This window comes from Oceanospirillum sediminis, from assembly GCF_014164585.1.
Lineage (GTDB): Bacteria > Pseudomonadota > Gammaproteobacteria > Pseudomonadales > Halomonadaceae > Oceanospirillum > Oceanospirillum sediminis.
Window position 1 is genome coordinate 57,672 of the sequence record NZ_JACJFM010000013.1, and the last position, 56,275, is coordinate 113,946.

The following is a 56,275-nucleotide window of genomic DNA, read 5'->3' on the forward strand; positions in this document are numbered from 1 at the left end:
GCAAAAGTATGCAAACTGCGCAGTGGCGGTGTCCGGATTGCCCCTCTGGAAGGAGATTGCTCCGAGGTCGTTTTCAAATCAAAGGACGGGGGTAAAGTCATAAGTTAAATCATCAGAATGAAAAGCGGCTATTTACAGAATAACAGAGGGCTGACACAGCAAAAAAGCATCATAACGCCAGCAATCATCCGCACCAATGGTTTTTACCGGCCTGTTCGCCGTCATATCAGACCATCATGCCAGCCAGCTAATCCGAAGCGGAACCGGTAAAAGCACAGAAAATATCAGTGGATTATTTATAAGATGTGTTCCGGCTCTGGGTCATCACGCTTGCATCCGTTAGAATACCTGCTGTTTTTTACCCAGAATAATATCCGGATAGCCTGTCGGGGCTATTCTACAAGGCGCTGAGTATTCAGACAGGACCACACTATGCACATTTTTTTCATTGAGGGAGATTCTCCACTGGCACAGGGAGTACAGGAACACGCCCGGACAATCCGGGGTATCCAGTGCACGCTGTATGATGGAGACCCGGAAGATCTGGCTGAGCTTCAGCGACAGTTAAAAGACCTCTCCGTTGACTTTGTGCTGAATACCTATGAATTTTCAGATTTTCGCAGGGCAGAACAGCAGCCGGACAAGGCCTGGCAGATTAATGCCATCTATCCGGATCACCTGGCTCATATCTGTCTTGAAATCGGTGCCGCCCTCTTCCATATATCCAGCGATGAGGTGATCGGCGAAACCCGAGGCATTGCCTTTAGCACAACCGATACAGTGCATCCTCTGAATCCTTATGGTGAAAGCAAGTGGCAGGGTGAAGAAGCCATTCGCCAGTGTCTGAAACGTCGCCTGATTCTTCGTCTGGGGGATCTGTTTGACAGCACAGAACATCACTGGCTGGATCAGCTGATTCAACAGTCTGCTACCCCCAGTGGCGTACAGGATGCCAGCGACATTATCTTATCTCCAACAGCCATCAGCGATGCATCCCGTGTCATTATCGCTATGCTTCAACAGATGGACTGTGGTGCTGAATGCTGGGGAACCTACCAGTACGCCGGTGTAGAAGCGATTAGCCGTTCCGATTTTGCCGAACTGGCTCTGGAACTGGCGGAAGATTCTGGCCTGGTACAGGGTATGCCGGAAGTACGCGGTGTTTCGGCTGCAGCACTGGGACTTAATGGCAAGCTGGCACTGCATAAAGAGATGAATTGCCAGAAAATTATGGATAACTTTGGTATTAAACAACGGAGCTGGCGCCCGGCTCTGGTGGAATATCTGGAATATATTGCCGATCAAAAGAACGCGGCCCGAGCAGAAGCGCAAGCTGCCGGGTCAGATCATTCCGAGGAAAGTAAGTCATGATTACAGCGGTACGTGCGCTGATTTTTTATTTGGGATATATCCTGGCGATGGTCGTCGTATCATGTGTATTGACACCTATCGCGCTGCTACTACCAGCCGGTCCTCGCAGCTGGCTGATTCTGCGTTATAACTGGTTCACCCTGTTCTGGCTGAAAGTAACCTGTGGTATCCGCTACGATATCCAGGGCATTGAACACATTCCGACCGATCGCAATGTAGTTATTCTCAGTAACCATCAGTCAGAATGGGAGACCATTTATCTGCAACTGGTCACCCGTCCAATGAGTACGGTTCTGAAGCAGGAGCTGCTTAAAATTCCATTTTTTGGCTGGGGCCTGAAAGCGCTGAACCCAATTCCTCTGGATCGCAGCAAACCTGCAGCAGCGATGAAGCAGGTACTGAAAGAAGGCCAGAAACGTCTGACAGATGGCTATTCGGTCCTGATATTCCCGGAAGGAACCCGAACAGAACCCGGTACCCGTGGCAACCATAAAAAAGGTGGTGCCATGTTAGCCACTAAAAAAGGCACCGCGATTCTGCCGGTGGCGCACAACGCCGGTGAACACTGGACCTCCAGTGCTCTGGTCAAAAAACCGGGGACGATTCGGGTGCGTTTTGGCAATCTGATCGAAACAGAAGGCCGCAATGTGAACGATGTGCATGCAGAAGTCACAGAGTGGCTGGAAACACAGGTTGATCAGCTATCTTCTCTGCCGCCAGTCAGAACAGCAACAGAGACAACTGAATCTTCGTCTGACGACACGGCTGAAAATAAACACGCTCAGCCCTGATCATTCATCTGCATCTCAGAATGTCTTAATGGCCTGGCTGGTTTATTCCGGTCAGGCCTTTTTTATACCTGCAGCCACTAAAAGACAAATAATGTCGCAAAAAGAAGTTTAAAAAACAAATATACCCTGCAGCAGCCCTTAATAAACAAGGTGTAATACCCGGTAATACGATCCGGGAAAACTTCTCGCTATATTTTGTCTATGTCATCTGGAGCAGCTTAAATGAGCGCAGCACTGAACACTGGATTTATGGTTATGTCATCAGAATACAGTAACAACACAGTATGTCTTCTTAGCTATGCCGGTCAGAATTACAGAGTTGAACAAACGCTGTATGAAACCAGTGAGTTCTGTGTTTACGAAATGTATGAAGAGATCGAGCTGAACGGCCAGAACGAAAAGTATCTGGCTGTTACTCGTCATGATCAGCTGTTCAGTATTGATGTGCTCGCCGGTCCGAAAGAGCTGCTCACCCGGCATCATGGTCCGGCCATTGTGGCCTGGATCTGAAAAATCATTTTTTATGATTTAAGGGTGTTTTTTTATCCATCTGTCATGGATGACGGAGCTTTTTCACTCCCCTTTGCAGTTAGTATTTTTGCTTAAGTAAGTTTCCGTTTTATACTCTCTGGATCAAGCGATGTCATTACAACAACACAGTTTATGGGATTCTGAACATGTTCGGTGGTAATAAAAAAACGGTTAGTCCTGCCAGTTTCGACACTCTGATCTCTGAAGGTTCTGAGATCGCAGGTGACATGCACCTGAGTGGAGGTCTGCAGATTGATGGCAAAATTTTTGGCAATCTGATCGCTGACGACAATTCATCTGCAGTGGTACGTATCAGTGATAGCGGCATGGTTATCGGAGAAATTTCCGCCCCTCATGTGATTATCAGTGGCAGTGTTACTGGCGATATCCATGCCTGTGAAAGTCTGGAGCTGGCTAAGACCGCTCAGATTGAAGGTGATGTCAGCTATAACCTGCTGGAAATGGAAATGGGTGCTCAGATCAGCGGCCAGCTGAAGCATATCTATCGTGGTAATCAGGGCAACCGTCCATCCATGCCAAAAAATACCACCCTGGAAAAACCGGTTCAGTCAAAAGAAACAGATCCTAAAGTGAAAGAGCTGCCGATCAATAAACAAAACGCATCCTGAGCTCCTGTTACAAAAGAACTCCTATTACAAAAAATGCCCTGTGTATCAGAATACACAGGGCATTTTTATATCAGCCTGTCAGATCCGGATAACCAGATCCGGCTATTGCTATCCATACAGAATAAATCAGTACTTATAGCTTTCTGGCTTGAATGGGCCTTCAACGTCAACACCAATATAGTCTGCCTGCTCCTGAGACAGTTTGGTGATAACACCGCTGAAACCTTCAACCATGTAACGAGCCACTTCTTCGTCCAGCTGCTTAGGCAGAACTTCAACAGTGATGTTTGCCGCTTTTTCTTCAGCTGTCAGGTTTGCGAAGCCCGCTTTGTACAGGTGGATCTGAGCCAGTACCTGGTTAGCAAAAGAGCCATCCATGATACGGGATGGGTGACCGGTGGCGTTACCCAGGTTCACCAGACGACCTTCAGACAACAGGATCAGGTAATCGCTGCTATCCAGGTTGACATCAGTACCTGGCTTAGCGTCGCGGAATACCTTGTGTACCTGCGGCTTAACTTCTTCCCACGCCCAGTTTTCACGCATGTACGCGGTATCGATCTCGTTATCGAAATGACCGATGTTACATACCACAGCACCTTTTTTCAGCGCTTTCAGCATGTTGGCGTTACAGACGTTGTAGTTACCGGTCGTGGTTACGATCAGGTCGGTTTTTGCCAACAGTGCGCTGTTGATAGAGGCATCAGTACCGTCGAATTCACCGTTGTTAAACGGAGAAACCACTTCGAAACCGTCCATACATGCCTGCATCGCACAGATAGGGTCCACTTCTGTAACAGAAACGATCATGCCTTCCTGACGCAAAGATGCCGCAGAACCTTTACCTACGTCACCGTAACCAATAACCAGGGCTTTCTTACCGGACAGCAGGTGATCAGTACCACGCTTGATGGCGTCGTTCAGAGAGTGACGACAGCCGTACTTGTTGTCGTTCTTTGACTTGGTTACCGCGTCGTTTACATTGATCGCAGGTACTTTCAGAGTACCCTTGTGCATCATCTCAATCAGACGGTGAACACCTGTGGTGGTCTCTTCAGATACACCGTGGATGCTGGCCAGCATAGCAGGGTATTTTTCGTGGATCAGAGCGGTCAGATCACCACCGTCGTCCAGCAGGATGTTTGCATCCCAAGGGCTGCCATCTTTGTTGATGGTTTGTTCCAGACACCAAACGTACTCGTCTTCGGTCTCACCTTTCCAGGCAAATACAGGAATCTCACCCGCAGCGATAGCAGCTGCAGCGTGATCCTGTGTGGAGAAGATGTTACAGGAAGACCAACGAACTTCTGCACCCAGGGCAACCAGTGTTTCGATCAGCACGGCAGTCTGGATGGTCATGTGAATACAACCGATGATCTTAGCGCCAGCCAGCGGTTGCTCGGCACGGTACTTCTCACGAATCGCCATCAGCGCTGGCATTTCAGACTCAGCGATGCGGATTTCGTTACGGCCATAGTCAGCAAGAGAGATATCAGCGACTTTGTAGTCAGTGAAGCTCATCAGGTTTCTCCATTCAGGTGAATGGGCGCCCTTGCAAATTAATTGGCACCTGGCTGAGCGTAGCGGAATAAACTCCGTTGCAGCGCCCCTCAGCCTGGTGTGTTGTCAGTCTGGCTGACAACCAGATGCGACAAAGCAGGAGTCAGGCTCCTGCTTTGTGATGTACGTTAACCGTACATTATAGATGCTCTGTGACAAAACAGATCATCCGGGGCTGTATCTAATTGAAAATCAGATTACAGGCCAGCGTCAGCACGCAGTGCGTCGGCTTTATCGGTTTTTTCCCATGGGAATGCCGTGAAGGTGTCATCGCCCACGGTCATCTCAAAAGGATTACGGCCAAAGTGACCGTATGCTGCAGTCAGACGGTACATAGGGTGCAGCAGATCCAGCATACGAGTGATCGCAAACGGACGCAGGTCAAAGTTGTCACGTACCAGCTCGATGATCTTCTCATCAGAGATCTTGCCCGTGCCAAAGGTGTTGATCGACACAGAGGTCGGCTCAGCGACACCAATAGCGTAAGACACCTGGATCTCACAACGATCAGCCAGACCTGCCGCAACGATATTCTTCGCCACGTAACGACCTGCGTAGGCTGCAGAACGGTCTACTTTGGATGGATCTTTACCAGAGAAAGCACCACCACCGTGACGGGCCATACCACCGTAGGTATCTACGATGATTTTACGACCGGTCAGACCACAGTCACCCACAGGACCGCCGATTACGAAGTTACCGGTTGGGTTGATATGGAACTGGGTGTCTTTTGTCAGCAGCTCAGCCGGAATCTCATGCTTGATGATCAGCTCCATTACCGCTTCACGCAGATCTTCCTGAGTCACTTCAGGGTTGTGCTGAGTAGACAAAACGATAGCATCAATAGCTGATACCTGGCCGTTTTCGTAACGGCAGGTTACCTGAGATTTTGCATCAGGACGTAACCATGGCAGCAGGCCAGATTTACGGGCTTCAGCCTGGCGCTCAACCAGACGGTGAGCAAAGGTTACAGGTGCAGGCATCAGAACGTCGGTTTCGTTAGACGCGTAACCGAACATCAGCCCCTGGTCACCGGCGCCCTGATCTTCTGGCTTCTGGCGATCTACACCCTGGGCGATATCAACGGATTGTTTACCAATCAGATTGATGATGCCGCAAGTGCTACCGTCAAAACCTACTTCAGAAGATGTGTAGCCGATGTCATTAATCACATTACGGACCAGATCTTCCAGATCGATCCAGGCAGAAGTGGAAATTTCACCAGAAACAATGGCAACACCAGTTTTTACCATCGTTTCACAGGCAACACGGGCGTACTTATCTTCCGCCAGAATTGCATCCAGTACGGCATCAGAAATCTGGTCAGCGATTTTATCCGGATGGCCTTCAGATACAGATTCAGACGTAAATAAAGAGTATTCGCTCATGATTCTCTTATTACCCTCAAAGGAGTTGAAAATAAGGAATTAGCCAGATGCTTTAACGTTGAAAATCAACAAGTACCTGACCTCCTGTAACAGCCACGAAAATAACACAACAGGGCTGTTGGTTAGTTGTTAATTGAGACGAACAATTAATAATGAATCTCATTAACAAATTCAGAGTATTAACCAGACTGTCCGCTTTTACCATTAAAATCTGATCAGATAGATAAAGATTAGACTTCAGTGAAGAAAGGAATATTCCTGACCGGCCAGACAAGCCAAAGGTTAGTCATTGATTGTAGCGATTCATCTCATCGAATGCACAATGAAATTTACTAAAATTCAGCTGAAAATGGCTCATTTTCTCTATCATGGAAAAAATAACCCTGAGATTGAGGCGAAATAAATGATAAATAGAAGCCAGGGTTTGAAGATAACCGCCGTATAAGCGACAATACGCGCCTATTTCCGGTGATTTGCCTTATTTTACTGTTTTCATAACCGCCTCTGGCTATGAAAAACAGGGTTTCGGGGCAAATCATGATAATCATTTTGCAGTGAGTTTCACATAACGTGGGCCTCACAGACCCAGGAGCCAGGTAAGCATGCCTTCCCGTTCTGATTTAGCTAATGCCATCCGTGCGCTGAGCATGGACGCTGTCCAGAAAGCCAAGTCCGGTCACCCGGGCGCCCCAATGGGGATGGCCGATATTGCTGAAGTGTTATGGAACGATTTCCTCAAGCACAACCCACAGAACCCGAACTGGTACAACCGCGACCGCTTTGTCCTGTCCAATGGACACGGTTCTATGCTGCTGTACTCTCTGCTGCATCTGAGCGGCTACGATCTGTCTATCGACGATCTGAAAAACTTCCGTCAGCTGCACGCTAAAACTGCAGGTCACCCTGAGCACGGTTATGCGCCTGGTATCGAAACGACCACCGGTCCTCTGGGTCAGGGTATCGCTAATGCTGTCGGTATGGCGGTAGCGGAAAAAGCACTGGCAGGCCAGTTCAACCGTGACGGCCATGAAGTGGTTGATCACTTCACGTACTGCTTCCTGGGTGACGGCTGCATGATGGAAGGTATCTCTCACGAGGTATGTTCTCTGGCCGGTACGCTGGGTCTGGGTAAACTGATTGCTTTCTACGATGACAACGGCATCTCTATCGATGGTGAAGTAGAAGGCTGGTTTACCGATAACACTGAACAGCGTTTTGATGCTTATGGCTGGCACGTGATCAAAGTAGACGGTCACAATCCAGAAGAGATCAAAGCTGCGGTAGAAGCGTCTAAAGCAGAGGCAGACAAACCAAGCCTGATCATCTGTAAGACCATCATTGGTTTTGGTTCACCAAACAAAGAAGGTAAAGAGGATTGCCACGGTGCTCCTCTGGGTGATGACGAAATCGCACTGACTCGCGAGCGTCTGAACTGGCCTCACGCAGCATTTGAAATTCCTGCAGACATCGCGGAAGGCTGGAATGCACAAGAGAAAGGTGCAGCAGCAGAAAGCGCATGGGCTGAACAATTTGCAGCTTACCAGGCGGCACACCCTGAGCTGGCGGCAGAGCTGGAGCGTCGTATGAACGGCGATCTGCCTGCAGACTTCGCTGAGAAAGCCGATGCGTACATCAAAGCCTGTCAGGAAAAGGGCGAGACCGTTGCAACCCGTAAAGCTTCTCTGAACAGCCTGAACGCTTTTGGTCCTGAGCTGCCTGAACTGCTGGGCGGTTCTGCGGATCTGGCGCCATCTAACCTGACCTTCTGGAACGGTGCAAAAGCGATCACTGCTGATGATGCGTCCGGTAACTACATGCACTACGGTGTACGTGAGTTCGGTATGGCTGCGATCATGAACGGTGTGGCTCTGCACGGCGGTTTTGTACCTTACGGTGCAACCTTCCTGATCTTTATGGAATACGCCCGTAACGCGGTACGTATGGCGGCGCTGATGAAGCAGCGTGCTATTTATGTATTCACCCACGATTCTATCGGTCTGGGTGAAGACGGTCCGACTCACCAGCCGGTTGAGCAGGTGCCTAGCCTGCGTGGTACGCCAAACATGAGCGTATGGCGTCCATGTGATGCGGTAGAAACGGCCGTATCCTGGAAAGCAGCACTGGAACGTAACGACGGCCCGACTTCTCTGATCCTGTCTCGTCAGAATCTGGCGCATCAGCCGCGTAGCGAAGAGCAGCTGGCGAACATCGCTCGCGGTGCTTACGTACTGAAAGACTGCGAAGGTACTGCCGATGCAATCCTGATCGCCACTGGTTCAGAAGTGACTCTGGCGCTGGATGCCGCTGAGAAGCTGAGTGCCAATGGTAAGAAGATCCGTGTGGTATCTATGCCTTCTACTGATCGTTTTGATGCACAGGACGCGGCTTACCGTGAGTCTGTACTACCAGCTGACGTAATCACTCGCGTAGCGATTGAAGCCGCTCATAAAGACTTCTGGTACAAGTATGTGGGTCTGGAAGGTGCCATCATCGGTATGGAAACCTTCGGTGAATCTGCACCGGCAGGTCAACTGTTTGAAGAGTTCGGCTTCACTGTGGACAACATCGTTGGCACAGTATCTGAACTGCTGGAAGAACTGGACGACTGATTAATCGTTCAGCTTCTTCAGAAACATTTAAAAAGGGCAGGCCATTGGGTCTGCCCTTTTTTATGGGTTCTGATTAATAACGGGCAGATCCTCCCCTCAGGTTTGCGCCAGAGCGCGGGATAGGTGAAAATACAGCCCCTTTTTTACTTATTTGATGCTTTTAATAGAAAATTCCTGCAAAAGCATCAATAACTGAGCACTGGCGCGGTGGGTGATTTGTGTCCGAATTCAGATTAGCGATTAACGGTTATGGTCGTATTGGACAATGTGTCCTGAGAGCCTGTACAGAACGAGCCGATTGCTCTGATATCAGGGTCGTTGCTCTGAATGAGCTATCTGATCTGGATACCATTACCTATCTCACCCGCTACGACTCTACACATGGCCGTTTCCCGAAAGAGGTCAGTCGTACTGAGCATGAACTGGTCATTGGCGGCCATCCGATCCGGGTACTGAATCAGCCTGATCCATCTAAGCTGCCCTGGGGTGAGCTGGGAGTTGACCTGGTGATGGAGTGTTCAGGTTCGTTCAAAGACAGAACCACAGCTCAGCTTCATCTGGATTCCGGCGCCCAGAAACTGCTGTTCTCTCAGCCCGCAGAATCCGATGTGGACGCCACGATTGTATACGGCCTGAATCATGATGAACTGGCAGCGGATCAGACCATTGTTTCCAGCGCATCCTGTACGACGAACTGCGTCATTCCGGTGCTCAAGCTGATTGATGACCACCTGGGTATTGCTCACGGCGTCACCACAACAATTCATTCCGCGATGAATGATCAGCCGGTAATTGATGCTTACCATCATACTGATCTGCGCCTGACTCGTGCCTCTATGAGTTCTATTGTGCCGGTAGATACCGGGCTGCCAAAAGGTATTGATCGCTTGCTGCCTCATCTGTCCGGCAAATTTGAATCTCTGCACCTGCGAGTGCCGACCATGAATGTATCAGCGATGGACATGACTCTGTGTGTCATGCAGGACACCAGTACCGAACAGATCAATCAGATTCTGTCTGATGCTGCAAAGGGCCCGTTATTTGGGCTATTGGGGTATACCGAAGAACCTCATGCCTCGGTAGACTTCAACCATGATCCACGCTCAGGCATTGTCGATGGAACTCAGACCCGAGTATCCGGTCAGCGCATGGTGAAACTGCTGTGCTGGTTTGATAACGAGTGGGGTTACGCCAACCGTATGCTGGACGTCGCTCTGGCCTGGCTGAAAACAACAAAACAAACCACTGATCACTGAAATATTCCGATCTGATCCGCCTGCAGGCGGATTCATTCAGTATCAGCAATAACCGTGCTCTGGCATTAGACCCGAAAAAGATAACCGACTTCTGTAACGACTTAAACGACAGGTATATTTCAATGTCCGTATTAAAAATAACCGACCTGGAACTGACTGGCAAACGCGTACTGATCCGTGAAGATCTGAACGTGCCGGTTAAAGATGGCAAGGTAACCTCTGATGCCCGTATCCGTGCATCTCTGCCTACGATTGAACTGGCGCTGAATGCCGGTGCTAAAGTGCTGGTGATGTCTCACCTGGGCCGTCCGACTGAAGGTGAATACGCCGAGGAGTTCTCGCTGGCACCGGTTGCTAACCACCTGTCTGAGCTGCTAGGTCGTGACGTGCGTCTGGAAAAAGATTACCTGAACGGCGTTGAAGTCGCGGAAGGTGAGCTGGTTATTCTGGAAAACGTTCGCTTTAACAAGGGCGAGAAAAAAGACGAAGACGATCTGTCCCGTGCTTATGGCCAGCTGTGTGACATCTTCGTGATGGATGCGTTTGGTACCGCACACCGTGCCCAGTCATCTACTCATGGTGTAGCCCGTTTTGCACCTCTGGCCTGTGCTGGCCCTCTGCTGGCGACAGAGCTGGACGCGCTGGAACAGGCGCTGGCTAACCCGGCTAAACCGATGGCAGCGATTGTTGGTGGTTCTAAAGTATCCACTAAACTGGAAGTGCTGTATGCCCTGTCTGATAAATGCGACAACCTGATCGTAGGCGGTGGTATCGCAAACACTTTCATCGCGGCAGCAGGCTATAACGTCGGTAAATCACTGTATGAAGCCGATCTGATTCCTATTGCGAAAAGCCTGATGCAAAAAGCCACCATTCCGGTACCGGTTGACGTTGTGGTAGCCAAAGAGTTCAGCGAAAGCGCAGAAGCTGTTGTGAAGAAAGTTGACGAAGTGGCTGATGACGAGATGATTCTGGACATCGGTCCACAAACAGCAGCTCAACTGGCGGATCAGCTGAAAGAATCTAAAACTATCCTGTGGAATGGTCCGGTGGGCGTATTTGAAATCGATCAGTTTGGCGAAGGCACTAAGGCCCTGTCACTGGCTATTGCAGAAAGCGAAGGTTTCTCTATCGCCGGTGGTGGTGACACTCTGGCAGCCATTGGCAAGTACGATATCGAAGATAAGGTCTCCTATATCTCTACCGGTGGCGGTGCTTTCCTGGAATATGTAGAAGGCAAGAAACTGCCTGCAGTAGCAGCACTGGAACAGGCTGCTAAACTTGTAGCAGACAATGTGGATACCTGCTGCGGAAGTGGCTGCTGCGACTGATTGCAGTCCGGTATCACAGATACAGACAAATAATTAAGCACAGCCGGTGAAAAACAGTTGAGAACCGGCGTGGCTGACGCTAGTCTTGCCACTTTGATGTGCTTGATACATGAGCTCAGCCGGGTATATCCCGGCTGATGCGAGCTTAATACCTCTGAAATCGACACCAGAACGATTAAACTAAGGATAATTGACCATGGCTTTAATCAGTATGCGTCAGATGCTGGACCATGCCGCTGAGTTTGGTTACGGCGTACCGGCTTTCAACGTAAACAACCTTGAGCAGATGCGTGCGATCATGATCGCAGCGGATCAGACTGACTCCCCTGTGATCGTACAGGCATCTGCTGGCGCACGTAAGTACGCTGGCGCTCCTTTCCTGCGCCACCTGATTCTGGCTGCGATTGAGGAGTTCCCGCACATTCCTGTGTGTATGCACCAGGACCACGGCACCAGCCCTGCGGTATGTCAGCGTTCTATCCAGCTGGGCTTCAGCTCAGTAATGATGGATGGTTCTCTGATGGACGATGGTAAAACACCCGCGTCTTACGAATACAATGTCGACGTTACCCGTCGTACAGTAGACATGGCGCACGCGTGCGGCGTTTCTGTAGAGGGTGAGCTGGGTTGTCTGGGTTCTCTGGAAACCGGTCAGGCCGGTGAAGAAGACGGCGTAGGCGCAGAAGGCACTCTGGATATGGACCAGATGCTGACAGACCCTGAAGAAGCGGCAGACTTTGTTAAGAAGACTGGTGTTGACGCTCTGGCAATCGCTATCGGTACATCTCACGGTGCTTACAAGTTCACCAAGAAGCCAACGGGCGATGTACTGCGTATCGACCGCATCAAAGAGATCCACGCTCGCATCCCGGATACTCACCTGGTGATGCACGGCTCTTCTTCTGTACCTCAGGAGTGGCTGGCAGTGATCAATGAATTTGGCGGTGAGATCCCGGAAACTTACGGTGTACCGGTTGAAGAGATCGTTGAAGGCATCAAGCATGGTGTACGTAAAGTTAACATTGATACGGACCTGCGTCTGGCTTCTACTGGTGCGATCCGTCGCTTCCTGGCGGGCAACACCGCTGAATTTGATCCACGTAAATATCTGAAAGCGTCTATGGAAGCGATGACTCAGATCTGTGTGGACCGTTATGAAGCCTTTGGTACTGCCGGTAACGCCAGCAAGATCAAAGCCGTTTCTCTGGATGACATGTTTGCCCGTTACGAAGCAGGCGAGCTGGACCCGAAAGTAAAATAATCTGTTTTACTTCTGGTTAATCCGGACGTTACCAAAAAAGCCCGTGTAGCAATACACGGGCTTTTTTATATCCAGTGATCTGTAATGCTACCGTCCCTGGACGTTACAAAGTCCCGAAATTGTCATAAATTCTTCATAAAATTGACGGATGTCTAAATAGCGAAACAAACGCTCCCACACAGCAATGTCGTATGGTCTGGCGCTCTGAACAGACAACACCGGCATACTCTTGTTTCGTTTTCAACAACAAACATCTGACGGATGCTTTATGAAACAGGTTCTGGATATTTTCTGGCGCTTTTTACTGCTGGGCTGTGTCAGCTTTGGCGGCCCTGCAGCCCATATCGGATATTTCCGTGCACAATTTGTTGAAAAACTGCGCTGGCTGGATGATACAGACTATGCCCGCCTCGTTGCTCTGAGCCAGTTTTTGCCAGGCCCTGGCTCCAGCCAGGTTGGATTTGCCATCGGCGTTAATCGGGCCGGGTTAAAAGGCGGTCTGTCAGCTTTTGCTGGTTTTACTATTCCCTCTTTCCTGCTGTTAACCGTACTGGCTACCCTCACACTAGAACACAGCTCTGACAGCCTGTCCGGTATTATTCATGGCCTGAAGCTGCTGGCCGTCGTAGTAGTGGCCGATGCCTGTCTCGGTATGTATCGCAACTTCTGTCAGCACCGTATTACCATTGCTATCGCGGTACTGACGGCATCGGTACTGATGATCATACCTGGCATAGCGACTCAGATTGCTATTCTGATACTGGCTGCGGGTCTGGGTATCTGGCAGCAAAGCACTTTACTACCTGCTCAGCCAGAGGCACAGGACACTGATAAACAGGATGACGCTCAACCATCCCCGATGACAGATAAAACACCTGGCAGCTTATGGCGCTCTAAGCCACTGTGGATCTTTGCCTTTCTGCTGCTGGTGCTGCCGGTAATTGCATCCGGTAATGCGATACTGGATCTGTTCAGCCGTTTCTATCAGGCAGGTAGTCTGGTATTTGGCGGCGGTCATGTAGTACTGCCGCTGCTACAAGAGCTGGTAGGTGACAACATGAGTCAGGATCGCTTCCTGACAGGATATGCCGCTGCTCAGGCTGTACCCGGCCCTATGTTTACACTCGCGTCTTTTCTGGGAGCTGATCTTTGGGCAGATGCCCCATTTTCCGGCGCGCTGATCGCCACACTGGGCGTGTTCACACCGGGTCTGTTACTGATGTATGCCCTGCAACCCCACTGGGAGCAACTGGCATTGCGTCCGGGTATGGCTGCGGCTGTTACCTCGATTAATGCAGCAGTCGTGGGCCTGTTATTATCCGCCCTGTATGCTCCGGTATTCAGTTCCGCAGTATTTTCTGGCCTGGATATGGCGCTGGTAATAGCGGGTTTCTGGGCGCTTAAACAACTAAAACTCCCTCTTTTGGCCATTGTCGTACTTTATGTATTAGCAGGCACATTATTATACTGATGATAGAAACTAAATTACTTTATCCCATGCCCAGAGAGCGGCAATATAATATTTCACACTAATACTGATTACTATCAGTCCTGACAAGCATCAGGGCTGATAGCAAAATCAAGCGACATATAATGACATTATCTTATCTGCACCATTAAATGTATATTTCCTATTACTATAAAATGATTAATTATAATATAAAACCCTTTACAACCAAACAATAGAAACAGTACACCAGGTCCTGTCAATATAACTCCTGCAAGATATGGAAATCAGATTATTCAATATCAGAATAATTATGATGCAAATAAAAATGGAGCATTTAATATGAACTGGTATCTTACTGCCTTTAAAAAATATGCTGTCTTCTCAGGACGTTCACGCCGTAAGGAATTCTGGATTTTCAGTGCTATGAACACATTGATCTATGCACTTCTCGCTTTTTTAGAGTTCCAGCTTAACTCTCCGGGTTATTTTATGCTGGCATTTACGCTTATTATTTTTATACCCAGCATAGCCGTCACAATAAGACGCCTGCATGATACCAGCCGATCCGGGTGGTGGTTCTTAATATACGCCATACCTGTTGTTGGCCCTCTCATCATCCTGTTCTTTATGGCTAAAAACAGTACTGAAGAAGAGAATGATTTCGGACAAAACCCTAAACTGAATTAATAAAATATAAAGCGCTATATATCAAAGGTATATATGGCGCTAGCGGAAAAGGATATTCCTGGTATGAAACGACTTACACTGCTGTTGGCTTACTGCCTCCTAGCCAGTTTGTACACATCTCAGTCCTATGCTGAAGTCAGCCGCCCTTATAAATTAATTGACGGTAAACTCGCGTATCAGAAATACGGTAATCAGGAACCGGTATTTCTGGAAAATGCTCGCGAACAGGATTTTGACATTGTTTATAAAGGCGACAAATTCAGTGTTGCTTTTTCTGCTGACCACTTTTATTGCAATGGATCTCGTCTGGAGCAGCGCTTTAACCCGTCTGAAGCTGTTGCATTAGGCCCTTTTCTGGTATCGGGTGACTTAAGTTATGCCTACTGTCAGAAAACTGAACACCCCATTAATGCGGATACCCTGGAAGCGCTCAACAACCCTTTCTTTCGGGATAAAGATCATGTTTTTACCTCAACAGGTCAGGTGCTGAAAGGTGCTGATCCACAAAAAATACGCACCCAGAGAGCCCAGGCGTTTGATGATCATCAGTACTACTTTGTCGCTCATACCACGATTATCCGACCTTATTCATCGCAAGTTGTCTTCTACGATAACTGCTATGGCTGGGCTAGTATTGATGGCGAACTTCACTTTGAAGGCCAGCAAAAACCATCAACCGATGACGATAGCTTCAGATGTCTGGACCCCGATACCGCAATCGATAAAGACACGATCTATTTTTTCGGTGAGGCGAAGTATCAGTTCAGTGAGCCGGTAAAAACTTCGGACGTCAGACAGATCCAGAACAGCTTTTTTACCGATGGCAAAAATATCTGGTACACCAGACTGGCACCGATGCAATTAACCGGATTAGATGTTGAACGTGTTGCCATATCGGGTAATGAAATATCCGACGGTAAAGCCACATGGCAATGTGCCAACATTCAGACCAACGACCAGCCTATTTGTCAGCAAACATCAGAAACCAGTAAGTCATTACGGTCTTTGCTGAAAAAATTAAGAAAATAGATCCATCAATACCAGAACAAAAACTTTCCTGTAGAAGTTATCGTATTCTCCAGCCTGGCGCTGGAGAATATCGAAACCTTCAACCTTCAACCTTCAACCTTCAACCTTCAACCTTCAGAGAGATTATTTACACCGGGACATTAACTACACCTCCCAGTTAACCCCAGCCTCACTGTATAACCACGGATATCAAACCGATTATTTCAATACCCAGGGACTCCACATCTGCCCTGGTCACCCGGAGCATCTGACGATAACATTCGCCAGAACAGTCTGGCACACTTTGAAGGCTGTCCCGTTGTTGTCACGGAGAAAATGGACTCCAACGGAGATACCCTATACGGAAGACAGATCATCTCTGTATCTGCATGCTTTTTATGGTAGTTCATCCCATAGCTCCTGTAGCCAGGCCTGTAATTCATCTCGTGAGTCAAAGTCTTCTTCGGTTAACTGTTCATATTCTTCAGGTGAAATCAGTTCGTATTCAATAGTTTCTTTTAGCTGGGCTTTCACCAGCTCAGCATCATATGGAACAGGTCGTCCAGAAGATAGAATATCTTTTATTAATTTCAGGTTATAGCACTCTATATAACAGTATTTTTCCAACACTGTTCTTAGTGGCTCCTTAATACTCATTTAAATATCTTTTATTTAGCTGGAACGGGGTAATTACAGAAATACAAAGAACTTTATCAATATGATTTACCTGATTGGCAGTCCAATAGAGGTGCAGGTTCAATCAGGTAAATCCACATGAAACGTCAAAGAGCCTGTTTTCACGCATCCTTTTATCGATATTTTTCGGACTCAGCTCATAAAGACAGAGAGACCACAGAGCAGATCTGATAAAATTATCCTTCGATTGCTTATTTTCACGCATGCAGGGATTTGTTGTGGCTTACCGCTCTATTCCAATTCGTCTCAGGCTGTTATCCCGGAAAATACTGCGACTGATCACAGGGCGTTCAGATGATATTTTTATGCAGGTTCATCACGGATTCTGCCTGCTGACAGCACTTTTCGTCACATCTGCCGGTCTTTTTAATGTTCTTCTGGATATTACTTCCTTACTTGCCGGAGTCGCTATGGCTTCGTTCGGCTGTGGACTGGTGGCGATATGGTACTTTTCTCGTTTTAGGGGTCATTACCGGGAGATGGCCACGCTATTTTCACTAACCCTGCTGTTTGTTGTAATCCCCATGAACTGGTTCAGTAATGCAGGCTCTCTCGGCCCGACAGCACTTTATTGCCTGACTGCAGCTCTTTATACCCTGAGTGTACTCAGAGAAGTCGCTATGCTGCGCAAGCCCGTGGTTTTTCTGGCATTTGCAGAACCTCTGATTCTATACCTGCTGGAACAGCGTTTTCCCCACTGGGTCAGTGGCTACACCAGTCCTGAGGTTCGCTTCTGGGATATGCAGTTTTCCTATATAGCAGCAATGGTTATTCTGTTTATTACCGCCTGGGGACATCTTCATCGCTATAAAGCCGAAGCAGAGCGTTCCAGACAGTATGCACAATATCTGAAACACATGGCAGACAGAGACGGCCTGACCAGCCTGTATAACCACAGAGCCATTCTGGAGCGAGCTGGCCGTATCAGAAAAGAGAAACCAGTCTGCAGCCTGATACTGTGTGATGTAGACTTTTTTAAGAGACTGAATGATACCTACGGCCATCTGATTGGTGATACGGTGCTGATTGAAGTCGCCACGCATTTGCAGAATACCGCTTTTGAAGCCGGTGCTCTGGCTGGTCGTTACGGTGGTGAAGAGTTTTTACTGGTATGTTCCGCCCCTCACGAAACAGCGATGACACTGGCAGAACAGGCTCGCAGTAATATTGCAACACGGGTCACTTGTCCGGAACAGGTGACAATCAGTATCGGTGTCGCACAATGCCAGGATAATGAAAGCCTGGCAGATACGCTGCATCGTGCTGATCAGGCACTTTATCGGGCAAAAGAACAGGGGCGGAACCGGGTTGAACCCGCCAGCGCAACAGATGCCGCTTCGAACCTGGTATCATCCGTTCCGTGACAGATCTGCACTGACATGACCTTAGCCTATGACTGACTTTATCCACAACCATATCAATACCATCGTGATCGTACTGACCCTGCTGGTACTGCCATTCTATATTCAGAAAATGCGCCAGTGGTATCAGGCCAGCAAGAAAAAAAATCGCCGCCGCCGTAAACGGTTGCGTTAAGGCCAACCCCAGCCTGCCCGCTAAAGTATTCAAACTGAAGAACCTGGTACTGGAGCAGGCTTCGATAATTACCAAACAGCACCAGATAAAACCGATCAGTACGCGGCGTTATGACAGTGGCTGTCATAAGCTGGAGATCCTGATTAATGGTCAGTCGGCGGCTGAAACCGGATTCTGGCGAGATACTGAATGTGAATCGCATAATGAAATTTGAGCCCGTCATAACAGCGAGATACACTTACGTTTTTATTCTGCGGATGGTTCCATGTCCTTCGATAAACTAAGAAGTCTGGTGTACTCAACAGAGACCGGACGTATCTGCCCTGACTGTGAAAACCCGGTTGATCAGTGTACCTGTAAACAAGAAGATGACAGTATCCCTGAAGGTGATGGTATTGTCCGTATCAGTCGGGAAACCAAAGGCCGTAAAGGCAAAGGCGTTACGCTGATTAAGGGTGTACCCGTGCCTGCAGGGGAATTGAAAAAGCTGGCAAAAGAGCTGAAAACCCGTTGTGGTACAGGCGGGGCAGTAAAAGATCATGTCATCGAAATTCAGGGCGATCAGCGTGATCTTCTGGTTCAGCTGCTGACGGATAAGGGATTTAAAGTGAAAAAAGCCGGTGGCTGATTCTGTGCCCCCACCCTGCTTTTATCCTCAGATAAGACTCTGCGCTTTGCCTGGATACTGCTTCTTTCCTGCCACGGCTTGCAGGTGTTTCCGTGGCTGACTGGTATCTCTATGTACTGGAAACTGATGGGGCCCGCCTGTACACCGGTATTACAACGGACGTTGAACGCCGCTTATCTGAACACGCCTCCGGAAAAGGGGCCCGTTTTATGCGGGGGCGTAAGCTTTGCCGGTTGCGTCACCAGCAGAAAATTGGGGATCGCAGTCTGGCTTCAAAAGTGGAATATGCCTTTAAGCAACTTAAGCGGGCGGAAAAGTTACGCAGGCTTGATCAGGGACAACTCCGCTTTGATCCACAAAGCGGTAAGCTGCTTGCAGCCTCGACCAGTCAGGCTGACCAGCATTCTGAATGCCGACCTTGTCATGATGCCTGATCCAGACTGAATTTCTACAGAGAGATTGTATGACCGAACAACACACAGCCTGTCCCCACGCCTCAGCTCAGGCTCCCCGCCCTTATGGAACAGATGACGCCTCATTCCAGGCCGCAGGTGGCCAGGAGGGTATCAAAAAGCTGGTTACTGCGTTTTATCTGGCAATGGATACCCTGCCAGAAGCCCAGCGTATCCGTGAGATGCATGATGCTGATCTGACCGAATCGGCGGATAAACTCTATCGTTTTTTGTGTGGCTGGCTGGGAGGCCCGACACTGTTCCGTGAAAAATATGGACCGATTACCATTCCGCGGGCCCATGCTCACCTGGACATAGGTATCGAGGAACGGGATGCCTGGTTGCTATGCATGCAGGAAGCTCTGAAGGAGCAGGATTACAGCGATGATTTCAAAGAGTACCTGATGGTTCAGCTATTCAGACCGGCAGAGTTCTGTCGAACCCGTGATTAACGGGTTCTCCCTCACGTTCCACACAAAACCTTAAGACGGATATTCCACTTTATGATCCGGGCTGCCTGCCACGGATCTTCAGACAGGAGCCCCATCTCTGATACGGAACCAGACCGCAATACTGTAACGGGTGGCCTGAGCGGTAATTACTTCATGGGGAAACTCTTCACTCAGAAAAGCGGCTACCGTACCGGCTTCCGGCTCCACCTGTGCAACAGGCGTGTCAGACAGCTGCAGCGCATCGGATATATTCTGCCCCTGTTCTCCCACTTCCGGGTACAGCAGGAACTGACCGCCATCGTCGCTGTTCCAGTCCGGGTTCAGATAGAACACCAGCGTCATAATACGGTTACGCTGTCCGCGGAAGCTGTCCAGATGCTTTTTATAAAACTGGCCAGGTTCGTAGATAGCGTACATGGCCTCAAAGTGATTCATCCCCAGGTACAAACGGCGATTTACAACGGTCATCAGCTGTTCCAGTATCGCCATAAAGCGGGCCTGAACAGGCGCTTCTCCCTCCAGCCAGCAGATACGATCGGTTCGGATATCGTCCCGTAATACAAACGCCTGATCCCGGCCAATACCGGCTTTGCGAAACTGCTGCTCATTATCCAGACGCAGTATATCGGCTCTGAGCTGCTGAACCAGAGTGTCCGATAACAGCTTCTCCACCACCACCCAGCCATTCTGGTACAAAGACTGACAGATCAGATCAATCTGTTGCTCACTTAAACCATCATAATCAGTTTCGCTGTCAGCGGACTGCACACAGGACAGAGGAGTATCGGCGGGGGTCATGGTATTACCTTTGAGCCATCAGAAAAAAACATAAAGCACAGGCTTATACCCTATCCCTGTCAGCGGAGCAATGACATCAGTTCTGACAAAGTGTCACTGCAACTGGCATCCAGCTTCAGAGTCGCCAATTCATCTGCCCGTGTTACTCCCTGATTCAGCAAAACAATGGGCTTACCCAGTTCATAAGCTTTACGACAAAAACGATAACCGGAAAATACCATCAGGGATGATCCTATGACAAACAATCCATCGGCATTATCCAGTGCCTGAAAAGCAGCATCCACCCGGTCACGAGGGACGGTATCACCAAAAAACACCACATCCGGTTTAAGAAGACCACCGCACTGCTGACAACCTGTCAGCCGGAAATGATGGAAATCATCCCGTTCCAGATCCGCATCACCATCCGGCGCAACACTGGCTGTCAGCCTCGCAAACTCCGGATTCAGCGTCGCAAGCTGATCACAGACCCAGTCCCGGCTGTAACTCTGACCGCAATCCATACAGACCACCTGATCAGAACGCCCATGCAGATCAATAACCCTGTCACTGCCCGCTTTATTATGCAGACCATCCACATTCTGAGTCACCAGCTGCTGGCAGACATTCTTGCGTTCCAGGTCCGCAATGGCATGATGGGCCTCATTAGGTCTGGCATTACGCATCACCGGCCAGCCGATCAGAGAACGGGCCCAGAAACGCTGACGGGTATACTCATCTTTCATAAAGTCCTGATGCTGAACCGGAGGGTTTCGTTTCCACTGCCCCTTCTGATCTCTGTAATCAGGAATACCAGAATCGGTACTGATTCCGGCCCCGGTCAGTAACATCAGTCCGGCATGTTGCTGAATAAAATCATGCAGTGCATTAGCAGCCTGAGCTGCACTGGCTTGTTCGATACACGTCTGGGTCACAGTAAACTCCTGAATCACGGATACGGTCTCAGAACCAGAGCAAACTTTTCAGAGATACAGAGGTCTCATCAATCTGACTTATCCGCTTCTGATCCGATTAATTGTTATTCACTTCTGACAACACACATGCGGGTGTCTGTCAGTTATTATGACAAGCTTTATGATCAACCTGCTGACTAACGTACAGTCTCTTATACGGGATAACACCCTTATTCGGTAGTCTCTGTGCATTAAACGCTAAGCGGAGGAGGACACTTTGGACTCGCCTGTATCTATGAGCTGCGGTACCAAAATTTCTGGCACCAGCCTGATTGCAGATTCCCCGGATACGAAATACCCTGAAACCAGGGCATTCAGAAAATAGCCATCCGGCCGATAGACGACAGACCTTAATATCAGGGATAGAATAGAGAAGTCTTTGTGCTGTCCCTCAGTGGTCAGCCATGATGCATCCAGAGCAGGCCTTGCTGCAGGATGCTACCGAGAGCTGTGAATAATATGAATAATCATCACAACACCCAGATGCAGGAGAAAGCATTATTTATCGCCCGAAAAGGACTCTGGCGCTTTATACTGCTCAGTACTCTGCAAACATTACTGGGAACCCTGGCCATCTGCTATCTGGCATACTGGCTGATCAATCCAGCGCTGTTTAATAACACACTGGCCCTGATGCTTCCGGCACTTGTCCCGCCTCTGGTATCTCCTGTCGTGTCCTATTTCAGCTACCGGGTCTTTTCATCCCTGGCAGATGATCACCTGCAACTGCACCAGGAAGTGTTACGTCGTCAGCTGCTTGAACGTGAACTGCGCATGCAGGCCAATACCGATATGCTGACTGGATTATCTAATCGCCGGGCCTTTTTTGAAGAAGCAGAACGGCGTCTGGCCCGAGGTCATCAGACCCTGGTACTGATTGATCTGGATTTCTTTAAAGCCATCAATGATCAGCATGGTCATGATATCGGTGACCATGTCCTGGTGCGCATGGCACAATTGCTATCAGACAACTTTGAACCAGAAGCTCTGTTAGCCCGCCTGGGTGGAGAAGAGTTTGCCTTTCTGTCATCTCTTGAATCAGAACTGCTGATCGACCAGCTACAACAGATCAATCGGACTTTGCAGAAAAATCCGATGAAAATCAAAAAGCTGAGAGTTGATCTTAGTCTCAGTGCCGGTGTGGTGATTGTGGAACAAAATGGAGATCTGCAGGAAGGTCTGATACAGGCAGATACCTGCTTATATCATGCTAAGCGCAATGGCCGCTGCCAGATTCAGACCGCTGGCACCTCATCCTGAAAACCAGCATCGCTGCCTGAATTAATCTGCCCTGAATAAAAATGGCCGCTTTATCAAGCGGCCATTTTATTGTTCAGCTCGAAAGCATTCGCATCAGACAGGCTTAGCCTTCAGCGTTCTCCAGAACCTGAGCAATCGCAGCACCCAGTTTTGCCATACCGGTACGAATATCTTCATCCGGAATAATCAGTGATGGAGCAAAACGGATCACATTGGGGCCTGCTACCAGCATCATCAGTCCCTGTTCACGGGCCGCGGCCAGGAACTCACCGGCTTTACCATGCCACTGTTCAATCAGTTCAGTACCAATCAACAGGCCACTGCCACGTACTTCTTTAAAGATACCAAAACGCTCATTCAGCTTATTCAGTTCTTCAACAAAGATCGCATTCTTAGCATTCACACCTTCCAGTACTTCTGGCTGGTTGATGATATCCAGTACTTTCTCTGCTACGGCACAGGCCAGAGGGTTGCCGCCGTAGGTGCTGCCGTGGGTACCAAAGCCCAGGCTTGGTGCCACTTTGTCGCTGCACAGCATAGCGCCAATCGGGAAACCTCCACCCAGAGATTTCGCCGTAGTCAGTACATCCGGAATCACACCAGATGCCATATAGGCATACAGATAGCCGGTACGGCCTACACCGGTCTGCACTTCATCAAATACCAGCAGCGCATTATGCTGATCGCACAGCTCACGTACACCTTTCAGGAAGGCTTCTGTGCCCGGCAGAACACCGCCTTCACCCTGAGTCGGCTCCAGCACAACAGCACAGGTTTTATCGCTGATCAGCGCTTTCAGAGAATCCAGGTTATTGAATTCAGCGTGGGTAATCGCTTCCGGTGCCGGTTCAAAACCTTCACGGTATTTAGGCTGACCACCGACAGATACCGTAAACAGAGTACGGCCATGGAAACCCTGTTTGAAAGAGATGATTTCGTTCTTCTCTGGTCCGAAATTATCGTAAGAATACTTACGAGCCAGTTTAAAGGCGGCTTCGTTAGCTTCTGCACCTGAGTTACAGAAGAAAACTTTATCGGCAAAAGTAGCATCTGTCAGCTTCTTCGCCAGACGCAGAGCAGGCTCGTTCGTGAAAACATTACTCAGGTGCCACAGCTGGTCTGCCTGTTCTTTCAGTACCGATACCAGCTCAGGATGACAATGGCCCAGCGCATTTACCGCAATACCACCGGCAAAGTCGATATACTCATTATTGTCCTGATCCCATACTCGGGAACCTTCACCACGCACAGGTACCATCTGTTGCGGGTTATAGTTAGGCACCATTACCTCATCAAACAGAGCGCGGGTTACTTTTTCTGTGGTCATACCGGTATCTACCTCTCTTGCCGGACCGTAAAACAGGGCCGGATCTTTTATTGTCATCTACTGACCAGCCTCATGCTGGTAAATCTGTACGCACGCAATTCACTGTGAAACACTACGCGCCTTTTGTCATATACTTTTGTATATATGCCTTTTCCGGTCTTATATTCCGCACTGACTTAATCTGCGAAAAACAGCCTGGTGGCAGGCTATGCTTTGAATATAAAGGGCCGTTTATTTCAGCGGACGTGCAGATTGTCGTTTCAGAATCGCTTCGGATCAATCGTTATATACAGTATCGACAAAACTGCCGCCAGAGAACATAGCCAGATTTTCTGTAGCGCGACATAAACTTGCTCTAAGCTGACATTTGCCTTGTCGTCAGCAGTTATCGTTCCCGTAAACAGGTATTCTCACATTCGCATCATTCTGTCTGATGGATTTATTCAGGAGATTGTACTTTTGTTCAGTTCCAGCCCAGTTTCAGGTCAGCAATCCGGCGCCGACAGAAAAACGCAGCCCTCTACATTACGCTATGGCTTTCTGCTGCTGCCCAATTTTTCTCTGATTGCTTTCTCTTCTGCCATCGAACCGCTGCGTATGGCCAACTGGGTAACCGGTGAAGAACATTATGAGACGGTGCTGATCAGTCATGATGGAGACGCGGTTGCCAGCAGCTTTGGTGTGCAAACTCTGGTGGATTACAGTCTGGATGATATTCCTGCACTGGATGCAATTTTTGTCTGTGGGGCCAGCCCGATCGCCCGCACTGGTAACGAAGCGATTATTGCCTGGTTGCGCAAGCAGCGTACCACGGGCATCGCTCTGGGTGGCATAGGCACAGGCTCATATCTGCTGGCCTGCGCGGGTCTGCTTAATGATCACAAAGCCACCATTCACTGGTGGGATCTGGATAGCCTGAGAGAAGACTTCCCTCATACTCAGGTCACCAACAATCTGTATGAAATTGATGGCAAACGCTATACCTGCAGTGGTGGTACAGCAGCGATGGATATGATGCTGTTCCTGATCAGCCAACGCTACGGCATGGATCTGGCCGCATCCATATCAGAACAGTTTGTCTGTGAACGTATGCGCACCAGTGATGATCAACAGCGCATTCCTCTGAAAGCCCGTATTGGCGTCAGTCAGCCAAAACTGATTGAAGCGGTTCAGCTGATCGAAGCAAATATTGAAGAACCGCTAAGTGCTGATGATCTGGCCCATCATGTCGGAGTCTCCCGCCGCCATCTGGAGCGTCTGTTCAAAAAACATCTGCAGACGGTACCATCAAAATACTATCTGGAACTGCGACTGGAAAAAGCCCGGCAGATGTTACGTCGCAGTGATAAACCCGTGCTCCAGGTGGGTCTGGCCTGTGGCTTCTCCAGTGCTTCCTATTTCAGTACCGCCTACCGTAATCACTATGGCCTGACCCCCAGGGAAGAACGCAAGCGCATGCAGGAAGGGGAATATCAGGAACAGCCGATGATGGCCCGATCCCGGTTACAAACGACACAAGGTAAATGAAAAGACTTTAAAATCTGTATGTTAGAACCAGCATTCAGTGTTCCCTGCATGATTGTCACTCAAAACCGGGTCGCTGGTAGTGAAATCAATGGCCGATTTTCAAAATAACCTGCATGAGTAATTTGTTAATTTCATGCTGCGAGCTGCTATCTCTGGTATTTACCCATTCAGGATAACGGCCAGGCCGGCTAACCCGACCAGCATAGCACTCATAATACCTGATGACGGTCTGAAGTGTACCAACGGCAAATACGGCACTTCGATCCTGTCCACATCATAATAAAGATCAGCTATCTTCCGGCAGTCCGCAACCGGTGATACTGGCAACACAGAGAATAATAATATGCCTGAAAACAGTGCAATCAGTCTGAAAAACATCCATAAATCCTTTGGCGATCTGGAGGTTCTGAAGGGTATTGATCTTCAGGCTCACGAACATGACGTCATTTCAATTATCGGCTCCAGCGGTTCCGGCAAAAGTACCTTTCTTCGTTGTATCAATCTGCTGGAAACCCCCACTGAAGGCGAAATCTGGATTACTGGCGAGAAACTGGCCCTGAGCCGGGGCAAAAGTGGTGATCTGGAATCAGCCGACCATAAGCAGCTGGCACATCTGCGCTCACGAGTTGGTTTTGTATTTCAGAACTTCAATCTCTGGCCCCATAAGACTCTGATTGAAAACGTCATCGAAGGCCCGACCCAGGTACTGGGCCAGAGTAAAGATCAGGCCGTCGCCTATGCCGAAGAACTACTGGCTAAAGTTGGCCTGTCAGAACGTAAAGACTTTTATCCCTCCCAGCTCTCCGGCGGCCAGCAACAGCGTGTTGCTATTGCCCGTACACTGGCAATGGACCCTCAGGTACTGCTGTTTGATGAACCCACTTCAGCACTGGACCCGGAACTGGTAGGCGAAGTACTGGGCGTAATGCGTGATCTGGCCTGCGAAGGCCGTACCATGCTGATCGTTACCCACGAAATGGCGTTTGCCCGTGAAGTTTCCAATAAGATTATGTTCCTGCATCAGGGACAGGTAGAAGAATTCGGCTCTCCGGAGCAGGTGTTTGAAAACCCGACATCAGAACGCTGTCGCGAATTCCTGTCCACCATCTACTGATCACCGCCATATTCATTCGGATTGCAGATAACCGGGCCTGATACCCGGTGGCTTCCTGTGGTCTGAATCCGGCATAACTAAGAACCGGTATACATAAGAGGAATCTGTGATGTTTGATCTCAGAGGATTTGGTGACCAGCTGTTGCAAGGTGCAGCCATCACAATTGAACTGGCGATGGCCAGCCTGGTCGTTGGCCTGATACTGGGTACACTGGCCGCCACCGCACGCTTGTCTGATAACAAGGTGGCCCAGAAAATTGCTACTTTGTACTCCAATGTGATTCGGGGTATCCCGGAACTGCTAACCGTGCTGATTATCTACTTCGGCACAGCCAACCTGCTGATGGCCATTGCCCGTCAGTTTGGTTACGACGAATATATCGAAATCGGTCCGTTTACTGCGGGTGTCATTGCCCTCGGCCTGACCTTTGGAGCCTATGCCAGTGAAGTACTGCGCGGCGCCATTATTGCTATTCCGAAAGGACAACGGGAAGCCGGTCTCAGTATCGGTATGTCTCCGGTTAAAATTTTCTTCCGTATTATCCTGCCACAAGTCTGGAAACTGGCCTTGCCCGGACTGGGAAATCTCTTCCTCGTCCTGCTGAAAGATACCGCTCTGGTCTCTGTTGTCGGCCTGCACGATATCATGATGAAAACCCGTGAAGCGGTCAGCTACTCAAAAGAACCCTTCCTGTTCTATAGCGCAGCGGCCTTTCTGTATCTGAGCCTGACCATCGTCTCTATGATCTTTATCCACTACATGGAAAAACGTACTAATCGCTGGGGAGGGCGTGCCTGATGGATTTTGAAGTAATCGTTCAGTATTTTCCGCGCCTGTTACAAGGGGCTATTACCACTATAGAGCTGGTTGTCGTCTCCGGTATTATCGGCTCACTGCTGGCTTTACCGATTGGCCTGGCCCGGCACTCACACCGCCTGTGGTTAAAAGCGATTCCCTACGCCTATATCTTTTTCTTTCGCGGTACACCTCTGCTGGTACAGATCTTTCTGGTTTACTACGGTATCGCCCAGTTTGAATCCATCCGTGAAAGCAGTCTCTGGCCTTACCTGAGAGAACCTTACTGGTGTGCCATTATCGCCTTCTCACTGAATACAGCCGCTTATACTGCAGAGATTCTGCGTGGTGCTCTGGGTGCCGTACCTCGTGGCGAAGTAGAAGCAGCGAAAAGTATCGGTATGCGTAAAGTACAGCTATATAAACGCATCATGCTGCCCAGAGCACTGGGTATGATCATGCCCGCTTACGGTAATGAAGTGATTCTGATGCTGAAGGGCAGTGCGCTGGCCTCAACCATTACTCTGCTGGACCTGACCGGCATGGCCCGTACTATTATTGCCAGAACTTACACTCCGATTGAGATCTTCCTGGCTGCCGGTGTGATTTACCTGCTGATGAGTATGGTGATTATTCAGTTATTCCGCATCCTGGAACAACGTTCAAATCGACATATGGAAGTGGCGCGTTAAGCACCAGCGACGAACCAGATATGAAAGCCCATATAGAGGAAGCTATATGGGCTTTTTTAGGCTCATAACAAACTGTTTGCTGAAAAAAACAGCTATGGCAGCACTACGTACACCAACGCTAAGCATAAGACCCAGACCACTTCTCGAAACCCAGCTCGATCAAATTTTTTTCAGATACAGGTTTCTTTATCTCAGCAAAAACAGCATGGACAAGATCTCTATCCTTTAGCCTTCGGCTATATTTCCAGCCACTATTATTACCTGAATGAATAATAATTCGGGAGTAGTCTTCATCCCCAAGCAGATGAGGGCAGTATTCATCCATATGCACCCAAACACTTCGGTTCAGAAAATATTCATCCCAGCCGTTATCTGCTTCCCAAAATGCATCTTCCAGCACAACGTCTGTTGAAGACGTCTTTGAAAAAACCGCTTTGCTCATTCATTTACCCCAGATGTATCACTTACATATCTTTCGAATTGATGTCACCAGCGATGCCTGGACATACTTTCGTTCAGCAAAAGGCTCTCATTGTTGATTGCGTGAAAAAAGGCACAGTTATCATCATTACAATGGGGACAGAAAACTCTTTTCAGGACTGGGAGCATCATTATTTCTCTCTGGCAGAGCTGATGCATGGTGTTGAGAAAAGTGCAGCCTCAGAGAAAAACCTTCGTAATCTTAAAGATTTTATCTCTCGCCTTGAGCGAACCTGAAGCTGCTAATTATTAACTGATTCTTGTAGACTGAGTAAAAAAATAGCTGCGCTAAAATTATAGAGCAGCTATTTTCACTCACGATATCAACAGATCTAATGACCTTTATATCATTCAGAATGGAATATCATCGTCGAAGTCATCAAAGCTCTGGCCTGGATTGCTGGCAGGAGAACCAAACTGACTACCCGGCTGAGGTGACGCCTGTTGCTGCGGAGCCGGAGCAGGTTGTTGAGCAGCCTGCTGAGGTGCTGGTTGCTGTACCGGAGCTGGCTGTTGCGCCTGAGCGGGCTGCTGTACAGGCTGTGGCGTTGCCGCTGGTTGCTGAGCAGGTTGCTGATACTGAGGCTGGTAGTTCTGCTGTGGAGCGGCTTGCTGCATAGGCTGAGCGGCCGGATTGTTGTTAAATCCGCCATTATTGTAACCGCCCTGCTGAGGCATACCGGCCGACGCACCGCCGCCCATACCGTCACGGCTGTCCAGCATCTGCATTACACCGTTGAAACCATCAATCACGATTTCAGTCGTGTAGCGATCCTGACCGCTCTGATCCTGCCATTTACGAGTCTGCAGTTTACCTTCAACATACAGCTTGGAGCCTTTCTTCACATACTGGCTTACCACATCAGCCAGTTTGCCAAAGAAGACCACACGGTGCCATTCTGTTTTTTCCTGACGCTGACCGCTGCTTTTATCCATCCAGCTTTCACTGGTTGCGATAGAAACGTTGGCTACCGCACCACCATTCGGCAAGTAACGTACTTCAGGGTCCTGACCCACATTACCAACCAGAATGACTTTATTAATACCACGGGACATAATTTTCTCCGGATAATTTGAGTCAGGCTAAGGCTGTTGCCAGTGCCTGTTCGTCTAAAGAATTTTTATCAACTTTCATATAAGCGGCTTTTTCATCCAGAACGATCACCACTTCTTCCACCCCTGGTACTGCCAGCAGGCGGGCGCTGAAGTCATCAGCTTTATTCAGTTCTGTCTCCGGGACATCGACTACTTTGCCGGTCAGGTGTTTTGGTGGTTGCATACCCATCGCTGCAACAGCCCATATAATCGCCAGAACACCACACATGATCAGTACCGCATCGATGCCCATTGCACCGTACATCCAGCCACCCAGCGCACCACCAATAAAAGCACCAAAAAACTGGCTACTGGAGTAAACCCCCATAGCCGTGCCTTTTTGTCCTGCCGGGGCAATTTTACTGATCAGAGAGGGTAAGCTGGCTTCCAACAGGTTGAAGGCCATAAAGTACATAAACATCAGTGCCAGCAAAGCGGTCAGGCTGTCAGAGGTCATCAGCCCCATTAACAGCTGAGATAGTGCAACCAGGCTGATCGCCAGTAGGAAGATGGGTTTCATCTTGCGCTTTTTCTCAGCCACAATGATGAAAGGCACCATCGCCAGGAAAGACAGCACCATGATGGGCAGGTAAACCATCCAGTGGTCTCTGGCCAGCATATCCAGCTCCAGCAGGCGTAAAGGGATTACCACAAAGGTAGCCGTCATAATCAGGTGCAGAATCAGAATTCCCAGATCAAGACGCAGCAATTCAGGGTGTTTCAGAATATCGCTCAGCTGTGCTGTCTGTACGGTAGCCTCACGCTGAGGCGCATAGAGTTGTGGTGTTGGCACCCATTTCCAGATCACCAGTAGTCCCAGTGTTGCCAGCACCGCTGTAAACCAGAACAGACCGGCCAGACCAAATGGCTGAGAAATCACAGGCCCCAGTACCAGAGCCACGGAGAAGGAGAGTCCTATGCTCATACCAACTACAGCCATCGCTTTCGTGCGCATCTGTTCACGGGTCAGATCCGATAACAGCGCCATAATACTACTGGCAATCGCTCCACTGCCTTGCAGACAGCGGCCAATAATCACGCCATAAATAGATTCAGACATTGCGGCAACAATACTACCGATGATAAAAAGTATCAGTCCTCCGACAATCACGGCCTTACGGCCTACTTTATCGGACAGAAAACCGAAGGGAATCTGCAGCAAAGCCTGAGTCAGACCATAGCCTCCAATGGCCATACCGATCAGAGCAGGGCTGGCACCGGCCAGGTCAGCACTGTAGATCGATAACACCGGGAGCACCATAAACAGACCCAGCATACGTAATGCATATAAACCCGCCAGACCGGATACTGCACGGCGCTCACCTGTAGTCATCGACTCAATATTCATGGACGCGTTTTACCTCTTTCATGACACGCAAGACCTGTTATCTCTGAACGCATAATGTCAGCACGCACGCTCAGGATAGCCGGACATTTTACTCTTTATCCCCCCGCTAATACCACCTCATTACCGGATTCTGTTAATTTTTTCCTGTTCAGATATACAGGGGTCTATCGAAGCCTGAACCAGCACTCTATAATGCTTGATCTTACTGTGCTCCTTCGGCGCTCAGCTGTCGCCGTTAGGTTCTCGTCTTATACTGTCTGAGTGGTTCGATTCAATGGATAAAATCCTGGTCCGTGGTGCCCGCACCCATAACCTGAAAAACATCAATATTGATATCCCCCGCGACAAACTGGTGGTCATTACCGGCCTGTCGGGATCAGGAAAGTCATCCCTCGCATTTGATACCCTCTACGCAGAAGGACAACGACGTTATGTAGAATCACTATCCACTTATGCCCGACAGTTTTTATCCATGATGGAAAAGCCCGATGTAGATCATATTGAAGGCTTATCTCCTGCAATTTCTATTGAGCAGAAGTCCACGTCTCATAACCCTCGCTCGACTGTCGGTACCATTACTGAGATTTATGATTACCTTCGCCTGTTATATGCCCGTGCCGGTACTCCTTTTTGTCCGACTCATGATCTCCCGCTTGAAGCCCAGGAGATCAGCCAGATGGTGGATCAGGTACTGGCACTGCCTGAGGGCAGCAAAATTATGCTTCTGGCCCCGGTAGTACGCGCCAGAAAAGGTGAACATATCAACCTGCTTGGTGAGCTGAAAGGGCAGGGGTTTGTCCGGGTGCGTATTGATGGTCAGGTCTGGGATCTGGATGAAGTACCCGCACTGGATAAAAACAAAAAACATACCATTGAAGTAGTTGTGGACCGGATCAAGGTCCGCGATGATCAACAGTTGCGCCTGGCAGAGTCCTTTGAAACCGCTCTGCATCTGGCCGATGGCCTGGCGATTGTTCACTTTATGGATGGTGATCAGGACGATATCACCTTTTCTTCTAAGTTTGCCTGTCCTGAGTGCGGTTATGCTATTCAGGAACTGGAACCACGGCTGTTCTCCTTCAATAATCCGGCTGGGGCCTGTCAACGCTGTGATGGCCTGGGCACTCATCAGTTTTTTAATCAGAGCAAACTGATCACGGACCCGACACTCAGTCTGGCTCAGGGGGCGATCAGAGGCTGGGACAGAGGCAGTGTATATTACTTCTCTATGCTCAGCTCAGTGGCCAGCCATTATGGCTTTAAACTGGAAACGCCCTGGCAGGAGCTGCCAGATGATGCCAAAGATAAAGTGCTTAATGGCAGTGGTAAAACTAAACTTGAGTTTATCTACATTAATGACAGAGGCGACAAGGTTACCCGCTCACATCCATTTGAGGGGGTCATTCCTAATATGGAACGTCGCTATCGGGATACCGAGTCTCAGATGGTTCGGGAAGAACTGTCCAAATATCTGAGTATTCAGCCCTGTCCCAGCTGTCATGGCGCTCGTCTTCGCGAAGAAGCCCGTCATGTACTGGTGGCTGACAAAAATCTACCTGCTATTACTCATATGCCGATTGGTGATGCATATCGTTATTACACAGATCTGCAACTGGAAGGTCGCAAAGGAGAAATTGCCGCTAAAATTCTGGCCGAGATACGTCAGAGACTGGAGTTTCTGGTCAATGTCGGGCTGGATTATCTGAATCTGGAGCGCAGTGCAGATACCCTGTCCGGCGGTGAAGCTCAGCGTATCCGCCTGGCCAGCCAGATTGGTGCAGGCCTTGTCGGTGTGATGTACATTCTGGATGAGCCATCCATTGGTCTTCACCAGCGTGACAATGAACGTCTGATTAATACTCTGACTCATCTGAGAGATCTCGGTAATACTGTAATCGTGGTGGAACATGATGAAGATGCTATTCGCTGCGCAGATCACGTACTGGATATAGGTCCGGGTGCCGGAGTTCATGGCGGCCAGGTCATTGCTCAGGGAACGCCTGATGAGATTATGTCCAACGAAGCATCCGTCACGGGCCAGTATCTGTCGGGTAAGAAAGAAATTGCAGTACCTAAATTCAGAATACCCGCCAATCCAGAAAAAATGCTCGGCCTGAAAGGGGCCAGTGGCAATAATCTGAAAAGTGTTGATCTGAATATCGCCGCCGGGTTATTCACCTGTATCACCGGGGTATCAGGCTCCGGTAAATCCACCCTGATCAATGGTACTTTGTATCCTATTCTGGCCCGAGAACTGAACCGCAATACCAGCCTGTCACCGGCTGCTCATGAAAGTATTGAAGGTCTGGATCTGTTTGATAAGGTGATCGATATTGATCAAAGCCCTATTGGCCGGACACCACGTTCAAACCCTGCTACCTATACCGGGATTTTCACCCCGATCAGGGAGCTGTTTGCAGGGACTCAGGAAGCCCGTTCCCGAGGTTATAAACCGGGTCGTTTCAGCTTTAATGTCAAAGGCGGCCGCTGTGAAGCCTGTCAGGGTGATGGTCTTATCAAAGTAGAGATGCACTTCTTACCCGATATCTACGTGCCCTGTGATGTCTGTAAGGGCAAACGTTATAACCGGGAAACGCTGGAAGTACGCTATAAGGGCAAAAACATCCATGAAGTACTGGAGATGACCATTGAAGATGCACTGGAGTTTTTCAGTGCAGTGCCAGCGCTGGCCAGAAAGCTTCAGACGCTGATGGATGTCGGCCTGTCCTATATCCGTCTGGGGCAAAGTGCGACCACTTTGTCAGGTGGTGAAGCTCAGCGGGTAAAACTGGCAAAAGAGCTGTCGAAGCGGGATACCGGTAAAACCATTTATATTCTGGATGAACCAACCACAGGTCTGCACTTTGAAGATATTCAGCTGTTAATGCAGGTACTGCATCGTCTGAGAGACCACGGAAATACCATTGTGGTAATTGAGCATAACCTGGATGTGATAAAAACAGCAGACTGGCTGATAGATCTTGGACCTGAAGGAGGTTCCGGGGGAGGGCTGATCATCGCGGAAGGCACACCAGAGCAGGTTTCCAAACTGGATGTGTCACATACCGGGCGCTTCCTGAAGCCGATGCTGAAGAAATAAAGCACTCAGAGCACGTTTACAATTAAAAATACCGTATCGTCAGATACGGTATTTTTTTGCCTGCCAGACAATAAGAGATTAATGTCAAAATTCAGGCATAAAAAAACCGGCCACTCAGGCCGGTTTTGTGAGTAATTTCTTACTCGTCGTCTGCTTCTGCAACTGGGCGATCTACCAGTTCAACATACGCCATTGGCGCGTTGTCACCAGGACGGAAGCCGCATTTCAGAATGCGAACATAACCGCCAGGGCGATTCTGGTAACGAGGACCCAGATCAGTGAACAGCTTACCTACAGCTGCATCAGAACGAGTACGTGCAAATGCCAGACGGCGATTCGCTACAGAGTCGTTCTTAGCTAAAGTGATCAGAGGCTCAATGTGGCCACGCAGTTCTTTAGCTTTTGGCAGTGTAGTTTTAATCAGTTCGTGCTCCACCAGAGATACAACCATGTTTTTGAACATGGCTTTACGGTGCGAACTGTTACGATTAAATTTACGACCACTCTTACGATGACGCATTTTTCAGTTCCTTACCAAACCGTGATGACCGGATTAAGCCGAAGCTTTATCGTCACCCTTAATACTTGCTGGCGGCCAGTTTTCTAACCGCATACCCAGAGACAGACCGCGAGAGGCCAGTACATCCTTGATTTCTGTCAGAGACTTCTTACCAAGGTTCGGCGTCTTCAGCAGCTCTACTTCGGTGCGCTGAATCAGGTCACCAATATAGTAGATGTTCTCGGCTTTCAGACAGTTTGCAGAGCGAACGGTAAGTTCCAGGTCATCCACCGGACGCAGAAGAATCGGATCAATCTGATCTTCTTCTTCCTCGGGTTCTTGCTCTTTGTCAGTCTCAAGATCAACAAAGGCAGCCAACTGTTCCTGAAGGATAGTCGCAGAACGACGAATCGCTTCTTCAGGATCTAAAGTGCCATCCGTTTCAAGATCGATAATCAGCTTGTCCAGGTCTGTACGCTGCTCTACACGAGCACTTTCTACCACGTAAGACACACGGCGCACCGGGCTGAAGGTCGAATCCAGCTGCAGACGACCGATAGAACGGCTTTCGTCTTCAGCGGACTGACGCGCATCAGCTGGCTCATAACCACGACCACGCTGAACTTTGATCTGCATTTTGAATTCTGCACCATCGTTCAGGTGAGCAATTACGTGCTCTGGATTAACGATTTCAACATCATGATCCAGCTGGATATCTCCAGCGGTCACTGCACCAGGACCTTTCTTATTCAGCGTCAGCACAGCTTCATCACGGCCGTGCAGGATAACTGCTACGTCTTTCAGGTTAAGCAGGATTTCGATAACATCTTCCTGAACACCTTCAACCGCACTGTACTCGTGCAAAACACCGTCAATTTCAGCTTCTACTACGGCACAACCCGGCATAGAAGACAGAAGAATACGACGTAATGCGTTACCCAGAGTGTGACCGTAGCCACGCTCGAAGGGCTCCAGGATCACTTTCGCACGAGTCGTGCTTACTTCTTCGACCTTGATTTCGCGTGGACGGAGAAATTCTGTCACTGAACGCTGCATAGAACTACCTTTACTTAGCTGCCAGATGAATACTCAGAGATTACTTGGAGTACAGCTCAACAATCAGGTTTTCGTTGATGTCAGCTGACAGATCAGTGCGCTCAGGCTTAGCCTTGAACGTACCTTCCATCTTCTTGCTGTCAACATCGATCCACTGTACATCAGCACGCTGAGAAAACAGCTGCAGAGCGTTTTGAATACGCAGCTGGTTCTTAGATTTCTCGCGAACCGCAACAACGTCACCAGCTTTAACCTGGTAAGAAGCGATGTTTACTGTACGGCCATTCACCTGGATAGCCTTATGGCTAACAAGCTGACGCGCTTCAGCACGAGTAGAGCCAAAGCCCATACGATATACTACGTTGTCCAGACGGGACTCCAGAAGTTGCAGCAGGTTTTCACCTGTAGCACCTTTCAGACGAGCCGCTTCTTTGTAGTAGTTACGGAACTGCTTTTCCAGTACGCCATAGATACGACGAACTTTCTGCTTTTCACGCAGCTGCAGACCGTAATCAGACAGACGTCCACGACGCTGACCATGCTGGCCAGGAGCAGTTTCGGACTTGCACTTGTTTTCGAAAGCGGTTACACCGCTTTTCAGGAATAAGTCTACGCCTTCACGACGTGAAAGCTTACACTTAGGACCAATATAACGAGCCATCTAACTCCGCTCCTTACACACGACGTTTCTTGGGTGGACGACAACCGTTGTGCGGAATAGGTGTCACGTCTGTAATGTTGCCTACTTTAAAGCCAACAGCGTTAAGTGCACGAACAGCAGACTCACGGCCTGGTCCTGGACCCTTAACAAGTACATCTACGTTTTTAACACCATATTCGGCTGCTGCAGTTGCAGCACGTTCGCTAGCTACTTGAGCTGCAAACGGGGTACTCTTACGAGAACCACGAAAACCCGAACCACCGGCAGTTGCCCATGAAAGGGTGTTGCCCTGGCGGTCAGTAATCGTAACGATCGTATTGTTAAAAGATGCATGGATGTGTGCTACAGCATCCACCACAGTCTTTTTAACTTTTTTACGGTTACGTGCTGGGTTAGCCATAATGTATGTTTCCTGTAAAAAGCTTCACAAAATTACTTGCGAATCGGTTTACGCGGACCTTTACGAGTACGCGCATTAGTCTTGGTGCGCTGACCACGAACGGGCAGACTACGACGGTGACGCAGACCGCGATAGCAACCAAGGTCCATCAGACGCTTGATGTTCATGCTGATTTCACGACGCAGATCACCTTCAACAGTGTACTTGCCTACCTCGTTACGCACCTGATCCAGAACTTCTTCAGACAGGTCAGCAATCTTGGTAGAAGGTTCAATACCTACTGCAGCCAGAATACTCTTAGCTGTAGTGGAACCAATACCATAGATATAGGTCAGCGAGATCACCGCATGCTTATTGTCGGGAATATTGACACCTGCAATACGGGCCATTAGCTATCTCCGATATATGAGCGATTGCTCTTCCAAAAAATTATTGTTCACAAAGGGCGCAAAAGAATACTCCCTGATATCAAAAATATCAAGGAGTATTATGCCTTCGTGACCCACAGTCAGACAGTCAGATTAACCCTGACGCTGTTTGTGCTTAGGATCAGACGCGCAGATAACGCGAACTGAACCACGGCGACGAATGATCTTACAGTTACGGCAGATCTTTTTAACAGATGCACGTACTTTCATTCGATCAAACTCCAGTGTTCAGGTCTGGTCTAGCGAAGCAAACCGCTTCCGCCACCATAACCTTTCAAGTTCGATTTTTTCATCAGGGACTCATACTGATGGCTCATCAGATGCGACTGCACCTGCGCCATAAAGTCCATGACAACGACTACAACAATCAGCAGGGAAGTACCACCGAAATAAAACGGTACACTCCAGGCAACAACCAGGAACTGTGGCATTAATGACACAGCAGTAATGTACAGAGCGCCAAACAATGTCAGGCGTGACATTACTCCATCGATATAACGAGCTGAATGCTCCCCAGGACGGATGCCAGGAATGAACGCACCTGATTTTTTCAGGTTGTCAGCGACATCTTTGGGGTTGAATACCAGTGCTGTATAGAAGTAGCAGAAGAATACTACACTGAGCGCAAAAAGCAAGATATACAACGGTTGACCTGGTGCAAGTGCCAGAGAGGCTTCCTGCAGCCATGCCATACTTTCATCCTGACCGAACCACTGGCCGATAGAGGCAGGGAACAGCAGAATACTGGAAGCAAAAATAGGCGGGATAACACCAGCCATATTTACTTTCAGAGGTAAGTGGCTCGACTGAGCTGCAAACACCTTCCGTCCTTGCTGTCGTTTGGCGTAGTTTACGGTAATGCGGCGCTGGCCACGCTCCATAAACACTACAAACGCAACAGTCAGAACAGCCAGCACACCAATCGCAAGCAAAGCCAGGATATTGATATCCCCCTGACGCGCCTGTTCAAAGGACTGGCCGATGGCTCCGGGTAATCCAGCAACAATACCGGCAAAGATCAGAATGGAAATACCATTACCAATGCCACGTTCTGTTACCTGTTCACCGAGCCACATCAGGAATATCGCACCTGAGACCAGGGTAGTAACAGCAACAAAGTAGAAGCTGAAATCATTCGCAAAAGCGACGCCCTGGCCAGCAAGACCGACTGCCATACCAATCGATTGCACCGTTGCCAACACCACTGTGCCGTAGCGGGTGTATTGATTGATTTTGCGTCGACCTGCCTCACCTTCCTTCTTCAGCTGTTCCAGCTGAGGTGAAACAACGGTCAGCAGCTGCATGATAATCGAGGCAGAAATATAGGGCATGATGCCCAGTGCCAAGATACTCATGCGCTCCAGAGCACCACCTGAGAACATATTAAATAAACTCAGAATAGTGCCCTGGCTCTGCTCAAACAAAGCAGCCAGCCTTTCAGGATTGATACCAGGAACGGGAATGTGTGCGCCAATGCGGTAAACCACAATTGCGATAAACACAAAACGAAGGCGAGCCCATAGCTCAGATAAACCCTTTTGTGCCCCTGCTGGTACAGATCCTGATTTAGCCATTATTCTTCAACCTTACCGCCAGCAGCTTCGATCGCTGCACGTGCACCCTTGGTTACTTCGAGGCCACTTACAGTTACAGCTTTGTCAATTTCACCTGACAGGATAACGCGTACACGCTCAATGTTATCCTTGATGATATCCGCCTGCTTCAGAGCAGCGATATCAATAACGTCAGCTTCAACTTTAGCCAGCTCGTGCAGACGAACTTCAGCTTTAAATGCAGCTTGACGAGATGTGAAACCAAATTTTGGCAGACGACGCTGCAGTGGCATCTGACCACCTTCAAAACCTGGCTTAACTGAACCGCCGGAACGTGATTTCTGACCTTTGTGACCACGGCCACCAGTCTTACCCAGACCGCTACCGATACCACGACCTACACGTTTTTTAGACGGCTTGGAACCCGGAGCCGGACTCAGAGTATTCAGATGCATGATTACTCTCCTTCAACACGTACAAGGTAGTTAACCTTGTTGATCATACCGCGAACAGAAGGAGTATCTTCCAGTTCAACAGTGTGACCGATGCGACGCAGACCCAGACCTTTAACACACAGTTTGTGCTTAGGCAGAGTACCAATTGGGCTACGGGTAAGAGTTACCTTGATTTTTGCCATGATACTTTACCCCAGGATCTCTTCTACACTCTTGCCACGCTTAGCAGCTACTTCCTCAGGAGCGTTCATGTTTGCCAGACCTTTAACAGTCGCGCGAACAACGTTCACCGGGTTAGTAGAACCATAGCACTTAGCCAGAACGTTCTGTACACCAGCCAGTTCCAGTACAGCACGCATCGCACCACCAGCAATAATACCAGTACCTTCAGATGCAGGCTGCATGTAAACCTTAGAAGCACCGTGACGTGCTTTTACAGGGTACTGCAGGGTGTTGCCATCCAGCTGAACCTGTACCATGTTGCGGCGTGCCTGTTCCATTGCTTTCTGAATCGCAACCGGAACTTCACGAGCTTTACCGCGGCCAAAGCCGATACGGCCATTGCCATCACCAACGACAGTCAGAGCTGTGAAGCCGAAAATACGGCCGCCCTTAACTACCTTAGCGACGCGGTTAACCTGGACAAGCTTCTCTTGCAGGTCACCGCCTTTCTGTTCGATATTCGCCATCGCTTTTACCCTTAGAATTCCAGACCGCCTTCACGGGCACCGTCAGCCAGTGCTTTCACACGGCCATGGTACTTGTAACCGGAACGATCAAATGCAACTTTAGTTACACCTGCTGCCAGTGCACGTTCAGCAATCAGCTTGCCTACTTTGCCTGCAGCTTCAACGTTACCGGTTGCACCTTCACGCAGAGAGGCATCTACAGTAGATGCAGCAGCCAGAATCTGACCGCCATCCGGGCTGATGATCTGAGCATAAATGTGACGCGGGGTGCGGTTTACACACAGACGGTGTACGCCGAGCTCACGCATTTTAGCACGAGCACGACGCGCGCGACGTAAACGAGACTCTTTCTTAGCGCTCATAACCCTGCCTTACTTCTTCTTAGCTTCTTTGCGACGTACGTGCTCATCCGCATAGCGAATACCCTTACCTTTATAAGGCTCAGGTGGACGATAAGCACGAATCTCTGCAGCAACCTGACCCAGCAGCTGTTTGTCAGCACTTTTCAGTACGATAACAGTGTTGCTAGGAGTCTCAGCAGACACACCTTCTGGCAGCTGATAATCAACTGGGTGTGAGAAACCAAGAGACAGGTTGATTTCTTTGCCTTTAGCCTGAGCACGGTAACCAACACCATTAATATTCAGTGTTTTGGAGAAGCCTTCGCTTGCACCTTTTACCATGTTGTTGATCAGAGCACGAGCGGTACCCACTTGTGCCCATGATGCTTTCTCAGAAACCGGGGCAAAGGTCAGCACGTTTTCGTTTTGTTCAACAGCTACGTCTGCGTGCAGATCCAGCTTCAGCTCGCCTTCTTTACCTTTAACAGTAACTTGACGGCCATCCAGCTTGAATTCAACACCAGCAGGCAGTTGAACAGGACTTTTTGCTACCCTGGACATTTCGATCTCCTAGAATACAGTGCAGATGACTTCGCCACCAACACCGGCCTGGCGAGCAGCGCGATCAGTCATAACACCTTTAGAGGTAGATACGATCGCTACGCCCAGACCACCTTCGACCTTCGGCAGGTCTGCAGCGCCTTTATAGCTACGCAGACTCGGCTTACTGACACGCTCAATCTTTTCGATTACAGGCTTGCCTTCGAAGTACTTCAGTTCAACAGTCAGAGAAGGTTTAACGTCACCCTCAACAGAATAATCTGTGATGTAACCTTCTTCCTTCAGCACACGTGCCAGCTCTACCTTCATCTTCGAAGAAGGCATGGAGACAGTCTCCTTAGCTACCATCTGTGCATTGCGGATACGAGTAAACATATCCGCCAGTGTATCTTGCATGCTCATTAAGTTCGCGCTCCCAATACTAAGCGTTTACCAGCTTGCTTTACGCAGGCCAGGAACATCACCACGCATGGCAGCTTCACGCAACTTGATACGGCTCAGGCCGAACTTGTTGTAGAAACCATGCGGACGGCCAGTAACGCGACAGCGGTTACGCTGACGAGCCGGACTGGCGTCACGAGGCATCTTTTGCAGCTGCTGCTGCGCTTCCCAGCGATCTTCATCAGAAGTCGCAGGGTTAGCAATCAGAGCTTTTAACTCAGCACGCTTTGCAGCGTACTTCTGTACCAGCTTAGCGCGCTTAGCTTCGCGCTGAACCATACTTACTTTAGCCATGATCCTACCCTTATTTCTTGAACGGGAACTGCAGAGCACTTAACAGTGCCAGGCCTTCCTCGTTGGTATCAGCTGTGGTAGTAACAGTGATGTCCAAACCACGGATACGGTCAACTTTGTCATAGTCAATTTCAGGGAAGATGATCTGTTCACGAACACCCATACTGTAATTGCCACGACCGTCAAATGATTTCGGGTTCAGACCACGGAAATCACGAACACGTGGAATAGAGATATCTACCAGACGATCCAGGAACTCCCACATACGCTCATCGCGCAGAGTCACTTTACAACCGATCGGCCAGCCTTCACGAACCTTAAAGCCAGCAACAGATTTGCGTGCTTTGGTTACAACAGCCTTCTGGCCACTCAGTTTTTCCAGATCAGCAACTGCGTTGTCAATCAGCTTTTTATCGCTGGTTGCATCGCCGATACCCATATTAAGAGTCACTTTTGTGATGCGGGGAACCTGCATCACATTCTTGTAACCAAACTGCTCCTGCAACTTGGCTACAACTTCTGACTTATATAACTCTTTCAGTCTCGCCATGATGTTACCTGACTCGTTTAGGCGTCGATCTCTTTCTGGGTCGACTTGTAAATCCGAACCTTGGAACCATCTTCCAAGACCTTGAAACCAACGCGGTCTGCTTTGTTAGTTTCTTTGTTATAAATGGCAACATTGGATGAATGAATTGGCGCTTCACGCTCAACAATTCCACCCTGAGTGCCTAACATCGGGTTTGGCTTAGTGTGACGCTTAACCATGTTCACACCAGAAATGACAATGCGGCCATCTTTCAGCACACGCTTAATTGTGCCACGCTTGCCTTTATCCTTACCCGCAATGACGATTACCTCGTCCTCACGCTTAATCTTACGCATAGCCGGTCTCTCGCTCCCTACAGCACTTCAGGCGCCAAGGAAATAATCTTCATGAACTTTTCGCCACGCAGTTCACGTGTCACCGGGCCGAAGATACGGGTCCCGATAGGCGCATCGTTAGCATTCAGCATTACTGCCGCATTGCCATCAAAACGGATCACTGAACCGTCCGGACGACGTACGCCCTGCTTAGTGCGAACCACTACAGCTTTCAGGACTTGACCTTTCTTCACTTTACCGCGAGGAATTGCTTCCTTCACGGTTACTTTGATGATGTCACCAACACGTGCATAACGACGCTTAGAACCACCCAGCACCTTAATACACATAACACGACGAGCGCCGCTGTTGTCGGCCACATCAAGCATGGTTTGCGTTTGAATCATCGGTTCTTCTCCAAACCAAATACGCTAAACTAAACTTCGATTTGTGCCGGAGCTTTACAGCTCAACAGCACGCTCATCGATGCTCACCAAAGTCCAGGTTTTCGTCTTCGACAGAGGACGGCATTCCTGGATTGTCACTACATCACCCATGTTGCAGGAGTTATCTGCGTCATGTGCATGCAGTTTAGTTGAACGGCGGACATACTTACCATAGATCGGGTGTGCAACACGACGCTCAACCAGTACAGTGATGGACTTATCCATCTTGTTACTTACCACTTTACCGGTAAGTGTACGGGCGTTGTTTTCAGTCTCAGCCATCTTTAGTTACCTGCTTTTTCATTCAGCAAAGTCTTAACACGAGCGATGTCACGACGAACCTGGTTCAGCAGGTGAGTCTGGTTCAGCTGACCAGTCCCTTTCTGCATACGCAGGTTGAATTGATCACGAAGCAGGCTTGTCAGCTGCTCGTTCAGCTCTTCAACTGACTTTTCACGCAGTTCTGCTGCTTTCATTACATCACCGTCCGCTTAACAAAGGTGGTTGAAAAAGGAAGTTTAGCAGCGGCCAGCTCAAATGCTTCACGAGCCAGCTGTTCTGATACACCTTCCATTTCATAAAGTACGCGGCCTGGCTGAATCTGGCATACCCAGTATTCAACGTTACCCTTACCTTTACCCTGACGTACTTCTAACGGCTTACCTGTGATTGGCTTGTCCGGGAATACACGAATCCAGATCTTACCGCCACGTTTAATGTGACGAGTCATCGTACGACGTGCTGCCTCAATCTGGCGAGCAGTCAGACGACCACGACCTGTAGCTTTCAGACCGAACTCACCGAAGCTCACATTGTGTCCGCGAGCCAGACCACGGTTGCGGCCTTTTTGCATCTTGCGGAACTTGGTACGCTTTGGCTGTAACATTGTCTATCTCCTACTTGCCTTTCTTCTTAGGCGCATTCTGCTTAGCACGAACTTCTTCGATGCCACCCAGGATTTCACCTTTAAAGATCCAGGTTTTAACACCGATCACACCATAAGTGGTGTTCGCTTCGGCAGTTGCGTAGTCAATGTCAGCACGCAGCGTATGCAGAGGTACACGACCTTCGCGATACCACTCCGCACGTGCAATCTCAGCACCACCTAAACGGCCAGATACCTGAATCTTGATGCCCTTAGCACCCAGACGCATAGCATTCTGTACAGCACGCTTCATAGCACGGCGGAACATCACACGACGTTCCAGCTGACTGGCAACACTTTCTGCTACCAGTTTAGCGTCCAGTTCAGGCTTACGGATTTCTTCAATGTTGATATGAACAGGCACGCCCATCATCTTAGTGATTTCGTTGCGCAATTTTTCAACATCTTCGCCTTTCTTACCAATCACGATGCCTGGACGGGCAGTGTGAATGGTGATGCGAGCATTCTGAGCCGGGCGCTCAATCTGAATACGGCTAACTGAAGCCTGCTTCAGACGCTCCTGCAGGAATGCACGTACCTGCAGATCGTTATTCAGGTTATCTGCGTAGTCACTGCCTTCTGCAAACCATACAGAAGTGTGATCTTTAACAATACCCAGTCGAATGCCAGTTGGATGTACTTTCTGACCCATCTGGTCGTCTCCTACTTATCTGCTACCTTAACCGTGATATGGCAAGTGCGCTTCAGAATGCGATCAGCACGGCCTTTAGCACGTGGTCTGATGCGCTTCATTGTCATACCTTCATCAACAAAAATCGTTGATACGCGCAGCTCATCAATATCAGCACCTTCGTTGTGCTCGGCGTTGGCAATGGCTGACTCAAGTACTTTCTTGATCAGAACCGCAGCCTTCTTAGGGCTGAAGGTCAGCAGATTCAGTGCTTCTGCAACTGGCATTCCGCGAACCTGGTCAGCAACCAAACGCGCCTTTTGTGCGGATAAGCGAGCACCCCGTAATTTAGCGGCTACTTCCATCTCTTATTCCCCTCGGCTTAGCGCTTGGCTTTCTTGTCTGCTACGTGACCACGGTAGGTACGAGTAGCAGCGAATTCACCCAGCTTGTGACCTACCATCTCTTCAGAGACGAGTACAGGCACGTGCTGGCGACCGTTATGAACTGCAATGGTCAGACCTACCATCTCAGGCAGGATCATGGAACGACGCGACCAGGTTTTGATTGGACGACGATCGTTGCTATCCAGAGCAGCTTCAACCTTCTTCAACAGATGCAGGTCAATAAATGGACCTTTTTTCAGTGAACGTGGCACAGCTGTATCCTCTTAAAAACTGTTACTTAGAACCGCGACGACGAACAATCAGTTTGTCAGTACGCTTGTTCTTACGTGTCTTATGACCTTTAGTCGGCACACCCCAAGGGGTTACTGGATGACGACCACCTGAGGTACGACCCTCACCACCACCATGTGGGTGATCAACAGGGTTCATAGCCACACCGCGAACAGTCGGGCGAACACCACGCCAACGCTTGGCACCAGCTTTACCCAGACGACGCAGGCTATGCTCAGAGTTACCTACTTCACCCAGAGTCGCACGACAATCTACCAGCACTTTACGCATTTCGCCGGAACGCAGACGCAGAGTGGCGTATTCGCCCTCACGCGCAACCAGCTGAACTGCAGCACCTGCAGAGCGAGCGATCTGTGCACCTTTACCAGGCTTCAGCTCGATACAGTGGATCACGCTACCTACCGGAATGTTACGCAGAGGCAAAGTATTACCAGCTTTAATTGGCGCATCAGAGCCAGACTGGATTGCATCACCTGCTTTAACACCTTTAGGCGCAATGATGTAACGACGTTCACCATCCGCATATTTCAGCAGAGCAATATGCGCAGTACGGTTCGGATCATATTCCAGACGCTCAACAATCGCCGGGATACCGTCTTTGTTACGACGAAAATCAACCATACGATAATGCTGACGATGGCCACCACCGATGTGACGGGTAGTGATACGACCGTTATTGTTACGACCACCAGTTTTAGATTTCTTAGCCAGCAGCGGAGCGTATGGTGCACCTTTGTGCAGCTCCGTGTTAACTACTTTAACAACGTGGCGACGACCTGCTGATGTTGGTTTAGATTTAACTACTGCCATTTTCCCAACTCCTGCTTATTCAGCGCCAGCAAAGTCGATTTCTTGACCTTCCGCAACAGCCACATAAGCTTTGCGGAAACCTTTACGACGACCAATGCCACGAGCAGTACGCTTTGTTTTGCCTTTAACGTTAACAGTGTTTACACCCGTTACCGTTACTTCAAACAGCGCTTCTACAGCCGCTTTGATTTCTGGCTTAGTCGCGTCAGCAGCTACTTTGAATACGTACTGATTTTTCTCATCAGCAACAACAGCCGCTTTTTCAGTAATGTGAGGTCCTAGCAGAACCTTGAAAATGCGCTCCTGGTTCATCCCAGCTTCTCCTCAAACTGACGCAGAGCAGGTACAGTGACCAGCACTTTGTCATAAGCAACTAAGCTGACAGGATCTGCACCGGCTACATCAACCACTTCAACGTGTGGGATGTTACGAGCAGCCAGGAACAGGTTTGTATCAACTTCTGAAGTCACGATCAGAACTTTGCTCAGATCCATGTCTTTCAGCTTGCTTGCCAGAACCTTAGTTTTTGGTGCTTCTACAGTGAACTCTTCAACTGCAACCAGACGTTCCTGACGTGCCAGCTCAGACAGGATGCTGCGCATTGCTGCACGATACATCTTCTTGTTCACTTTCTGCTCAAAGTTCTGAGGCTTAGCTGCGAAAGTAGTACCACCTGAACGCCAGATCGGGCTACGGATAGTACCGGCACGAGCACGGCCCGTACCCTTCTGACGCCATGGCTTAGCGCCACCGCCACTTACTTCAGAGCGGGTTTTCTGTGCACGAGTACCCTGACGTGCAGCAGCCATGTATGCAGTAACAACCTGGTGTACCAGAGCTTCATTGTACTCTTTACCAAAAGTTGCTTCAGATACTTCTACGCTACCTGCTGCGCCGCCTGCAAGATTCAGATTCATTATCTCTTACCCCTTAGCCGCGAGCTTTAACTGCTGGACGAACCAGAACCTGACCGCCTGGGGCACCTGGAACAGCACCTTTAACCAGCAGCAGATTGCGTTCAGCATCAACACGAACAATTTCCAGATTCTGAGTAGTAGAGCGCTCAGCACCCATGTGGCCCGCCATTTTCTTACCTTTGAAAACGCGACCTGGTGTCTGACACTGACCGATAGAACCCGGAGCACGATGGGAAAGAGAGTTACCGTGCGTAGCATCTTGTGTACGGAAGTTCCAGCGCTTAACACCACCCTGGAAACCTTTACCTTTGGAAGTACCGGTCACATCAATTTTCTGACCAGCTTCAAAGAGGGATACGTTCAGCTCACCACCAACTTCAGGCGCTTCTTCGCCTTCAGCCAGACGGAACTCAACCAGACCATGACCTGCAGCAACACCTGCTTTCGCGAAGTGACCTGCTTCAGCTTTGGTCAAATGCTTTGCTTTACGCTCACCAGTAGTAACCTGGATCGCAGCATAGCCGTCTTTTTCAAGTGAACGCACCTGAGTTACGCGGTTTGGAGAAACCTCGATAACAGTTACAGGTACAGAAACACCATCTTCGGTAAATACGCGGGTCATTCCGCTTTTCTTACCGACAAGACCGATAGTCATATTTCGACTCCTTAGTGTACGGGGCTGTCACCCGCTATGGCTGCACTTTTCATTGCATTCCACTGATAAATTGTGTGTCGTCGTCCCGACGAGCGCCTAGATTTTCAAATTTGGCTATTAACCAAGACTGATCTGCACATCAACACCAGCAGCCAGATCCAGCTTCATCAGTGCGTCTACTGTTTTCTCTGTAGGCTCAACGATATCCAGAACACGTTTATGAGTACGAACTTCGTACTGATCACGTGCATCTTTGTTAACGTGAGGAGAAATAAGAACAGTAAAACGCTCTTTGCGGGTCGGCAGCGGGATCGGACCATGCACCTGAGCACCAGTACGCTTTGCAGTATCAACGATTTCCTGCGCAGACTGGTCGATCAGACGATGATCGAATGCTTTCAGACGAATACGAATTTTCTGGTTTTGCATTCCAAAAACCCCAATTGGACACGAGCGTGTTTCGCTCACCCTTGTTAAAAAGGAAGCGCATTGTAAGAAGTGTACGGAGGGATGTCAACACAAAAAAGGGATCTTCTGAAAAAAGAAGATCCCTTTTGAAGAATCAATCGATATTATTCGATGATCTTAGCAACAACACCTGCACCTACGGTACGGCCACCTTCACGAATCGCGAAGCGCAGACCTTCTTCCATAGCGATAGGCGCGATCAGAGTAGCACGCAGCTGAACGTTGTCACCTGGCATTACCATTTCAACGCCTTCTGGCAGTTCACAAGAACCGGTTACGTCAGTAGTACGGAAGTAGAACTGCGGACGGTAGCCTTTGAAGAATGGAGTGTGACGACCACCTTCTTCTTTAGACAGCACGTATACTTCTGCCTCAAATTCAGTGTGAGGAGTGATAGAACCCGGCTTAGACAGAACCTGACCACGCTCAACTTCGTCACGCTTAGTACCACGCAGCAGAGCACCAATGTTCTCACCTGCACGGCCTTCGTCCAGCATCTTACGGAACATCTCTACACCAGTACAGGTAGTAGTAGTCGTTTCTTTCATACCAACGATTTCAACTTCATCACCAGTATTAACGATACCACGCTCTACACGGCCAGTTACTACAGTACCACGACCAGAAATAGAGAATACGTCTTCGATTGGCATCAGGAACGGCTGATCAATAGCACGCTCTGGCTCAGGGATGTAAGAATCCAGAGCTTCTACCAGCTTCTTAACTGCAGTAGTACCCAGCTCGTCAGCGTCTTCGCCGTTCAGAGCCATCAGTGCAGAACCAGGGATGATTGGAGTATCATCGCCAGGGAAGTCGTAAGTAGACAGCAGATCACGGATTTCCATGTCTACCAGTTCCAGCATTTCGTCGTACTCTTCAGTACCAACGCCGCCACAGTCTTCAGCCAGCAGGTCAGCTTTGTTCAGGAATACTACGATGTAAGGTACACCTACCTGACGAGACAGCAGGATGTGCTCACGAGTCTGAGGCATAGGGCCGTCAGTCGCACCACATACCAGGATAGCGCCATCCATCTGAGCAGCACCAGTGATCATGTTTTTAACGTAGTCAGCGTGCCCTGGGCAGTCTACGTGCGCGTAGTGACGAATAGTGGAATCGTACTCTACGTGAGAAGTCGCGATAGTAATACCACGCTCACGCTCTTCAGGAGCATTATCGATACCGTCAAATGCAACAGCAGTACCGCCGAATACTTCTGCACATACACGAGTCAGAGCAGCAGTCAGAGTAGTTTTACCGTGGTCAACGTGGCCGATAGTACCTACGTTTACGTGCGGTTTGGAACGTTCAAATTTTTCTTTAGACACAGCTAAAACCTCATTTTCATATTTAGCGGTTATTTACGGTTAATAACAGCTTCAACAATGCTTGAAGGGGCTTCTGCATATTTCTCAAATTCCATGCTGTAACTAGCACGACCCTGAGTTGCAGAGCGCAGATCGGTTGCATAACCGAACATTTCACCTAGCGGTACCAGGGCACGGATGACCTTCCCGGAGACGGAATCGTCCATACCTTGAACCAAACCACGACGACGGTTCAGATCGCCCATCACATCACCCATGTAATCCTCTGGGGTTACCACTTCAACCTTCATTATAGGCTCAAGTAAAACGGGATCTGCTTTGGCGCAACCCTGCTTAACACCCATAGAACCCGCAATTTTGAACGCCATTTCATTGGAGTCCACATCGTGGTATGAGCCATCAAACAACGTAACCTTAACGTCGATCATTGGGTAGCCGGCCAGAACACCATTCTGCAACTGCTCAAAACAACCTTTTTCTACAGCAGGAATGTATTCCTTAGGCACCACTCCACCTACGATTTCACTCTGGAACTCGTAAGTTTTTTCACCGTCTTCACCTTTATCGGTTAACGGCTCAATTCTCAGCCATACATGACCAAACTGACCACGACCACCGGACTGACGAACAAATTTCCCTTCCTGCTCTACAGAGGAACGGATTGTTTCACGATAAGCCACCTGAGGCTTACCAATGGTTGCATCAACTTTAAACTCGCGACTCATACGATCCACGATGATATCCAGATGCAACTCGCCCATCCCGGAAATAACGGTCTGACCAGTTTCCTCATCTGTCTTCACACGGAAAGACGGATCTTCCTGGGCCAGTTTACCCAGCGCAATCCCCATCTTCTCCTGATCCGCCTGAGACTTAGGCTCAACCGCAACAGAAATAACAGGCTCCGGGAATTCCATACGCTCAAGAACAATTCTCTTGTCGCCGTCACAAAGGGTGTCACCGGTAGTCACATCCTTCATGCCAATCAGCGCAGCAATATCGCCCGCACGAACCTCTTTAATCTCTTCACGGTCGTTGGCATGCATTTGCACCATGCGACCTACGCGTTCTTTTTTACCCTTAACAGAGTTGAACACGCTATCGCCGGAATTCAGCACACCGGAATAAACACGAACAAAGGTCAGCGCCCCAACAAAAGGGTCTGTGGCAATCTTAAATGCCAGCGCAGAGAATGGAGCATCATCTTCAGCCTCACGGCTTTCAGTGGTCTCACCATCCTCCAGCGTACCTTCAATCGCTTTTACTTCTGTCGGTGCAGGGAGGTATTCCACCACTGCATCCAGTACCGCCTGGACACCCTTGTTCTTAAAGGCAGAACCACAGAGCGCCAGTACGATTTCGTTGTTCAATACGCGAGTACGCAGACCTTGCTTAATTTCTTCATCGGTCAGCTCACCCTCTTCCAGGTACTTATCCATCAGCTCATCAGAGGCTTCAGCTGCAGCTTCTACCATCTTTTCGCGATACTCTTCAGACTGAGCCTGAAGCTCAGATGGAATATCGCGCAGCTCATAGGACATCCCGCTGTCGTCTTCGTTCCAGTAGATACTTTTCATGCGCATCAGATCGACAACGCCCTCAAAGTTTTCTTCTGCACCGATATTCAGCTGGATTGGAACAGGTGTTGCGTTCAGTCGATTCTCAATCTGATCGACAACCCGAAGAAAATCAGCTCCAGCACGATCCATCTTATTCACAAATACGATACGAGGTACTTCGTATTTATTAGCCTGGCGCCATACAGTCTCAGACTGAGGCTCCACACCCGATGAACCACAGAAGACCACCACAGCACCATCCAGCACACGCAAAGAACGCTCTACTTCAATAGTAAAGTCTACGTGCCCTGGCGTATCAATAATATTGACCCGGTGCTGATCAAACTGCTGATCCATACCAGACCAGAAACAGGTCGTCGCAGCCGAAGTAATGGTAATACCTCGTTCCTGCTCCTGCTCCATCCAGTCCATTGTTGCTGCACCATCGTGAACCTCACCTATTTTGTGAGACATACCGGTGTAATACAGAACACGTTCTGTAGTGGTTGTTTTACCCGCATCAACGTGCGCGCAAATACCGATGTTACGATAGCGGTTAATTGGGGTCTTACGTGCCACGACATATCTCCCGTTCGATTAGAAGCGGTAGTGAGAGAATGCTTTGTTAGCTTCAGCCATACGGTGAACGTCTTCACGCTTCTTAACAGCAGCGCCTTTACCGTCTGCCGCATCCAGAATCTCACCAGCCAGGCGCAGATCCATAGATTTTTCACCACGCTTACGTGCTGCATCCACCAACCAACGCATCGCCAGAGCCTGACGACGAGAAGGACGCACTTCTACGGGAACCTGATATGTAGCACCACCCACACGGCGGGATTTCACTTCCACCAGAGGCTGGATAGACTCCAGAGCCTTTTCAAACATATCCAGCGGAGCTTCTTTACTGCGCTCTTCTACTTTTTCCAGAGCACCGTATACGATACGCTCAGCAACAGATTTCTTACCGCTAACCATTACATGGTTCATAAATTTTGCCAGGCGCTCATTACCGAACTTAGGATCCGGGATAATTTCACGCTTCGCAGCAACACGACGTCTAGGCATTGATAAGCCCTCGTTAAGGTCTTCAGGTAAATCCGGAAATTATCCAGCCTTACTCTTATCAGACAAAGATTAAACTATTAAGACTTAGGACGTTTCGCACCGTACTTGGAGCGACCCTGTCTACGGTCAGAAACACCCTGTGTATCCAGGCTACCACGAACTGTGTGATAACGAACACCAGGCAAATCCTTCACACGACCACCGCGAATCAGAACAACAGAGTGTTCCTGCAGGTTGTGGCCTTCACCACCGATGTATGAAGTAACTTCAAAACCGTTTGTTAAACGTACACGACACACCTTACGAAGCGCTGAGTTAGGCTTCTTAGGAGTGGTAGTGTATACACGAGTACATACACCACGTCTTTGCGGGCAGCTTTGCAGAGCAGGAACATCGCTCTTCTCAACTTTACGCTTACGAGGTTTGCGTACCAACTGATTAATGGTTGCCATTCAAGCAGACTCCACGTTGTACACAAAAAAAGACGCTGGATAAACCACCGCCATACTAATTTAAGGAGGCGCATTGTATGTTGCCTCCTCAATACAGTCAAGGCCGGACAAAGCCCGGCCCTGAAACTTTTACACTTAGTGTGTATTTCTTTCTCAGTCTTCGCTGTTCAGCGCTTCACTCAGAGCCGCTTCAACTTCACTGGCGCTAGGACCTGCCAGTGCCGCTTCAACTTCCTGACGCTTCTTACGACGACCACTGTGATACGCCAGACCAGTACCCGCAGGAATCAGACGACCTACCACGACGTTTTCTTTCAGGCCTCGCAGCTGGTCACGTTTACCCGTTACCGCCGCTTCAGTCAGAACACGAGTTGTCTCCTGGAAGGAGGCAGCAGAGATAAAGGACTCAGTTGCCAGAGATGCTTTTGTAATACCCTGCAGTACACGCTCGTACTTAGCCGGGAATTTGTCCGCATTTTCCAGCGCTTCATTCTCTTCCAATACCTGGGCCAGCTCAACCTGATCGCCATGAATCAGGGTTGAATCGCCAGAATCCGTAATCTCAGCCTTACGCAGCATCTGACGAGCAATCACTTCGATATGCTTATCGTTAATGCCCACACCCTGCAGACGGTAAACTTCCTGCACCTCAGATGTAATGTATTCAGCCAGTTTGCTCACGCCCAGCAGACGCAGAATATCGTGCGGGTTAGACGGGCCGTCAGAGATGACCTCTCCACGCTCAACCTTCTCACCTTCAAACACGTTCATCTGACGCCACTTAGGGATCAGCACTTCATACGGATCACCTGATTCAGGCGTGATCACAATACGGCGCTTGCCTTTGGTCTCTTTACCGAAGGTCACCACACCAGAGATCTCTGCCAGCAGCGCAGGTTCTTTCGGACGACGGGCTTCAAACAGATCCGCCACTCGCGGCAGACCACCGGTGATATCCTTGTTACCACTGGATTCCTGAGGAATACGCGCGATAATCTCACCAACACCGATATCCTTACCATCTTCTACGGTGACTACCGCATTACCAGGCAACAGATACTGCAGTGGTGTCTGAGAATTTGGCATAGACAGCTCATTGCCCATCTCGTCAACCAGCATGATCATAGGACGAATATCTTTACCTGCTGCCGGACGTGCGGCCGGATCGATAATTTCTATCGACGTCAGACCTGTCAGTTCATCCTGGCTGCGGTTAACGGTGATACCGTCTTCCATGCCATTAAACTTAGCCCGACCTGCCATCTCAACCACAATCGGGTGAGTGTGTGGATCCCACTTCGCCAGAATCTGACCAGAATCAACATGATCACCTTCACGAACGCTGATCTCAGCACCATACGGCAGCTTGTAGTATTCACGCTCACGACCAGTTTCATCCGCCACTGCCAGAGCACCTGAACGGGATACTGCAACCAGTTTGCCGTCACTACGCTCTACAAACTTAATATTGTGGAAGCGAACAGTACCGCCATGTTTAACCTGAACATTATCAATGGCAGATGCACGGGATGCAGCACCACCGATGTGGAATGTACGCATCGTCAGCTGGGTACCCGGCTCACCAATGGACTGCGCCGCGATAACACCCACAGCCTCACCCACGTTAACCAGATGCCCACGGGCCAGATCACGACCGTAACAGCTCGAACATACACCATAACGCGTATCACAAGAGATCGCAGAACGCACCACAATCTCATCAATACCCATAGTATCCAGACGATCACACCAGGCTTCGTCCAGCAGTGTACCACGAGGAATCAGCACTTCACCGCTGTCGTGTTTAACCACATCTTTCGCGACCACACGACCCAGTACACGCTGCGCCAGAGGTACTACGATGTCACCACCCTCGATCAGAGGGTTCATAACCAGACCTTCTTCGGTACCACAATCGTGCTCGGTAACCACCAGATCCTGCGCGACGTCTACCAGACGACGAGTCAGGTAACCGGAGTTTGCAGTTTTCAGTGCGGTATCCGCCAGACCCTTACGAGCACCGTGAGTCGAGATGAAGTACTGGAGTACGTTCAAACCTTCACGGAAGTTCGCCACAATAGGCGTCTCGATGATAGATCCATCCGGCTTAGCCATCAGACCACGCATACCCGCCAGCTGACGAATCTGAGCCGCACTACCCCTTGCACCTGAGTCCGCCATGATGAATACGGAGTTGAAGGAGTCCTGCTGCTCTTCTTCACCATCACGGTTTATAACAGTCTCTTTAGAGATACCTTCCATCATCGCCTTGGCTACTTTGTCATTCGCCTTGGACCAGATATCAATAACTTTGTTGTACTTCTCACCCTGAGTTACCAGACCGGATGAGAACTGCTGTTCAATCTCTTTTACTTCTGCTTCGGCTGCACTAACGATCTCTGCTTTCTCATCCGGAATAACAAAGTCGTTTACACCAATAGATGCACCGGACAGCGTCGCCTGACGGAAACCGGTGTACATCAGCTGATCAGCAAAAATAACTGTTTCTTTCAGACCCACACGACGGTAGGAGTTGTTGATCAGACGAGAGATTGCTTTCTTCGTCATTGACTGATCAACCAGAGAAAACGGCAGACCTTTTGGCAGTATGCGATACAGCATACAACGGCCTACAGTTGTCTCTTTAATGGAAGTCACTTCTTCCATAGAGCCATCATCATTCAGCAAGTGTTCGGTCACACGGACTTTTACACGCGCCTGCATGTGTACATGACCCGCACCCAGCGCACGCTCTGCCTCATCAGTGTTGCTGAAGGTCATACCTTCACCACGGGCATTGATGCGATCACGGGTCATGTAGTACAGACCCAGTACAACGTCCTGGGAAGGAACGATAATTGGCTCACCGTTCGCAGGAGACAGTACGTTGTTAGTCGACATCATCAGCGCACGAGCTTCAAGCTGTGCTTCTGTAGTCAACGGCAGGTGAACCGCCATCTGGTCACCATCGAAGTCAGCGTTGTACGCCGCACACACCAGGGGGTGCAGCTGAATCGCTTTACCTTCAATCAGCAGTGGTTCAAACGCCTGAATACCCAGACGGTGCAGTGTCGGTGCACGGTTCAGCAGAACCGGATGCTCACGGATCACTTCCGCCAGAATATCCCATACTTCCGGCAGCTCACGTTCAACCATCTTCTTCGCCGCTTTGATGGTTGTCGCCATACCTTTAGCTTCCAGGCGAGCAAAGATATACGGCTTGAACAGCTCCAGCGCCATCTTCTTAGGCAGACCACACTGGTGCAGTTTCAGCTGTGGACCTACGGTAATTACCGAACGCCCTGAGTAGTCAACACGTTTACCCAGCAGGTTCTGACGGAAGCGACCCTGCTTACCCTTGATCATATCAGCCAGGGATTTCAGAGGACGCTTGTTCGAACCTGTAATTGCACGACCACGACGACCGTTATCCAGCAGAGCGTCAACCGACTCCTGCAGCATACGCTTCTCGTTGCGTACAATAATATCCGGTGCATTCAGGTCCAGCAGACGCTTCAGACGGTTATTACGGTTGATCACGCGACGATACAGATCATTCAGATCCGACGTTGCAAAACGACCACCATCCAGAGGTACCAGAGGACGAAGATCCGGTGGCAGTACAGGCAAAGCTTCCAGAACCATCCACTCTGGCTTATTACCTGACTTAAAGAACGCTTCCAGCAGTTTCAGACGCTTGGACAGTTTCTTGATCTTGGTTTCACTGTTCGTTTGCGGAATCTCTTCACGCAGGATATTGATCTCATCTTCCAGCTCAATATCTCTTAACAGCTCCTGAACCGCCTCTGCACCCATACGGGCATCAAAGTCATCACCGAACTCTTCCAGCGCTTCATAGTACTGCTCATCATTCAGCAGCTGACCGCGCTCCAGAGTCGTCATACCCGGATCAATCACTACGAAAGATTCAAAGTACAGTACACGCTCGA

General features: G+C 49.3%; 67 protein-coding genes and 1 riboswitch (2 of these 68 only partly in view). Of the genes, 24 read left to right on the plus strand and 43 right to left on the minus strand.

Annotated features, from left to right (window positions below):
• Window positions 1-101 carry the beginning of a LysR substrate-binding domain-containing protein gene (locus H4O21_RS11560; RefSeq protein ID WP_182809030.1) on the minus strand. It extends 895 nt beyond the left edge of the window, so the window shows 101 of its 996 coding nt (coding positions 1-101); its start codon is at window positions 99-101; its stop codon lies off the left edge, out of view.
• Between the two features lie 331 nt (window positions 102-432).
• Here H4O21_RS11560 and H4O21_RS11565 point away from each other — a divergent pair, with 331 nt between their 5' ends.
• The 4 genes from H4O21_RS11565 (at window position 433) to H4O21_RS11580 (ending at window position 3,322) form a co-directional block, all read left to right on the plus strand.
• Window positions 433-1,371 (plus strand): sugar nucleotide-binding protein, encoded by a 939-nt coding sequence (locus H4O21_RS11565; RefSeq protein ID WP_182809031.1) that lies wholly within the window; start codon window positions 433-435, stop codon window positions 1,369-1,371.
• The gene (locus H4O21_RS11570) at window positions 1,368-2,162 is read left to right on the plus strand and encodes a lysophospholipid acyltransferase family protein (RefSeq protein ID WP_182809032.1); all 795 of its coding nucleotides are present in this window, start codon (window positions 1,368-1,370) and stop codon (window positions 2,160-2,162) included. Before H4O21_RS11565 ends, H4O21_RS11570 begins: the two co-directional genes overlap by 4 nt.
• A gap of 222 nt (window positions 2,163-2,384) precedes the next feature.
• Entirely contained in the window at window positions 2,385-2,672 is a 288-nt protein-coding gene (locus H4O21_RS11575) for a hypothetical protein (protein WP_182809033.1), read from the plus strand.
• 167 nt (window positions 2,673-2,839) lie between these two features.
• Window positions 2,840-3,322: a bactofilin family protein gene (locus tag H4O21_RS11580; RefSeq protein WP_182809034.1), complete on the plus strand. Its 483-nt coding sequence runs from the start codon at window positions 2,840-2,842 to the stop codon at window positions 3,320-3,322.
• Window positions 3,323-3,448: 126 nt separating this feature from the next.
• Here H4O21_RS11580 and ahcY read toward each other — a convergent pair whose 3' ends face one another.
• Both ahcY and metK read right to left on the minus strand, forming a co-directional pair.
• On the minus strand, window positions 3,449-4,843 hold the full coding sequence (ahcY, locus tag H4O21_RS11585) for an adenosylhomocysteinase (protein WP_182809035.1): 1,395 nt from the start codon (window positions 4,841-4,843) through the stop codon (window positions 3,449-3,451).
• Window positions 4,844-4,859: 16 nt separating this feature from the next.
• A riboswitch (S-adenosyl-L-homocysteine riboswitch) is annotated at window positions 4,860-4,940 on the minus strand.
• Window positions 4,941-5,079: 139 nt separating this feature from the next.
• A complete protein-coding gene (gene metK, locus H4O21_RS11590; RefSeq protein ID WP_182809036.1) occupies window positions 5,080-6,270 on the minus strand; it encodes a methionine adenosyltransferase in 1,191 nt (396 codons plus the stop codon).
• A gap of 602 nt (window positions 6,271-6,872) precedes the next feature.
• On the opposite strand from metK, the gene tkt reads away from it, so the two are divergent.
• The 7 genes from tkt (at window position 6,873) to H4O21_RS11625 (ending at window position 15,893) form a co-directional block, all read left to right on the plus strand.
• Complete coding sequence (gene tkt, locus H4O21_RS11595) at window positions 6,873-8,879, plus strand: transketolase (protein ID WP_182809037.1); 2,007 nt, start codon at window positions 6,873-6,875, stop codon at window positions 8,877-8,879.
• Between the two features lie 218 nt (window positions 8,880-9,097).
• The gene (locus H4O21_RS11600; RefSeq protein WP_182809038.1) at window positions 9,098-10,135 is read left to right on the plus strand and encodes a type I glyceraldehyde-3-phosphate dehydrogenase; all 1,038 of its coding nucleotides are present in this window, start codon (window positions 9,098-9,100) and stop codon (window positions 10,133-10,135) included.
• Between the two features lie 122 nt (window positions 10,136-10,257).
• On the plus strand, window positions 10,258-11,466 hold the full coding sequence (locus tag H4O21_RS11605; protein ID WP_182809039.1) for a phosphoglycerate kinase: 1,209 nt from the start codon (window positions 10,258-10,260) through the stop codon (window positions 11,464-11,466).
• 196 nt (window positions 11,467-11,662) lie between these two features.
• The gene (fba, locus tag H4O21_RS11610) at window positions 11,663-12,727 is read left to right on the plus strand and encodes a class II fructose-bisphosphate aldolase (RefSeq protein WP_182809040.1); all 1,065 of its coding nucleotides are present in this window, start codon (window positions 11,663-11,665) and stop codon (window positions 12,725-12,727) included.
• A 268-nt stretch (window positions 12,728-12,995) separates the two neighbouring features.
• Window positions 12,996-14,198 (plus strand): chromate efflux transporter, encoded by a 1,203-nt coding sequence (gene chrA, locus H4O21_RS11615; RefSeq protein ID WP_182809041.1) that lies wholly within the window; start codon window positions 12,996-12,998, stop codon window positions 14,196-14,198.
• A 318-nt stretch (window positions 14,199-14,516) separates the two neighbouring features.
• Window positions 14,517-14,864, plus strand: a complete 348-nt coding sequence (locus H4O21_RS11620; protein ID WP_182809042.1) for a DUF805 domain-containing protein — start codon at window positions 14,517-14,519, stop codon at window positions 14,862-14,864.
• A gap of 63 nt (window positions 14,865-14,927) precedes the next feature.
• The gene (locus H4O21_RS11625; protein ID WP_182809043.1) at window positions 14,928-15,893 is read left to right on the plus strand and encodes a DKNYY domain-containing protein; all 966 of its coding nucleotides are present in this window, start codon (window positions 14,928-14,930) and stop codon (window positions 15,891-15,893) included.
• Between the two features lie 375 nt (window positions 15,894-16,268).
• Here H4O21_RS11625 and H4O21_RS11630 read toward each other — a convergent pair whose 3' ends face one another.
• Window positions 16,269-16,529, minus strand: a complete 261-nt coding sequence (locus H4O21_RS11630; RefSeq protein ID WP_182809044.1) for a hypothetical protein — start codon at window positions 16,527-16,529, stop codon at window positions 16,269-16,271.
• Window positions 16,530-16,786: 257 nt separating this feature from the next.
• Between H4O21_RS11630 and H4O21_RS26305 the strand changes: the two genes are divergently transcribed.
• The 6 genes from H4O21_RS26305 to H4O21_RS11655 all read left to right on the plus strand — a co-directional run bounded on the left by H4O21_RS26305 (window position 16,787) and on the right by H4O21_RS11655 (window position 19,636).
• A complete protein-coding gene (locus H4O21_RS26305) occupies window positions 16,787-17,932 on the plus strand; it encodes a GGDEF domain-containing protein (RefSeq protein WP_182809045.1) in 1,146 nt (381 codons plus the stop codon).
• 28 nt (window positions 17,933-17,960) lie between these two features.
• Complete coding sequence (locus H4O21_RS11640; protein WP_182809046.1) at window positions 17,961-18,104, plus strand: hypothetical protein; 144 nt, start codon at window positions 17,961-17,963, stop codon at window positions 18,102-18,104.
• Window positions 18,105-18,153: 49 nt separating this feature from the next.
• On the plus strand, window positions 18,154-18,318 hold the full coding sequence (locus H4O21_RS27990) for a YhaZ family DNA alkylation repair protein (RefSeq protein ID WP_502243742.1): 165 nt from the start codon (window positions 18,154-18,156) through the stop codon (window positions 18,316-18,318).
• A 51-nt stretch (window positions 18,319-18,369) separates the two neighbouring features.
• Window positions 18,370-18,732, plus strand: coding sequence for a translation initiation factor Sui1 (locus tag H4O21_RS11645; RefSeq protein ID WP_182809047.1), 363 nt, complete (start codon window positions 18,370-18,372; stop codon window positions 18,730-18,732).
• A 92-nt stretch (window positions 18,733-18,824) separates the two neighbouring features.
• Complete coding sequence (locus H4O21_RS11650; protein WP_182809048.1) at window positions 18,825-19,166, plus strand: GIY-YIG nuclease family protein; 342 nt, start codon at window positions 18,825-18,827, stop codon at window positions 19,164-19,166.
• Window positions 19,167-19,195: 29 nt separating this feature from the next.
• Window positions 19,196-19,636, plus strand: a complete 441-nt coding sequence (locus tag H4O21_RS11655) for a group II truncated hemoglobin (protein ID WP_182809049.1) — start codon at window positions 19,196-19,198, stop codon at window positions 19,634-19,636.
• A gap of 78 nt (window positions 19,637-19,714) precedes the next feature.
• On the opposite strand, the gene H4O21_RS11660 is transcribed toward H4O21_RS11655, so the two are convergent.
• Together H4O21_RS11660 and H4O21_RS11665 are read right to left on the minus strand one after the other, a co-directional pair.
• On the minus strand, window positions 19,715-20,434 hold the full coding sequence (locus tag H4O21_RS11660; protein WP_182809050.1) for a 2OG-Fe(II) oxygenase: 720 nt from the start codon (window positions 20,432-20,434) through the stop codon (window positions 19,715-19,717).
• A 59-nt stretch (window positions 20,435-20,493) separates the two neighbouring features.
• The gene (locus tag H4O21_RS11665; protein WP_368737546.1) at window positions 20,494-21,348 is read right to left on the minus strand and encodes an NAD-dependent protein deacetylase; all 855 of its coding nucleotides are present in this window, start codon (window positions 21,346-21,348) and stop codon (window positions 20,494-20,496) included.
• A 498-nt stretch (window positions 21,349-21,846) separates the two neighbouring features.
• Between H4O21_RS11665 and H4O21_RS11670 the strand changes: the two genes are divergently transcribed.
• Window positions 21,847-22,647 carry a GGDEF domain-containing protein gene (locus tag H4O21_RS11670; RefSeq protein ID WP_255487281.1) on the plus strand — a complete coding sequence of 267 codons (801 nt, stop codon included), beginning with the start codon at window positions 21,847-21,849 and terminating at the stop codon, window positions 22,645-22,647.
• A 103-nt stretch (window positions 22,648-22,750) separates the two neighbouring features.
• Here the strand turns inward: H4O21_RS11670 and H4O21_RS11675 are convergent, their stop codons facing one another.
• Complete coding sequence (locus H4O21_RS11675) at window positions 22,751-23,974, minus strand: aspartate aminotransferase family protein (RefSeq protein WP_182809099.1); 1,224 nt, start codon at window positions 23,972-23,974, stop codon at window positions 22,751-22,753.
• A 459-nt stretch (window positions 23,975-24,433) separates the two neighbouring features.
• Here H4O21_RS11675 and H4O21_RS11680 point away from each other — a divergent pair, with 459 nt between their 5' ends.
• From H4O21_RS11680 to H4O21_RS11695, 4 genes are all read left to right on the plus strand, one after another.
• Window positions 24,434-25,501 (plus strand): GlxA family transcriptional regulator, encoded by a 1,068-nt coding sequence (locus H4O21_RS11680; RefSeq protein WP_255487277.1) that lies wholly within the window; start codon window positions 24,434-24,436, stop codon window positions 25,499-25,501.
• Between the two features lie 343 nt (window positions 25,502-25,844).
• Entirely contained in the window at window positions 25,845-26,615 is a 771-nt protein-coding gene (locus H4O21_RS11685) for an ABC transporter ATP-binding protein (RefSeq protein ID WP_182809053.1), read from the plus strand.
• Window positions 26,616-26,724: 109 nt separating this feature from the next.
• On the plus strand, window positions 26,725-27,414 hold the full coding sequence (locus H4O21_RS11690) for an ABC transporter permease (RefSeq protein WP_182809054.1): 690 nt from the start codon (window positions 26,725-26,727) through the stop codon (window positions 27,412-27,414).
• Window positions 27,414-28,103, plus strand: coding sequence for an ABC transporter permease (locus tag H4O21_RS11695; RefSeq protein ID WP_182809055.1), 690 nt, complete (start codon window positions 27,414-27,416; stop codon window positions 28,101-28,103). The genes H4O21_RS11690 and H4O21_RS11695 overlap by 1 nt, the downstream gene beginning before the upstream one ends.
• Before the next feature lie 118 nt (window positions 28,104-28,221).
• Here the strand turns inward: H4O21_RS11695 and H4O21_RS11700 are convergent, their stop codons facing one another.
• The gene (locus H4O21_RS11700; RefSeq protein WP_182809056.1) at window positions 28,222-28,545 is read right to left on the minus strand and encodes a hypothetical protein; all 324 of its coding nucleotides are present in this window, start codon (window positions 28,543-28,545) and stop codon (window positions 28,222-28,224) included.
• Window positions 28,546-28,646: 101 nt separating this feature from the next.
• Between H4O21_RS11700 and H4O21_RS11705 the strand changes: the two genes are divergently transcribed.
• Window positions 28,647-28,820 (plus strand): PIN domain-containing protein, encoded by a 174-nt coding sequence (locus H4O21_RS11705; protein WP_182809057.1) that lies wholly within the window; start codon window positions 28,647-28,649, stop codon window positions 28,818-28,820.
• Between the two features lie 114 nt (window positions 28,821-28,934).
• Here the strand turns inward: H4O21_RS11705 and ssb are convergent, their stop codons facing one another.
• Window positions 28,935-29,639, minus strand: a complete 705-nt coding sequence (gene ssb, locus H4O21_RS11710) for a single-stranded DNA-binding protein (protein ID WP_220495629.1) — start codon at window positions 29,637-29,639, stop codon at window positions 28,935-28,937.
• Between the two features lie 22 nt (window positions 29,640-29,661).
• Window positions 29,662-31,026 (minus strand): MFS transporter, encoded by a 1,365-nt coding sequence (locus H4O21_RS11715; protein ID WP_220495630.1) that lies wholly within the window; start codon window positions 31,024-31,026, stop codon window positions 29,662-29,664.
• A 274-nt stretch (window positions 31,027-31,300) separates the two neighbouring features.
• Here H4O21_RS11715 and uvrA point away from each other — a divergent pair, with 274 nt between their 5' ends.
• Window positions 31,301-34,126, plus strand: a complete 2,826-nt coding sequence (uvrA, locus tag H4O21_RS11720; protein ID WP_182809058.1) for an excinuclease ABC subunit UvrA — start codon at window positions 31,301-31,303, stop codon at window positions 34,124-34,126.
• A 139-nt stretch (window positions 34,127-34,265) separates the two neighbouring features.
• On the opposite strand, the gene rplQ is transcribed toward uvrA, so the two are convergent.
• From rplQ to rpoC, 33 genes are all read right to left on the minus strand, one after another.
• Window positions 34,266-34,646, minus strand: a complete 381-nt coding sequence (gene rplQ / locus H4O21_RS11725) for a 50S ribosomal protein L17 (RefSeq protein ID WP_182809059.1) — start codon at window positions 34,644-34,646, stop codon at window positions 34,266-34,268.
• Between the two features lie 33 nt (window positions 34,647-34,679).
• Window positions 34,680-35,681, minus strand: a complete 1,002-nt coding sequence (locus H4O21_RS11730; RefSeq protein ID WP_182809060.1) for a DNA-directed RNA polymerase subunit alpha — start codon at window positions 35,679-35,681, stop codon at window positions 34,680-34,682.
• 40 nt (window positions 35,682-35,721) lie between these two features.
• Window positions 35,722-36,342 (minus strand): 30S ribosomal protein S4, encoded by a 621-nt coding sequence (gene rpsD / locus H4O21_RS11735; protein WP_182809061.1) that lies wholly within the window; start codon window positions 36,340-36,342, stop codon window positions 35,722-35,724.
• 13 nt (window positions 36,343-36,355) lie between these two features.
• On the minus strand, window positions 36,356-36,742 hold the full coding sequence (gene rpsK / locus H4O21_RS11740; RefSeq protein ID WP_182809062.1) for a 30S ribosomal protein S11: 387 nt from the start codon (window positions 36,740-36,742) through the stop codon (window positions 36,356-36,358).
• 32 nt (window positions 36,743-36,774) lie between these two features.
• Entirely contained in the window at window positions 36,775-37,131 is a 357-nt protein-coding gene (rpsM, locus tag H4O21_RS11745; RefSeq protein WP_182809063.1) for a 30S ribosomal protein S13, read from the minus strand.
• A 132-nt stretch (window positions 37,132-37,263) separates the two neighbouring features.
• Entirely contained in the window at window positions 37,264-37,380 is a 117-nt protein-coding gene (gene rpmJ, locus H4O21_RS11750) for a 50S ribosomal protein L36 (RefSeq protein ID WP_182809064.1), read from the minus strand.
• 29 nt (window positions 37,381-37,409) lie between these two features.
• Window positions 37,410-38,744: a preprotein translocase subunit SecY gene (secY, locus tag H4O21_RS11755; RefSeq protein ID WP_182809065.1), complete on the minus strand. Its 1,335-nt coding sequence runs from the start codon at window positions 38,742-38,744 to the stop codon at window positions 37,410-37,412.
• Entirely contained in the window at window positions 38,744-39,178 is a 435-nt protein-coding gene (rplO, locus tag H4O21_RS11760) for a 50S ribosomal protein L15 (RefSeq protein ID WP_182809066.1), read from the minus strand. The genes secY and rplO overlap by 1 nt, the downstream gene beginning before the upstream one ends.
• A gap of 2 nt (window positions 39,179-39,180) precedes the next feature.
• The gene (gene rpmD, locus H4O21_RS11765) at window positions 39,181-39,363 is read right to left on the minus strand and encodes a 50S ribosomal protein L30 (RefSeq protein ID WP_368737547.1); all 183 of its coding nucleotides are present in this window, start codon (window positions 39,361-39,363) and stop codon (window positions 39,181-39,183) included.
• A gap of 3 nt (window positions 39,364-39,366) precedes the next feature.
• Window positions 39,367-39,867 (minus strand): 30S ribosomal protein S5, encoded by a 501-nt coding sequence (gene rpsE / locus H4O21_RS11770; RefSeq protein ID WP_182809068.1) that lies wholly within the window; start codon window positions 39,865-39,867, stop codon window positions 39,367-39,369.
• Window positions 39,868-39,878: 11 nt separating this feature from the next.
• Complete coding sequence (gene rplR, locus H4O21_RS11775; RefSeq protein WP_182809069.1) at window positions 39,879-40,229, minus strand: 50S ribosomal protein L18; 351 nt, start codon at window positions 40,227-40,229, stop codon at window positions 39,879-39,881.
• A 9-nt stretch (window positions 40,230-40,238) separates the two neighbouring features.
• Window positions 40,239-40,769 (minus strand): 50S ribosomal protein L6, encoded by a 531-nt coding sequence (gene rplF, locus H4O21_RS11780; protein WP_182809070.1) that lies wholly within the window; start codon window positions 40,767-40,769, stop codon window positions 40,239-40,241.
• Window positions 40,770-40,778: 9 nt separating this feature from the next.
• Window positions 40,779-41,171, minus strand: coding sequence for a 30S ribosomal protein S8 (gene rpsH / locus H4O21_RS11785; RefSeq protein ID WP_182809071.1), 393 nt, complete (start codon window positions 41,169-41,171; stop codon window positions 40,779-40,781).
• A 27-nt stretch (window positions 41,172-41,198) separates the two neighbouring features.
• Window positions 41,199-41,504: a 30S ribosomal protein S14 gene (gene rpsN / locus H4O21_RS11790; protein WP_182809072.1), complete on the minus strand. Its 306-nt coding sequence runs from the start codon at window positions 41,502-41,504 to the stop codon at window positions 41,199-41,201.
• 10 nt (window positions 41,505-41,514) lie between these two features.
• On the minus strand, window positions 41,515-42,054 hold the full coding sequence (rplE, locus tag H4O21_RS11795) for a 50S ribosomal protein L5 (RefSeq protein WP_182809073.1): 540 nt from the start codon (window positions 42,052-42,054) through the stop codon (window positions 41,515-41,517).
• Between the two features lie 17 nt (window positions 42,055-42,071).
• Window positions 42,072-42,389: a 50S ribosomal protein L24 gene (rplX, locus tag H4O21_RS11800; protein WP_078320638.1), complete on the minus strand. Its 318-nt coding sequence runs from the start codon at window positions 42,387-42,389 to the stop codon at window positions 42,072-42,074.
• Window positions 42,390-42,406: 17 nt separating this feature from the next.
• Entirely contained in the window at window positions 42,407-42,775 is a 369-nt protein-coding gene (rplN, locus tag H4O21_RS11805) for a 50S ribosomal protein L14 (protein ID WP_182809074.1), read from the minus strand.
• Window positions 42,776-42,829: 54 nt separating this feature from the next.
• On the minus strand, window positions 42,830-43,096 hold the full coding sequence (rpsQ, locus tag H4O21_RS11810; RefSeq protein ID WP_028301426.1) for a 30S ribosomal protein S17: 267 nt from the start codon (window positions 43,094-43,096) through the stop codon (window positions 42,830-42,832).
• Window positions 43,097-43,098: 2 nt separating this feature from the next.
• Entirely contained in the window at window positions 43,099-43,290 is a 192-nt protein-coding gene (gene rpmC / locus H4O21_RS11815; protein ID WP_182809075.1) for a 50S ribosomal protein L29, read from the minus strand.
• The gene (gene rplP, locus H4O21_RS11820; RefSeq protein ID WP_182809076.1) at window positions 43,290-43,700 is read right to left on the minus strand and encodes a 50S ribosomal protein L16; all 411 of its coding nucleotides are present in this window, start codon (window positions 43,698-43,700) and stop codon (window positions 43,290-43,292) included. The genes rpmC and rplP overlap by 1 nt, the downstream gene beginning before the upstream one ends.
• 10 nt (window positions 43,701-43,710) lie before the next feature.
• On the minus strand, window positions 43,711-44,391 hold the full coding sequence (gene rpsC, locus H4O21_RS11825) for a 30S ribosomal protein S3 (protein WP_182809077.1): 681 nt from the start codon (window positions 44,389-44,391) through the stop codon (window positions 43,711-43,713).
• A gap of 11 nt (window positions 44,392-44,402) precedes the next feature.
• On the minus strand, window positions 44,403-44,735 hold the full coding sequence (gene rplV / locus H4O21_RS11830) for a 50S ribosomal protein L22 (RefSeq protein WP_028301422.1): 333 nt from the start codon (window positions 44,733-44,735) through the stop codon (window positions 44,403-44,405).
• Window positions 44,736-44,752: 17 nt separating this feature from the next.
• Complete coding sequence (gene rpsS, locus H4O21_RS11835; RefSeq protein WP_182809078.1) at window positions 44,753-45,028, minus strand: 30S ribosomal protein S19; 276 nt, start codon at window positions 45,026-45,028, stop codon at window positions 44,753-44,755.
• Between the two features lie 22 nt (window positions 45,029-45,050).
• Window positions 45,051-45,878, minus strand: a complete 828-nt coding sequence (gene rplB, locus H4O21_RS11840; RefSeq protein ID WP_182809079.1) for a 50S ribosomal protein L2 — start codon at window positions 45,876-45,878, stop codon at window positions 45,051-45,053.
• A 15-nt stretch (window positions 45,879-45,893) separates the two neighbouring features.
• Window positions 45,894-46,190 carry a 50S ribosomal protein L23 gene (gene rplW, locus H4O21_RS11845; protein WP_182809080.1) on the minus strand — a complete coding sequence of 99 codons (297 nt, stop codon included), beginning with the start codon at window positions 46,188-46,190 and terminating at the stop codon, window positions 45,894-45,896.
• Entirely contained in the window at window positions 46,187-46,795 is a 609-nt protein-coding gene (gene rplD, locus H4O21_RS11850; RefSeq protein WP_182809081.1) for a 50S ribosomal protein L4, read from the minus strand. The genes rplW and rplD overlap by 4 nt, the downstream gene beginning before the upstream one ends.
• Window positions 46,796-46,808: 13 nt before the next feature.
• Window positions 46,809-47,450 (minus strand): 50S ribosomal protein L3, encoded by a 642-nt coding sequence (gene rplC, locus H4O21_RS11855; protein ID WP_182809082.1) that lies wholly within the window; start codon window positions 47,448-47,450, stop codon window positions 46,809-46,811.
• 117 nt (window positions 47,451-47,567) lie between these two features.
• Complete coding sequence (rpsJ, locus tag H4O21_RS11860) at window positions 47,568-47,879, minus strand: 30S ribosomal protein S10 (protein ID WP_028301416.1); 312 nt, start codon at window positions 47,877-47,879, stop codon at window positions 47,568-47,570.
• A gap of 143 nt (window positions 47,880-48,022) precedes the next feature.
• A complete protein-coding gene (gene tuf, locus H4O21_RS11865; RefSeq protein ID WP_182809083.1) occupies window positions 48,023-49,246 on the minus strand; it encodes an elongation factor Tu in 1,224 nt (407 codons plus the stop codon).
• 29 nt (window positions 49,247-49,275) lie between these two features.
• Entirely contained in the window at window positions 49,276-51,384 is a 2,109-nt protein-coding gene (gene fusA, locus H4O21_RS11870; protein WP_182809084.1) for an elongation factor G, read from the minus strand.
• Between the two features lie 18 nt (window positions 51,385-51,402).
• Window positions 51,403-51,873 carry a 30S ribosomal protein S7 gene (gene rpsG / locus H4O21_RS11875; RefSeq protein WP_182809085.1) on the minus strand — a complete coding sequence of 157 codons (471 nt, stop codon included), beginning with the start codon at window positions 51,871-51,873 and terminating at the stop codon, window positions 51,403-51,405.
• A 77-nt stretch (window positions 51,874-51,950) separates the two neighbouring features.
• Window positions 51,951-52,325, minus strand: coding sequence for a 30S ribosomal protein S12 (gene rpsL, locus H4O21_RS11880; protein ID WP_182809086.1), 375 nt, complete (start codon window positions 52,323-52,325; stop codon window positions 51,951-51,953).
• A 153-nt stretch (window positions 52,326-52,478) separates the two neighbouring features.
• Window positions 52,479-56,275, minus strand: partial view of a DNA-directed RNA polymerase subunit beta' gene (rpoC, locus tag H4O21_RS11885; RefSeq protein ID WP_182809087.1) — the 3' portion only. It continues 403 nt past the right edge of the window; the window shows 3,797 of its 4,200 coding nt (coding positions 404-4,200); the start codon falls outside the window, past its right edge — the gene reads right to left on this strand; its stop codon occupies window positions 52,479-52,481.

Excerpts from the sequence above, each read along its gene's own strand:
- H4O21_RS11565 (WP_182809031.1), top strand. The coding sequence starts at position 433 with ATGCACATTTTTTTCATTGAGGGAGATTCTCCACTGGCACAGGGAGTA.
- H4O21_RS11570 (WP_182809032.1), top strand. The coding sequence starts at position 1,368 with ATGATTACAGCGGTACGTGCGCTGATTTTTTATTTGGGATATATCCTG.
- H4O21_RS11575 (WP_182809033.1), top strand. The coding sequence starts at position 2,385 with ATGAGCGCAGCACTGAACACTGGATTTATGGTTATGTCATCAGAATAC.
- H4O21_RS11580 (WP_182809034.1), top strand. The coding sequence starts at position 2,840 with ATGTTCGGTGGTAATAAAAAAACGGTTAGTCCTGCCAGTTTCGACACT.
- ahcY (WP_182809035.1), bottom strand. The coding sequence starts at position 4,843 with ATGAGCTTCACTGACTACAAAGTCGCTGATATCTCTCTTGCTGACTAT.
- metK (WP_182809036.1), bottom strand. The coding sequence starts at position 6,270 with ATGAGCGAATACTCTTTATTTACGTCTGAATCTGTATCTGAAGGCCAT.
- tkt (WP_182809037.1), top strand. The coding sequence starts at position 6,873 with ATGCCTTCCCGTTCTGATTTAGCTAATGCCATCCGTGCGCTGAGCATG.
- H4O21_RS11605 (WP_182809039.1), top strand. The coding sequence starts at position 10,258 with ATGTCCGTATTAAAAATAACCGACCTGGAACTGACTGGCAAACGCGTA.
- fba (WP_182809040.1), top strand. The coding sequence starts at position 11,663 with ATGGCTTTAATCAGTATGCGTCAGATGCTGGACCATGCCGCTGAGTTT.
- chrA (WP_182809041.1), top strand. The coding sequence starts at position 12,996 with ATGAAACAGGTTCTGGATATTTTCTGGCGCTTTTTACTGCTGGGCTGT.
- H4O21_RS11620 (WP_182809042.1), top strand. The coding sequence starts at position 14,517 with ATGAACTGGTATCTTACTGCCTTTAAAAAATATGCTGTCTTCTCAGGA.
- H4O21_RS11625 (WP_182809043.1), top strand. The coding sequence starts at position 14,928 with ATGAAACGACTTACACTGCTGTTGGCTTACTGCCTCCTAGCCAGTTTG.
- H4O21_RS11630 (WP_182809044.1), bottom strand. The coding sequence starts at position 16,529 with ATGAGTATTAAGGAGCCACTAAGAACAGTGTTGGAAAAATACTGTTAT.
- H4O21_RS11640 (WP_182809046.1), top strand. The coding sequence starts at position 17,961 with ATGACTGACTTTATCCACAACCATATCAATACCATCGTGATCGTACTG.
- H4O21_RS11645 (WP_182809047.1), top strand. The coding sequence starts at position 18,370 with ATGTCCTTCGATAAACTAAGAAGTCTGGTGTACTCAACAGAGACCGGA.
- H4O21_RS11655 (WP_182809049.1), top strand. The coding sequence starts at position 19,196 with ATGACCGAACAACACACAGCCTGTCCCCACGCCTCAGCTCAGGCTCCC.
- H4O21_RS11660 (WP_182809050.1), bottom strand. The coding sequence starts at position 20,434 with ATGACCCCCGCCGATACTCCTCTGTCCTGTGTGCAGTCCGCTGACAGC.
- H4O21_RS11670 (WP_255487281.1), top strand. The coding sequence starts at position 21,847 with ATGAATAATCATCACAACACCCAGATGCAGGAGAAAGCATTATTTATC.
- H4O21_RS11675 (WP_182809099.1), bottom strand. The coding sequence starts at position 23,974 with ATGACCACAGAAAAAGTAACCCGCGCTCTGTTTGATGAGGTAATGGTG.
- H4O21_RS11685 (WP_182809053.1), top strand. The coding sequence starts at position 25,845 with ATGCCTGAAAACAGTGCAATCAGTCTGAAAAACATCCATAAATCCTTT.
- H4O21_RS11690 (WP_182809054.1), top strand. The coding sequence starts at position 26,725 with ATGTTTGATCTCAGAGGATTTGGTGACCAGCTGTTGCAAGGTGCAGCC.
- H4O21_RS11695 (WP_182809055.1), top strand. The coding sequence starts at position 27,414 with ATGGATTTTGAAGTAATCGTTCAGTATTTTCCGCGCCTGTTACAAGGG.
- H4O21_RS11700 (WP_182809056.1), bottom strand. The coding sequence starts at position 28,545 with ATGAGCAAAGCGGTTTTTTCAAAGACGTCTTCAACAGACGTTGTGCTG.
- ssb (WP_220495629.1), bottom strand. The coding sequence starts at position 29,639 with ATGTCCCGTGGTATTAATAAAGTCATTCTGGTTGGTAATGTGGGTCAG.
- H4O21_RS11715 (WP_220495630.1), bottom strand. The coding sequence starts at position 31,026 with ATGAATATTGAGTCGATGACTACAGGTGAGCGCCGTGCAGTATCCGGT.
- uvrA (WP_182809058.1), top strand. The coding sequence starts at position 31,301 with ATGGATAAAATCCTGGTCCGTGGTGCCCGCACCCATAACCTGAAAAAC.
- rplQ (WP_182809059.1), bottom strand. The coding sequence starts at position 34,646 with ATGCGTCATCGTAAGAGTGGTCGTAAATTTAATCGTAACAGTTCGCAC.
- H4O21_RS11730 (WP_182809060.1), bottom strand. The coding sequence starts at position 35,681 with ATGCAGCGTTCAGTGACAGAATTTCTCCGTCCACGCGAAATCAAGGTC.
- rpsD (WP_182809061.1), bottom strand. The coding sequence starts at position 36,342 with ATGGCTCGTTATATTGGTCCTAAGTGTAAGCTTTCACGTCGTGAAGGC.
- rpsK (WP_182809062.1), bottom strand. The coding sequence starts at position 36,742 with ATGGCTAACCCAGCACGTAACCGTAAAAAAGTTAAAAAGACTGTGGTG.
- rpsM (WP_182809063.1), bottom strand. The coding sequence starts at position 37,131 with ATGGCCCGTATTGCAGGTGTCAATATTCCCGACAATAAGCATGCGGTG.
- rpmJ (WP_182809064.1), bottom strand. The coding sequence starts at position 37,380 with ATGAAAGTACGTGCATCTGTTAAAAAGATCTGCCGTAACTGTAAGATC.
- secY (WP_182809065.1), bottom strand. The coding sequence starts at position 38,744 with ATGGCTAAATCAGGATCTGTACCAGCAGGGGCACAAAAGGGTTTATCT.
- rplO (WP_182809066.1), bottom strand. The coding sequence starts at position 39,178 with ATGCATCTGAATACTCTGAGTCCGGCTCCGGGTTCCAAGCCGTCTAAA.
- rpsE (WP_182809068.1), bottom strand. The coding sequence starts at position 39,867 with ATGGCGAATATCGAACAGAAAGGCGGTGACCTGCAAGAGAAGCTTGTC.
- rplR (WP_182809069.1), bottom strand. The coding sequence starts at position 40,229 with ATGAGCGCTAAGAAAGAGTCTCGTTTACGTCGCGCGCGTCGTGCTCGT.
- rplF (WP_182809070.1), bottom strand. The coding sequence starts at position 40,769 with ATGTCCAGGGTAGCAAAAAGTCCTGTTCAACTGCCTGCTGGTGTTGAA.
- rpsH (WP_182809071.1), bottom strand. The coding sequence starts at position 41,171 with ATGAGCATGCAAGATACACTGGCGGATATGTTTACTCGTATCCGCAAT.
- rpsN (WP_182809072.1), bottom strand. The coding sequence starts at position 41,504 with ATGGCTAAAGTAAGTATGGTTCAGCGCGAAGCTAAGCGCGCTAAGCTG.
- rplE (WP_182809073.1), bottom strand. The coding sequence starts at position 42,054 with ATGGCGAGACTGAAAGAGTTATATAAGTCAGAAGTTGTAGCCAAGTTG.
- rplX (WP_078320638.1), bottom strand. The coding sequence starts at position 42,389 with ATGCGTAAGATTAAGCGTGAGGACGAGGTAATCGTCATTGCGGGTAAG.
- rplN (WP_182809074.1), bottom strand. The coding sequence starts at position 42,775 with ATGATTCAAACGCAAACCATGCTTGATGTGGCCGACAACAGCGGCGCT.
- rpsQ (WP_028301426.1), bottom strand. The coding sequence starts at position 43,096 with ATGGCTGAGACTGAAAACAACGCCCGTACACTTACCGGTAAAGTGGTA.
- rpmC (WP_182809075.1), bottom strand. The coding sequence starts at position 43,290 with ATGAAAGCAGCAGAACTGCGTGAAAAGTCAGTTGAAGAGCTGAACGAG.
- rplP (WP_182809076.1), bottom strand. The coding sequence starts at position 43,700 with ATGTTACAGCCAAAGCGTACCAAGTTCCGCAAGATGCAAAAAGGCCGC.
- rpsC (WP_182809077.1), bottom strand. The coding sequence starts at position 44,391 with ATGGGTCAGAAAGTACATCCAACTGGCATTCGACTGGGTATTGTTAAA.
- rplV (WP_028301422.1), bottom strand. The coding sequence starts at position 44,735 with ATGGAAGTAGCCGCTAAATTACGGGGTGCTCGCTTATCCGCACAAAAG.
- rplB (WP_182809079.1), bottom strand. The coding sequence starts at position 45,878 with ATGGCAGTAGTTAAATCTAAACCAACATCAGCAGGTCGTCGCCACGTT.
- rplW (WP_182809080.1), bottom strand. The coding sequence starts at position 46,190 with ATGAACCAGGAGCGCATTTTCAAGGTTCTGCTAGGACCTCACATTACT.
- rplD (WP_182809081.1), bottom strand. The coding sequence starts at position 46,795 with ATGAATCTGAATCTTGCAGGCGGCGCAGCAGGTAGCGTAGAAGTATCT.
- rplC (WP_182809082.1), bottom strand. The coding sequence starts at position 47,450 with ATGACTATCGGTCTTGTCGGTAAGAAAAGCGGAATGACCCGCGTATTT.
- rpsJ (WP_028301416.1), bottom strand. The coding sequence starts at position 47,879 with ATGCAAAACCAGAAAATTCGTATTCGTCTGAAAGCATTCGATCATCGT.
- rpsG (WP_182809085.1), bottom strand. The coding sequence starts at position 51,873 with ATGCCTAGACGTCGTGTTGCTGCGAAGCGTGAAATTATCCCGGATCCT.
- rpsL (WP_182809086.1), bottom strand. The coding sequence starts at position 52,325 with ATGGCAACCATTAATCAGTTGGTACGCAAACCTCGTAAGCGTAAAGTT.